The sequence below is a fragment of the Edwardsiella anguillarum ET080813 genome (assembly GCF_000264765.2).
Classification (GTDB): Bacteria; Pseudomonadota; Gammaproteobacteria; order Enterobacterales; family Enterobacteriaceae; genus Edwardsiella; species Edwardsiella anguillarum.
Map to the genome: position 1 here is coordinate 3,214,254 of NZ_CP006664.1, position 56,847 is coordinate 3,271,100.

A 56,847-nucleotide genomic window follows, 5' to 3' on the forward strand; every position below is an offset into this window, starting at 1 on the left:
CGTCGCGCAGACGGCCTACCTGCTCTTTGGTCAGCCCGCTGAAGGAGAACATGCCGTTTTGGTGGATGATAAAGCTGAAGTCACGATCGGCGCCTTTCTCCTGCAGGGTATTCACGAACAGCTGGCGCATCCGTTGGATGCGCTGGCGCATATCGGTCAGCTCCTGCTCCCAGATGGCGCGCAGCGCATCGTTGCCCAGAATGGTGGCGACGATCGCGCCGCCGTGGGCCGGCGGGTTGGAGTAGTTGGCACGGATCACCGCCTTGATCTGGCTGAAGGCGTTGGCGGCGCTGCCGCTATCGGCGGCGATCAGGGTACAGGCGCCGACGCGCTCGTTGTACAGGCCAAAGTTCTTGGAGTAGGAGCTGCAGACGATCAGCTCGTCGTGGCGGGCCGCAAAGAGGCGCAGCCCCTGCGCGTCCTCTTCCAGCCCGTGGGCAAAGCCCTGATAGGCGAAGTCGAACAGCGGCAGCCAGCCATTGCTGCGGGACATCTCCGCTAGGGCCTCCCACTGCGCCGCGGTTGGGTCAATCCCCGTCGGGTTATGGCAACAGCCGTGGAACAGCACCACGTCGCCGGGCTGTGCCTGGGAGAGGCTCTCCTGCAGCGCGGCAAAGTCCAGACAGTGGTTATCGGCGTCATAGTAGGCGTATTCGCACACCTCCAGCCCGGCGGCGCTGAAAACGCTGCGGTGGTTCGGCCAGCTGGGGTTGCTCACCCAGATACGTTTGGCGCTGGTTTTACTGGCCAGGAAGTCGGCGGCGACGCGCAGCGCTCCGGTGCCACCGGGCGTCTGCGCCGCGAGCGCCCTCCCGGCGCTGATAATCGGGCTGTCGCTGCCCAGCAGCAGTGCCAGGGTCCGCTGGCCGAAGGCGGCGATCCCGTCGATGCTCAGGTAGTTCTTGCTGGTCTCATGCTCCAGCAGATACTGCTCGGCCTTTTTAACGCTGGTCAGCACCGGTGTATTACCGCTTTCGTCTTTATAGACGCCGATGCCCAGGTTGATTTTATGCGGGCGCGCATCGGCGCGAAACAGGTCGGCCAGCCCCAGGATTGGATCGGCGGGTGCAGCAGGGATGTTTTCAAACATGCGAGAGCTTCCATGTGTCCAGTTAAGCCAGTGAAGGGACAGATTACCGCTATGGAAAACCCTTGCCAACCGTTTGGCTGAAAAAGACGATAAAGTGGCGCGCAGGGCGGGGAATACGGAATAAATACTGCAAAAACAAACGCAAGCAGCACGGCACCGAGCGCCGGCGGCGCGCAAAAAAACATAAAAAAGCAGGGCCTGAGCCCTGCCTGATAGGATATCCATGGCGACCGGTGGCCGCGCGGGATTAGAACTGGTAAATCAGGCCTACGCCAACCACGTTGTCAGTGGTGATGCCGTTAGCTTTGTAGAAGTCGTCGTTACCGTCCAGCAGGTTGATTTTGTAATCAACGTAGGTGGACATGTTCTTGTTGAAGTAGTAGGACGCGCCCAGGTCAACGTATTTAACCAGATCTTTATTCAGGTTAGAGTCCAGACCCAGCTGCTTGCCCTTAGACTGCAGGTAGGCGATGGACGGACGCAGGCCGAAGTCGAACTGGTACTGAGCCACGGCTTCGAAGTTTTGGGTCTTGTTAGCGATGCCACCGCCGTCAACGCTGGTAGATTTACCGAACGGAGTCATGTTCAGGGTTTCGGCGTACATGGCGGCAATGTAGACGTTGTTGGCGTCGTACTTCAGACCGGTGGTCCATGCCTGAGCCTTGTTGCCTTCAGCGATGTCGCCAACGGCGAGGCCATGCTTCTGAGACAGGGTACGGTTAGAGGTAGAGTAAGCCGCCGCAGCGCTCACGCCCCAGCCCAGGTCGTAGGAGGCAGACATACCGAAGCCGTCGCCGTTCTGCTCGGACAGGTCAGCACGACCATTGTTGCTTTCGCCCTTGGCGCCGTTTTTACCCTGGTACTGCAGGGCCACGTTCAGGCCGTCAACCAGACCGAAGAAGCCGTTGTTGCGGTAGGTTGCAACGCCGTTGGTACGGCCGGTCATGAAGTTGTCGGTGTAGGTGTAGGTGTCACCGCCGAAGACCGGCAGCACGTCGGTCCAGGCTTCTACGTCGTATACGACGCCGTAGTTACGGCCGTAGTCCAGAGAGCCGTAGTCGGCGAATTTCAGACCGGCGAAGCCCAGACGGGTTTTGAAGTTACCGGAATCGCTTTCCGGTTTTTTGGCTTTCGCTTCAGCTTCCCACTGGCCGTAACCGGTCAGTTCGCTGTTGATCTGGGTTTCGCCTTTGAAGCCAAAGCGGGCATAGGTGTGATCGCCGTCGTCAGATTTGTCGCTGGTGAATTTATGACGGGCGTCAACTTTACCATACAGGCTCAGCTTGTTGCCGTCTTTGTTGTACAGCTCGGCCGCGTTGGCCGCGCCGGCAACCAGCAGAGCTGGGATTACCACTGCAAGAATATTGCGTTTCATCATTGTTACCCTCATTGGTTTTATTTTTTTGACACCTGCCACTGCCTAATTTGATCCCATCGGGAACTTTTTTAACCCCCTGCGGAACTAAGCTAGAGAGTATGGTGTCTTCCTGTGTCTGGTTGGCAGTGTTCCATTCGTACCGCGGATAATCCACCGGCAAAATGATACAAATACCTTATAGCGGTAACAGAATGAAATAATGTGTTTCAAATTGTAAGAATTGAGGAACTTTGTGACACAGGTCTAAGTTTAAAAAACAGGGGGTCAGCTGTGCTGACCCCCTGTTTTGTTGCCACTTTGTGTTTTTTACGCTACAGACTTGATTAGAATGTTGCGTTGCGCGGGGTGCGCGGGAACGGAATAACGTCGCGCACGTTCTGAACGCCGGTAACATAGGCCACCAGGCGCTCGAAGCCGAGACCGAACCCGGCGTGCGGCACGGTGCCGTAGCGGCGCAGATCGCGATACCACCAGTAGTCCTCTTTCTTCAGGCCCATTTCATCCAGGCGCTTGTCCAGCATATCGAGACGCTCTTCACGCTGCGAACCGCCGATGATTTCACCGATCCCCGGCGCCAGCACGTCCATGGCGGCGACGGTCTTGCCGTCTTCGTTGAGGCGCATATAAAACGCCTTAATGTCTTTCGGGTAGTTTTTCACCACCACCGGCGCCTTAAAGTGCTGCTCGGCCAGATAGCGCTCGTGCTCAGAGGAGAGATCGACGCCCCAGAATACCGGGTTCTCAAACTGCTTGCCGCAGCTCTCCAGGATGGTGATGGCGTCGGTGTAGTCCACCTGGGCGAAATCGGAGGAGACAAAGCGCTGCAGGCGATCGATGGCGTCCTTATCCACGCGCTGGGCGAAGAAGGCCATATCGTCGGCGCGCTCTTCCAGCACCGCGTTAAAGACATACTTCAGCATGCCCTCGGCGACGCCGGCGATGTCGTTCAGGTCGGCAAAGGCGACCTCGGGCTCGACCATCCAGAACTCGGCCAGGTGGCGGCTGGTGTTGGAGTTTTCGGCGCGGAAGGTCGGACCAAAGGTGTATACCTTGGACAGCGCGCAGGCATAGGTTTCCCCGTTCAGCTGACCGGACACCGTCAGGAACGCTTCGCGGCCGAAGAAGTCCTCGCTGTAGTCCACCTTGCCCGCGTCGGTGCGTGGCAGGTTTTCCATATCCAGCGTGGAGACGCGGAACATTTCACCGGCGCCTTCGGTATCCGACGCGGTGATCAGCGGCGTAGAGACCCAGAAGTAGCCGTTGTCGTTGAAGTAGCGGTGAATGGCCTGTGCCAGGGTGTGACGCACGCGGGCGACGGCGCCGATCAGGTTGGTGCGCGGACGCAGGTGGGCGACCTCGCGCAGGTATTCGATGCTGTGGCGCTTGGCGGCCATCGGATAGGTATCCGGATCGTCGACCCAGCCGACCACCTGAATTGCGGTGGCCTGCAGCTCGAAGCTCTGGCCTTCGCCCGGCGATGCGACGACCCGGCCGCTGACTTCCACGGAGCAGCCGGTGGTCAGGCGCAGCACTTCATCTTCATAATTCGGCAGAGAATTATTCACGACGGCCTGTAACGGATTAAAGCAGGAGCCGTCATAAACGGCGAGGAAGGAGATACCGGCTTTAGAATCTCTCCGGGTACGTACCCAGCCACGAACGGTGACCTCAGTGTCTACCGCCACGCGGCCTTGCAGTACGTCGACTACAGGCACTACGCTCATAGATTTCTCTCTTTTATATTAATCTTGATTGACAAATAACCTTACCCTCTCACGGGTGGAGGGCATGGTGCTATGTTACTTGTCATGCAAACAGACACAAGCGGAATTAAGCGCCCGCGGGGCAACTTTTTCGTGGATTTAGCGCCCTTGCGCCGGGAACGGCGTTATGGCAGGGGCGATGCCGGGTGCGCAGCGCCAGCGGCGCTGCGCCGGAGAGGAGGTCAGCTGGCGCGCTTGACCAGCGGCAGATCGAACGCCTTGCGCAGCGCCTTAACGAAGGCGGCATCCTGACAGATGGTTTTTCCCGGGCTGTCGGAGAGCTTGGCCACCGGCTTACCGTTACACTCCACCAGTTTGATGACGATGTTCAGCGGACGTACGCCGGGCAGATCGCAGGTCAGGCGGGTGCCGATGCCGAAGCTGAGGTTGATGCGGTGATGAAAGTGGCGGTACAGCGCCAGCGCTTTGGGGAGGTCCAGATTGTCGGAGAAGACCAGCACCTTATCCTGCGGGTCGATCCCCAGCTGCTCATAGTGGGCGATAGCTTTTTCTCCCCAGGCGATGGGATCGCCTGAGTCATGGCGCAGCCCCTGGTAGTGCCCAGCGAACTGGCTGCCAAAGTCGCGTAAAAACGCATCCATGGTGATGCAGTCGGTCAGGGCGATCCCCAGCTGATCGGGGTACTCATCCAGCCAGGACTGCAGCGCCGCCCGCTGGCTGTTGGCCAGCACCGGACAGATCTGCTGGTGGGCCTGGAACCATTCATGGGCCTGGGTGCCCAGCGGCGTCAGCCCCATCTGTTTGGCAAACAGGTAGTTGCTGGTGCCGCTCAGGTAGGGGAACTCGCTCTTGAGGGTGGCCAGGATGGCCTGGTGCACCGCCCGAGAGAAGCGGCGACGGGTGCCGAAGTCCATCAGGCGGAAACCGCGCAGATCGACGTCCGCGCTGAGATGATGGAACTCATTCAGGCGTCGCTGCAGCTGCGCCACGGCGATCTCCGGGGTGATATGGGGCGAGCGGTGGCGGTGCACCACCTCGCTGATCACCGCCAGCAGGGGAACCTCCCACAGGATCACCTCACGCCACGGGCCGCTGATGCGAATATTAAGGCGTCCGCGATCGTTGCTGATGGCCACCCGGCGCGGATCGAGGCGCAGGGTACGCAGCCAGTCAAGATAGTCGCGCTGGAAGAAGGGCAGGGCGGCCAGATAGTCATACTCATCCTGCGTCAGGGCCAGCTGCCCCATCAGATTGACCTGGCTGGCTATCTCGTCGGCGTATTCCCCCAGCAGCTCATCGCCACGGCAGCGAAACTCCGCCGCAACGCTGACACTGCGGTAACGATGGTACACCGCCTGTTGCATATGCAGTTTGTAGGCGTCGGTGTCCAGCAGCGAAGTGATAATCGGGGAGACATCTTGAGTCATGGCGCGTTACTGCATCCTCGTCAGGGATTATTGACAAAAGTCGAAGGAGTATACCTAGTTTATACGCAGAATGAACCGATAATCTGCGCAATTAGCGCCTGATAGGTTGCGGATTGGGCGCCCCAGCCAGCGCGGCGCGGCCGGATGGCGCCGAGGTCGATCGCACTCTGCGCGGTGTGTTAACGCCGTCGATTGGGTAGTATGGCACTATCCCATCGCACACTATATGCTGCGACGATGCGGGGCGTGTGCGGCGCCGGACTGATACGGCGCCGTATGGATTGCACAGGTAACCCGACCGACGGGGTCGGGCGACCTGACGCTCCTCCAAAGACAGCCAATTAAGGGTAGCTATGACGCAACAACAACCACAGGCGAAATATCGCCGCGACTATAAAACGCCGGATTACACCATCACCGATCTGGACCTGGATTTTGTACTCGATGCGGACTGCACAACGGTGACGGCCGTTAGTCAGGTGACGCGGTTGGGGAGCCCGGGGGCGGTTCTGGTGCTCGACGGCGAGGCGTTGACCCTGCGCAGCCTGTCCGTGGACGGCGTCGCTTGGACGGAGTACCGGACTGAGGGCAATCAGCTGATCGTCGACGGGCTGCCGGCGCAGTTTACCCTGACCATCGTCAACGAGATCCATCCGGCGCAAAACAGCGCCCTTGAGGGGCTATACCAGTCGGGCGAGGCGCTGTGCACCCAGTGCGAGGCCGAGGGCTTCCGCCATATTACCTACTATCTGGATCGCCCCGACGTGCTGGCTCGGTTCCGTACCCGCATCGTGGCGGACAAAGCGCGCTATCCCTACCTGCTGTCCAACGGAAACCGCGTAGGCCAGGGCGAGCTGGAGGACGGGCGCCACTGGGTACAGTGGGAAGATCCGTTTCCCAAACCCAGCTATCTGTTCGCCCTGGTGGCCGGCGACTTCGATCGGCTGAGCGATACCTTTATTACCCGCAGTGGGCGCCGGGTGGCGCTGGAGCTGTACGTCGATCGCGGCAACCTCGATCGCACCGGCTGGGCGATGACCTCGCTGAAAAACGCCATGCGCTGGGACGAGCAGCGCTTTGGCCTGGAGTACGATCTGGATATCTATATGGTCGTGGCGGTGGACTTCTTCAATATGGGGGCGATGGAGAATAAGGGGCTGAACATCTTCAACGCCAAGTTTGTGCTGGCCAAGGCGCAGACGGCCACCGACAAAGACTATCTGAACATCGAGTCGGTGATCGGCCACGAATATTTCCATAACTGGACCGGCAACCGGGTAACCTGCCGCGACTGGTTCCAGCTGAGCCTGAAAGAGGGGCTGACCGTATTCCGCGATCAGGAGTTCAGCTCCGATCTGGGGTCGCGGGCGGTGAATCGCATCGACAACGTGCGGGTGCTGCGCGGTGCCCAGTTCGCCGAGGATGCCGGCCCGATGGCGCACCCGATCCGTCCCGACAAAGTGATCGAGATGAATAACTTCTACACCCTGACGGTGTATGAGAAGGGCGCCGAAGTGATCCGCATGATGCACACCCTGCTGGGAGAGGAGAAGTTCCAGGCGGGGATGCGGCTTTACTTTACGCGTCACGACGGCAGCGCCGCGACCTGCGACGACTTTGTCCAGGCGATGGAGGACGCTTCTGGCATCGATCTGACGCTGTTCCGCCGCTGGTACAGCCAGTCCGGCACCCCGCTGCTGACGGTGCGCGACGAATATGACGCCGAGCGCCGGCAGTACCGGCTGTATGTGACTCAGACGACCCCCGCCACGGCGGATCAGGTGGAAAAGCGGCCGCTGCATATTCCGCTGGATATTGAGTTGTATAACGACCAGGGCGAGGTGATCCCGCTGATGATGGACGGCGCGCCGGCCGGCAACGTACTGAGCGTGACCGAAGCGGAGCAGAGCTTCGCCTTCGACAACGTGCCGCAGGCGCCGACGCCGTCGCTGCTGCGGGAGTTTTCCGCGCCGGTACGCCTGGAGTACCCCTACAGCGATCGCCAACTGACCTTCCTGATGCAGCACGCGCGCAACGACTTTGCCCGCTGGGACGCGGCGCAGATGCTGCTGGCCAAGTATGTGCGCCTGAACGTCTCGCGCAGCCAGCAGGGACAGCCGCTGTCGCTGCCGGAGCACGTGATGGCGGCGTTTGGCGGCGTGCTGGCGGATGAGAGCCAGGATCCGGCGCTGCGTGCGCAGATCCTGACCCTGCCGTCAGAGGTGGAGATGGCCGAGCTGTTCAGCCAGATCGATCCCGAGGCCATCGCCCTGGTGCACCAGGCGTTGACTCGCCTGTTGGCCCAACAGTTGGCGGCGGGGTGGCTGCACGCGTATCAGCGCAACGCCACGCCGGAGTACCGTATCGAGCATGGCGATATCGCCAGGCGGGCGCTGCGTAACGTCTGCCTGCGCTACCTGGCGTTTGGCGACGACGTGGCCCAGGCGGATGCCCTGGTCAGCGCCCAGTATCGCGATGCGGATAATATGACCGATGCGCTCGGCGCCCTGTCGGCGGCGGTTGCCGCACAGCTGCCCTGCCGCGATACGCTGATGGCGCAGTTCGACCAGCGCTGGCATCAGGATGGCCTGGTGATGGATAAGTGGTTTACCCTGCAGGCGACCGCGCCGGATGACGGGGTGCTGGCTCAGGTGCGCGCGCTGCTGCAGCACCGTTCATTTACCCTGAGCAACCCCAACCGCACCCGGGCGCTGGTGGGGGCCTTCGCCCAGCTTAACCCGCGCGCGTTCCACGCGGCGGACGGCTCTGGCTATGCTTTTCTGGCGGAGATCCTGGCGGATCTGAACACCCGCAATCCGCAGGTCGCCGCCCGCATGGTGGATCCGCTGATCCGGCTGAAGCGCTATGACGCCGGGCGTCAGGCATTGATGCGTCAGCAGCTGGAGTCCCTGCTGGCGCTGGAGAGTCTCTCCGGCGATCTGTATGAGAAGATCACCCGGGCGCTGGAGGCCTGATCGCTTGCCGCGGGACGCCTGTCCATGACCCTACCGGCCTGCGGGCCGGTATTTTTTTGCCGCCGCGGCGCGCGGCGTCGGGGGGAGGCAGGCCGTGCTCTGGCGCAGAGTTCTGGAAAATAGTGCTGGGCGAACGGCGGCGATGGGGCTTATATAGCGGAGATGATGCCGGGGACGCTCCCCGGTACGGAGATATACCGATGCGGGGTGACGATGAGTAATCCTTTACAGCGTATCGATGTTAAAACCATCGTCCTGTTTTGCCTGATCGCGGACAATCACTCCATGTCAAAGACCGCCGAGCTGATGCATATGACGCCGTCGGCGGTCAGCAAGCGGATTCATGAGCTGGAGACTATTACGCAGCTGACGCTGTTCCAGCGTCTGCCCGGGAAGATGGCGCTGACCCGCGAGGGAGAGGCCCTGCTCTGCGAGGCGGGCTATCTGGTGGGCAGCCTGGATCGCCTGTGGGGAACGGTGCAGCGCCTGCGTCAGCGCCAGCAGCTTCAGATCCGCCTGCTGGCTAATACCTCGTCCATTATTCAGTTTCTGTCGCACGATATCAGCGCCTTTCTGCGTCAATACCCGGATATCGGCATCATGCTGACCGAAACCGACAGCGACGACGTTAGGCGGGCGCTGGCGGAGAACCGCACCGATATCGGCATCTATTTTGCCGCCGCCGCCGCCGCAGGGCTGGAGGGGGGGGAATATAACGCCGATCGCCTGGTGCTGCTGGTGGCCGAGACGCATCCCCTGGCCTCGCAGCAGCGGGTGTGGTTTGCCCGCGCGCTGGACTACAGCTTTGTGACCTTCAATCTCAACAGCGCCATCTATAAATGTATCGCCGCCCAGGCGGCCCTGGCCGGGCGGGAGCTGAGGGTAACCATGCGCAGCAACGACTTCAGCGCCATCTGCCAGATGGTGAGATCCGGGATCGGCGTCGGCATACTGCCGGCGCAGACGCTGGATCGGGTTGGACTGCACCAGCAGGGGATCCGCGCCATCGCGCTGCGCGATGAGTGGGCGGAAAGAATGCTGTATGTCTCCATTAGCCAGGAGGCGCAGGCGCTACCGGCGGCGCGGATGCTGTATAGCTACCTGCTGAAATAGCCGGGGCATCCCCGGGCGGGGATACCCGCGGTGCTTTCCATTGTGGAATCGGCGATGGCGTAAAATTCCTTTGCCTGCGCCCGGCGCGGCGATTAGTGTAAGTCTATTCATTGGTCGCGGCCGCCGTGGATGGAGCATCAGGGAAAATTATATTTATCACGCTGATTTATCATGAGGTGTTTTATGTTAATTACAGGAATAGATCATGTAGTGATTACGGTTCAGGATGTGGAGAAAACGCTGGCGTTTTATGTCGCCGGGCTGGGGATGTCGCTGGACAGCCGCAATGGTCGCCTGGCGCTGACGTTTGGCAACCAAAAAATCAATATTCACCGTCAGAAGGCTGAATTTACCCCGGCGGCGCAAAACGTGACCTATGGCAGTATGGATATATGCTTTACCGCCGAGGGTGATATCGAACAAATCAAGGCTGAGCTGGAGAGCCGCGGGCTGGTGATCGAGCTCGGCGTGGTGCCACGCACCGGTGCGCAGGGGCCGATTGATAGCCTTTATCTGCGCGACCCTGACGGCAATCTGGTCGAGATCAGCGTATATAAATAAGCGATGGGCTTACCGATAGCATAATAATCTAATTCCATTATTACAGCGGTTGGCCATGGTAGGTATTCGCGGTTTCCTTTCCCCCGAACGGTGGGGGAAATAATAGGTTGGCGTGGTCAGCAGATAATTAACCTGTTCTCTCTGTATTAACCGCTTTTCTGCGGCGGGCCTGCCGCACGCTGAATTTGTGGCGCGCTGCATTATGGCCCGATTACGGAGACCGCCGGAGGTAACACCTATGGCTCTACTCTCTCTGCTTTCCCTCTTTACCATTATTGCGCTGGGATTCTGGCGCAAAGTGAACGTTGGTCTGCTGGCGATCGCCATGGTGGTGATCCTGGGCTATGGAAGCAATCAGTTCAGCGAGCGCGAGTTAATGAGCGGCTTCAGTACCTCTCTCTTTATTACCCTGTTAGGCGTCACCCTGTTTTTTAGCGTCGTGCAAAACAGCGGTGCGCTGGAAGTGGTGATGCAGAACATTGTACGGCGCATCGGCGGGCGTATTTATCTGGTGCCAGTGGCGATGTTTGTGATGGGCTATGTGCTGTCGGCCATCGGGCCGGGCTGTGTCCCGGCGCTGGCCTTTGTGGCGGTGATCGCCGTGCCGCTGTCGCACCGCACCGGCTATAACAGCATCATGCTGATGCTGATCGGTGACGTCGCCACCTATAGCGGGCGCTTCTCGATGATCACCCCAGAAGGGGTGCTGGTGACCCAGCTGATGTCCCAGTCCGGTATCGAGATCAATCTGGCACAGATGATGTTGAACACCGGCATCGGCGCGGTGCTGCTGGCGCTGATTTTCTTCTTTGCCTACGGCGGTCACCGGGTGCGTGCCCTGCGCGGCGGGATCGCCGCCGGCGGCGTAGAGATCGACAGCGCCTCTCCGATAAATCCGCTGAGCCCCCAGCAGAAAGTGGTGCTGCTCTCGATTGTGCTGATGGTGCTGTGCGTAGTGCTGTTCAACATGAACGTAGGGCTGGCGTCGTTTCTGATGACGGTGCTGCTGCTACTGGCGCGGGTGGAAAGCGAAAAATCCGCCATCGCCTGTATTCCCTGGCCGACCCTGATCATGGTCGGCGGCGTCGGCATGCTGATGAACCTGGTCAGTAAGTCCGGCGGTATCGATATTATCATCGGCACCATCAATCAGATCTCTACCCCCGCCACCCTGATCACCGTGACCGGTGCGGTGACCGGCATCATGAGCTGGTTCTCCTCCACCATTGGCGTGGTGCTGCCCACCCTGCTGCCGACGGTCGCCTCGTTGATCGGCAGCAGCGGTGGCGCCATTTCGGCTATCGAGCTGGTCAGCGTGATCGGCATTATCTCCTCAACGGCGGGGTTTAGCCCGGTATCGACCGTCGGTGCCCTGATCATGTCGGCCAATGAGAGCGACTCGGCACACAACAAAACGCCGCAGGCGCGGCTGTTTGTCACCCTGTTCCTCTGGTCTTTCTTCTGTGTGGTTTTCCTCAGCCTGCTGGCCTGGCTGGGGGTGTTTGGCCTGTTTTAAGCAATTTCAAGCAACGGGAGTCAATCGTATGGATATCACCGCAATGCGGCGTATGACCCGGCAGATCCGTGCAGACATTGTGCGGATGATCCACCAGGCCGGCTCCGGCCACCCAGGCGGATCGCTTTCTGCCGTGGAGATCGTCACTGCGCTCTACTTCGGCGGCGTGATGCGCGTCGATCCGGCCAGACCGGACGATGCGGCGCGGGACCGCTTTATTCTCTCCAAGGGGCACTGTGCTCCGGTGCTGTACAGCGCGCTGTGCCGGCGCGGCTTCTTTGACCCAGGCCACCTGGACACGCTGCGCCGTCTGGACAGCATTCTGCAGGGACACCCGCACGCCAGCGCGGTGCCGGGATTGGACTGCTCCAGCGGTTCGCTGGGGCAGGGGCTGTCGATCGCCAACGGCATCGCCATGGGGCTGCGCAGGCAGGGGATTAAGCAGCGCGTGTACTGCCTGCTGGGCGACGGTGAGCTGCAGGAGGGACAGGTGTGGGAGGCGGCGCTGACCGCGGCCCACTACGGCCTGGGCAACGTCTGCGCCATTGTGGATAACAACCATGTGCAGCTGGATGGTGCCACGGCAGAGGTGAAGGGGGTCGAGCCGGTGGCGGATAAGTGGCGCGCCTTTGGCTGGAACGTCCTGTGCGTTGAGGGGCATAGCCTGAGCGCGCTGCTGCAGGCCCTGCGCGGCGCGGCGCTGGCGCCGGCACGCCCTAGCGTCATCATCGCCGAAACGGTCAAGGGCAAGGGGGTTTCCTTTATGGAGCACCAGGCCAATTGGCACGGTCAGGCGCCGGATGCGGCGCAGCTGGCCCAGGCCCTGGATGAGATCCAGGCATATCAGGAACGGGATCCGGGAGGCCGCGATGAATAAGGTTCCGCCGCGTGACGGCTATGGTAACGCCCTGCTGTATCTGGCAGAGCACGACGACAGGCTGGTGGCGCTGGATGCCGACGTGGCGAAGTCCACGCGCAGCAGCTGGCTGGCGGCGCGCTATCCCGAGCGCTTTATCAATATGGGGATCTCCGAACAGGACATGGTGGGGACGGCGGCGGGGCTGGCGCTGAGCGGCATGCTGCCCTTCGCCGCCACCTACGCGGTGTTTCTCAGCGGGCGCGCCTTCGATCAGATCCGCACGACGGTGTGCTACGGCGATCTGAACGTCAAGCTGGCCGGCGCCCACGCCGGGATCTCGGTCGGCCCGGACGGCGCGACCCATCAGGCGCTGGAGGATGTGGCCCTGATGCGCACGCTGCCCAATATGACCGTGGTTGTGCCCTGCGACGCGCTGGAGACCGAAAAGGCCACGCTGGCGCTGGCGGAACATCCCGGCCCCGCCTATATCCGCTTCGGACGCGAGGCGACGCCGCTGATCACCGGGGCGGAGACCCCCTTTACGCTGGGCAAGGCGCGTCTGATCAGCGATGGCACGGATCTGGTGATTTTTGCCAACGGAGCGCTGGTGTACCAGGCGATGCTGGCGGCCCAGGCGCTGGCGGCCCGGCGGATTTCGGCGATGGTGGTGGATCTGCATACGGTGAAACCGCTGGATGTCGAGTTCGTCTGCGCCGCGGCGCAGGCGACGCGGGCGGTGGTCACCGCAGAGGAGCACCAGAAAAACGGCGGCATGGGCAGCGCGGTGTGTGAGGCGCTGGCGCAGCGTTGTCCCTGCCCGGTGATCCGGGTGGGGGTGGACGACTGCTTTGGCGAGAGCGGTGAGCCGGAGGCGCTGATGGCCCGCTATGGGCTGGACGCCGAGCATATCGTCGCCGCCGCCCTGCGGGCGCTGGCGCTGAAGCGCGGTCAATAAGGGAGGGGGGAATAATGACAGAGCAGACCCGCGTAAATATTGTGGAGATCGGGCCGCGTGACGGGTTCCAGAACGTCCGAGACTTTATTCCTACGGCGCTGAAAATCGAAATTATCGAGGGGATCATCAGCGCGGGGGTGCAGCGTATGCAGCTCACTTCGTTCGTTAGCCAGGCGGCCATCGCCCAGATGCGTGATGCCGAGATCGTCAGCCGCCACTGCATTTCACGCTATCCCGATTGCCAGTTTTCCGCGCTGGTGCCCAATTTTCATGGCGCCCGGCTGGCGCAGGCGTGCGGCTACCGCGAGATCACCCCGGTGATCTCGCTCAGCGAGACCCATAACCTGAAAAACGTGAATAAGACGCACCGCCAGTCGCTGGATGAGATCGCCCGCATTCGTCAGCACTTTCCCGACCTGCGTATCGTGCAGGATATCGCGACCGTCTTCGGCTGCCCCTATGAGGGGCGGATGGCCACGCCGCCGCTGCTGGCGCTGATCGCGGCGCTGGCGGCCGAGGGGATCGATGAGTTTACGCTGTGCGACACCATCGGCGTGGCCTATCCCGGGCAGGTGCTGTCGACCCTGAACGCGGTGCGCGCGGCCTTTCCGGCGGTGAGGCTCAATATCCACATTCACGACACGCGCAACATGGGCATCATCAACAGCTATCTGGCGGCGACCTGGCCGGTCGATGCCATCCAGACGTCGCTGGGGGGATTGGGCGGCTGCCCCTTTGCGCCGGGCGCCTCCGGCAATACGGCCACGGAGGATCTGGTTTACCTGCTGCACGCGCAGGGGATGGCGACCGGGATCGATTTTGCCCGTCTGCTGGCCACGGCGAAGCATCTGCATCAGCATGTCGAGGGCCGCTACAGCGGCCACCATTTACACATCAGCGCCCGCCAGAAGGACTTTACCCCCTAGAGCCCAAGGCGTGATCAGATGGAACACACCTTAGCGGGCCCCGTGGCCGCCGGAATGGAGATTATCAATCAGATCTATCCGGTGGAGGGGCCCGTACGGGCCGCAGCGGGCGCCGCGATGGGTCTATCTATCCCTATGGTGCCTTTCGTTGTCAGGAGGGCAGCCTGGTGTCCGGCGTAGGTAACCCGATCACGCTAAGCGCAGATCTGTACCGTATGCCGCAGGCGCTGGGTGGGCACAGCGTTGTTATCCTGCCGCAGCATCCCGCTATCGATGCCTTCCGGCAGGCGGGGGCTGTAGCGAAGCTAGCCCGTCCAGAATCCGCCTTTCTGCGCGATCGGGACGGCGCCCCCGCACTGGCTCTTTCCGCCCGCTCCCCGCGGGCGCTTATCCGATGCCGGCCTCACCCACGGCGGGCGCTCCGAATGACGTCGCGGCGTGAGCGTCGTTTCCGGCGTTTAATTCCCCCAGCGCAGGGCGCGTAATTCTGCAGTTCCGCTAATATCGGGCAGAGTATGGATAAGCTGTCCATATCAAATAAATTATCTGCTTAAAAAGGTATTCAACTATACAGATTTAAAACAGGCTAACTATAGAACCATAATTATAATGGTAGATTACCCCAGTCTATTAAATCGGATCCGCTATATGCATATTCATTCCATGATATTGCGCGGGCGGATAAGGGTATGTCGCTATCTCAGACGCCTTTTTAATATTGAAACCGTTTATTGACATGGGTGCGCACTATGAATAATAACTTATTACTATTAACGGCGGGCTGCCTGTTAAGCCTCTCGCCCGGCATACGCGCGGTGAGCGTGATGGAGAGTGGCGCGCCGCATGATGGCTGGCATGCGCCGATGTTGATTTTTGCCGAGCATGACCGGACGGCAAATAATGGTTGGCGGATACCAGCGATTACCGCCATGTCGGACGGGGCGATTATCGCCGTCAGCGATGCGCGGGCGGTCGGTACCAGCGATATCGGTCAGAATCAGGATGTGCACTTTGGCTATAGAATATCCTACGATCGCGGGGATACCTGGGGCGAGATTCACGATATCGCCCCAGATATTAACGCTAAGCGACAAATCTCCGATCCGGCCATCGTGTACAACCCTGACTCGGGAAGAACGTTTCTGTTCGGCTTTTACAACGATCGCTTTATCACAAGCAAACCGCTCAGTGAATCGTCAGACTTCTTTATGTTTACCTCTGACGATGGTGGCGAAACCTGGGATCGGGGCACCAGCCTGTACGATCTGGCGCCGAAGGGTTACAAATATATACTGCAGGGCCCGGGCTCCGGGATGTATCACGACGGCACACTCTATCTCGCCGCACAGGCATGGCACCACAATAGGGACAAAAGTCTGGTGGGGAACGGGGCGACGGTAACCTCAGGCTATATCTATTCATCAGACAATGGCGCAACGTGGGATTCGGCCTGGCTGCGTCCCGATGATAAAATTGTGAGGGCGCCGGGAAGCGGGGACGATCTCCCCGACATCACCTCCGAGAGCAGCGTATTCCATCACGATGGTCATATCTATTTGGCCAGTAAATCCGAGACATCGCGGGAGAAATTATCGCGTATCGTCCATCGGACGAAGGACAACGGCCTGCACTGGGAGCGGGTGGAGGAGCCATTCCTGCCGGAGAATGTCGCCAAAGCCGAGACGAGCTCACTCTCATCTGGATGACAGCGTCTATCTGGTTGGCTACAGCACGGCGACGGAGAGGGCCAACCGCGATGGTATTTATATTACCACCAATACCGGCCGCACCATTCAGGTGTATGACGCCCCCAGCTATGGCTATACCTCAATGACCAAGGATGAAGATAATCTGTATATCCTGTTTGAGGGCGAGGGGGATATCTATCTTCAGCGCTATGACATCGCCGCCAGAGACTATGCCAATATCAGCGCCACGATCTTAAATCGCAGCAGCGGCTTATTCGATATCGCCAGCAAGCTCAGGGCGGCGTCGTCCTATATTAAGGGGGGCTATGGCAGCCAAGAGGCGTCAGACGCCGAATTTGTGTATGCCGGTGACTGGGGAAAACTGGGGGTATTTTTCTCAAGAACCACCGAGAATAGTCAGCATGTGCTCGGTACTGTCCAGTATACCAATAGCGATGTGTCGTTGACGTTGGCCAAAGATGATGTTTTCTTCTCCGCTGATAATATCTTTGTCGGATATCAATATAGCGATATTCAATACGATACTGATGCTTCTAATAAGGTGAAGTCGGTGCTGGCTGGCTATTCATATCAACACGACTTTGGCGTCTTAGCTTACCACCTGATGATCAATACGGTGTATGGCGAAAACCGATTCTTACGCAATCGGCGGGAGGGGTTAGGGCGTAAGGCTGATTTTAACACCTATAGCGTGGCGCTAAAAAATATGCTGGTCAAAGACGTTTACCTTTCCGACAGTTTTCACGCCGGCATCGCGTCGGGGATCCACTCTACGTTCTTCAGCCACAGCGCCTTTCAGGAGAGAGGGGGCAACGGCTGGAATAATGCGGGCGTGGACTCCGCCGATCACGCCTCGAACCAGCTCCTGGTCGATGGGCTGCTTGCCAAGCGGCTTCATATTATGCAATCGAACGAGCTGACGCTGACGGCCAAAGTCAGTTACCAGTATGAGCTGATGGACACGGCAAAGTGGGCCGAAGCCTATCAGGTGCTCGATGCTCGGCGTCTGATGCCTGCGCCGGTAAAGCACTATCCGCATGGCTGGGCGACCGGCTATCTGGAGGCCGCCCTGAGCCTGCATCCGCAGGCCGTTATCGCCGCGGGGGCGTCGCTCAATACCGAGGGTGACGGGCTGGTTACAGGCAGCTTCACCTACACCTTTTAAGGGAAGGATTGGCGGGGGAACGCGCGGGACAGCGCGATAGAGGGACTCGCCCGCGCGTGGGGCGGTGTCGCGTGGCTCCGGCAACGCGGCCATCGCGAGTCGCTGTCCCCGTGTGGCCTGTGTCCGTCGCTGGCATGGGCTCTTTTCCCCCGCATTGATTAATAACGTTTTAGCATTGCTTAACACTATTAACGTGATTTTCATTGACGCCGCCGGACGCCGCCGGGATAGTCTGTTCATCCTTCTCTCCTTTATTGCTACGACGCCTGTTTCCACCACGTCTACCGGTCATTAAGGAGAAACGCGTCATGCTGACACTATTTATTGCCGTCCTCGTCGTCATTCTCGTGATATACGGCCTGTTGAAAGGGGCTGTACCCCAGGCTGTTTTGCTGTTGGGGGGCGTTGCCCTGCTGTTTTTCACCGCGCTGCTGCGGGATACGCCGCTGATGGCGGCCGAACAAAGCGCTAACTGGCGCTATTTTGATATCTTTTACCTGATTAGCGGCGTAATGAGTAACCGGCTGGCCGGGATTGGGCTGACCATCATGACGATTTCGGGCTTTGCCCGCTATATGGAGCACGTGGGGGCCAGCCATGCGCTGTTCGCCATTTTTGAGCGACCGCTTAGGCGCATTCGCTCCCCCTATCTGCTGCTGGTGCTGGGTTTCCTTCTTTCACAGGTTTTGGTGCTGTTTATTCCCAGTCACTCCGGTCTGGCGCTGCTGCTCATGGTCACGCTGTACCCTATTTTTATTCGCTGCGGAGTCAGCAAACTATCGGCGCTGGGGGTGATCGGCTGCGCCCAGTTTATCGATCATGGCCCCAGCGGGCCGGTAATTTTGGCGGCGGAGCTATCGGGGATGGATCCGGTTATCTATTTTGTGCATCATCAGCTGCCCGTTACCCTGCCGATTATTGCCGCCGTGGCCCTGAGCCACTATGTGGTGCAGCGCTGGTGGGATCGGCGCGAAGCGGCAGCGCCGCCGCCGGAGGGTCGTGCAGCAGAGACGGCATCGGCGCCGTCGCGGCCACCGCTCTGCTATGCCCTGCTACCGGTATTGCCTCTGGCGTTGATCATGGCCTTTAGCCCGCTGTTTGCTTCGACGGTTCGCATTTCTATCGTGGCGGCGATGCTGATCAGCATTCTGACCGCCATGCTGTTTGAGCTGGTTCGTCTGCGGCAGCCCAAACGGGTGCTGAGCAGTCTGATGATCTTTATCGAAGGCATGGGAAAGGCCTTTGTTCTGGTCGTCTCGCTGATTATCTGCGGTGAGGTCTTTGCCAATGGGCTGATCAAAATTGGTGCGATCGATGCCCTGACCGACGGCATGCATCATGCAGGCTTTGGCGTGGGCACCATGGTGGTGATCATGAGTCTGATGCTGGCGCTGGCGGCGTTTCTGATGGGCTCCGGTAATGCGGCGTTTTTCCCGCTGGCGGGGATTGCGCCGGATATTGCCGGTTCGCTGAATATCGAGGTCATCACCCTGATGCTGCCAATGCAGATCATGACCAGCTTTGGCCGCACCGTATCGCCGATCACCGCTGCCATCGTTGCCATTGCCGCTATTGCGAACGTTTCACCGCTGCAGGTGGTGAAGCGTACCGCGATCCCCATGGTCGTGGCCGCCGCCGTCAATCTGGCGCTGAGTCTGCTGAGGCTGTAGCCGAAGCGGGGCAAAACGTGCGGAATAGCGGCGGGAGGCCCGCGTCGTATGGGCCAATGCAATAAAGTCGCCTAAGCTGGAGTCAGCGGAGCGTCATTGGCTGGCGTTTCCGCCGCCGTCCCGGCGAGCGGTGTCGTGCGGGGGCTTTATTTTCTGCGTCAGCGGATTCAGCGGGGGAGTGAACATGTACGAGTCTCGCAATATGCCAGTAATCTCATCAAGGGCCTTTATTAAGCGGATGCTACTGCATTTTGCCGGCGCGCTGCTGTTGATTATTCTTACCCTGGCGATCGGTGTGGCGGGGCATCTCCTGTTCGATGATACCATCGCCTGGCATGACGCGACGCTCAACAGCGCCTTTATTGCCAACGGCATCGGTCCGTATATTGTGCCGCAGACCCTGACAGGGAAGGTCTTCTTTGCCTGTTATGGCATGTTCACCAGCCTGGTTTTTATGACGACGCTGGGGCTGATATTGGCGCCGCTGGCCCACCGTATCCTGCATCAGTTCCATCTGGATGATGGGCGGCAGGATTAACCCTGGGCTACCAGGCGGCGCGTCGCCGGGCCGTTTTACGCTGGCGCGGGGGCGTGGCCAGCGCGCGTACGTGCGCTGGGAAAAGACGCCGCGGGACGTCGGGCCGCCGCGGTCCCGTGGCGTTTTACGCCCTCTCCGGCGTGACCTTTATAATGTTATTTATAAACAATATGATAGCTAATCAGTTGGCGGGGAAGCATCGTCGCTGACGGGACGAAGTAAAACGTTTGCTTTTATAGGGCTCTTTTTGTTTTTAATCAATTCCAATTGATGTCGACTTCCCTGATAATAGCGCCCCGTTTGGCAACGGGAATCAGGAGATCTCATGTTCTACCCTTTTATCAGGAAGGCCCTCTTTCAACTCGATCCAGAACGCGCTCACGAGTTTACGTTCAAGCAGCTGCACCGCATCAGCGGCACGCCGCTCATCGGACTGATCCGCCAGTCGGTACCGAGCAAACCGGTCAGCTGCATGGGATTGTCATTTAAAAATCCGCTCGGTCTGGCCGCAGGGTTGGACAAGGATGGTGAGTGCATTGATGCGCTGGGCGCCATGGGATTCGGATCGATCGAAGTGGGTACGGTCACGCCGCGTCCCCAGCCGGGTAATGAAAAGCCGCGTCTATTCCGCATTGTTGAGGCGGAGGGGTTAATTAACCGCATGGGCTTTAACAATCTGGGCGTGGATAACCTGGTTGAGAATGTCAAAAAATCTCACTTCGGCGGCATTCTCGGGATTAATATCGGCAAAAATAAGGACACAGCGGTAGAGCAGGGTAAAGACGATTACCTGATTTGCATGGATAAGGTGTATTCCTACGCTGGCTATATTGCCGTGAATATCTCCTCACCCAATACGCCGGGGCTGCGTACGCTGCAATATGGTGAAGCGCTGGATGATTTACTGGCTGCGATTAAAACCAAGCAGGCCGAACTGCAGCAAAAGCATGCCAAGTATGTTCCGGTTGCCGTAAAAATTGCGCCGGATCTTAGCCATGAAGAACTGGTGCAGATTGCCGATAGCCTGGTGCGTCATCAAATTGATGGGGTGATCGCCACCAATACCACGCTGGATCGTTCACTGGTCAATGGGCTTAATCATTGCGCCCAGAGCGGTGGCCTGAGCGGTCGCCCGCTGCAGTTGAAAAGCACTGAGATTATTCGCCAGCTGGCGGCTGAGCTGCAGGGACGACTGCCGATTATTGGCGTCGGCGGCATTGATTCAGTGATTGCTGCCCGCGAAAAGATGCAGGCGGGGGCATCCTTAGTCCAGATTTATTCCGGGTTTATCTTTAAAGGACCGGGCCTGGTTAAAGAAATCGTTAATCATATCTAATTTTTAATCCTGCCTATTTAGCCCGGGACTTTATTTTCGTCCCGAGCTAGTCTATATTTTCATCAGTGCGCTGCTTATTTATTCAAATGCTGAGTTAAGCGCGTAGCGTTGCGTGACATTGCTTGGCAGTACCGTTATGTTGCCATGGATTTTATGGCGTGGGGGTCAATGCATGAATATAAAGCCCGGGGATCGCTGGCGCTGGTTCTTTGACCGGCAGCACGATCGTCTGATGTTGGATCTGGCGAATGGCATGGTCTTTCGCTCCCGCTTTCCCTCTAAAATGCTGACGCCGGATGCCTTTGATGTCAGTACCTTCTGTGTCGATGATGCCGCGAGCTACTATCACTTCGCCGAGCGCTGTCAGGCGAGCGGGCTGGATACGGCGCAGCGTGCCGAGCTGGTGCTCAATGCCCTGATCGCACAGCGCTTCCTGAAGCCGATGATGCCTAAAAGCTGGTACTTTGCGCCGCAGCCCGGCCGCTATGTGCCCGATCCGGGAGAGCTGGTCGGCGTGCAGCTGCTCGATACGCCCGCCTGGGGGCGCCTGCTGGTGATTGCGCCGGGCACCAGCGCCAGCTTGTGCCTGCTGGCACAGCCTTCGCTGATGCTGTCCGGTAAGACGCTGATGCTGGGAGAGGCCATCAAGGTGATGCATGACCGCTTGCTGCCGCTGCGCGCGCATCAGGAGACGCCGTCTGACGATACCGCGCTGGCCTGCGCGGGGTAAATCTATTACCCCTCATCTCCGATGCACGGCGCGCATGCCGCGCGCCGTGACGATGTTTAGGTAATAATCTTAAAATTGCTCTATTCTGTGCTGTTTTGTGTTTTATTTGGACGAATATCCGGTAATAGGCGGGCAATCCCATTTTTCTTCATGTTATGATGCGCTGCATGCCAAACGTCACGATCATCAAGGGAGGTTGATATGTTTGACGCGTCAGGGAGATTCCCGTCGGCGGTGAGAAATACGCTGATCGCAGTGACAACCGTGTCGCTGCTGGCTTTTTCAACGGCGTCGCTGGCCGGTCCGAGCCGCACTACCAAGGGTGCGCTGCTGGGGGCGACGGCTGGACTGCTGTCCGGTAACGGCGTCAACGGCGTACTGAAAGGTGCGGCGCTGGGTGCCGGCGTCGGGGCGATCAGTGAAAAAGGCCGTAAAGGCAAGAAGGCCCGTAAAGGCGCTACCATTGGTGCGACCGTCGGCGCTGTCGCCGGCGTTCTGTCCGGTAACGGTATCGAAGGGGCTATCAAGGGCGCGGTCGTCGGCGGTGCCGGCGGCGCGATCATCGGCCGGATCCAATAAAACAGAAGGAATTGAATGTGAAAAAGGTATTATTCTTGGTTTCTGCGCTGGCTGCGGCGCCGGCCGTATGGGCGCAGTCTTACGACATTAAATCGGGCCTGCCGGCGGAAGTGTATATGACCTGCGCCGATGCCGGTGAAATGGCGAAGACCGATAGCGCGGGCGTCGCGGAAATCGTTGCTATTATGGGCAACGCCAGCGTTGAAAGCCGCGGCCTGAAAATTACCAAGACCGCCGGTACGGATAAAGCCGTTGTCGACAAGCTGAATCAGGCGTGCACCGCCGATCCGCAGATGCTGCTGATCACGGCGATCGATAACGCCATGCGCGCTATTGCTAAATAAGCAGGCGTAGGCCGCAACGACGCGACCTCATTTCCTCTTGTTTCTAAAGCCAGGGCCAGTCCCTGGCTTTTTGCTGTCCGGTGACCGCGGAAGGCGGTGTTAGTTTATCCATGGCCTATGCGCTGCAGCGATAAAAAGCCCCCGAAAAGGGGGCTGGTGAGTGCGAGGTAATAGAGGGATATATCTATTACCAGGCGTTGATCGTGGCAACCACCGGCATAGAGTAACTGCCTGGGGAGATATTACTATCCTCCTGTGCCGTAACGAAACTGACGTCACCATTGAGTTCAGTTACGCCCGTAGTCGATGCCGCAATATTCCGCCCAGCGTTGCGGAACCAAACATTACTATCCCCAAGGGGTACTACGCTGATGGTATTACCGCTCTCATTTTTAAAAAGCCAGTGTTGGGTAGTCTCGTCATAGTAGTCGTCGTGAATGTCGATCCGCACATCTGAGTTGCCCGACTCACCGTTAATGATATCCGAGGCGTTGACTGAGAGGGTGGCCAGCGTTGTTCCTCTCTGAGAGGCATCAGCCCTGGTGACGGTGAGGGGCGAGGGGGTGACAACAATTTGAGTCGTGCTGCTATCGATCACGTTGGTGGTCAGCGTCGTTTCCATATAGGATGTGACATGGGGATTATTGTCGCCGAACGTGCTGTAGCGGGCCATTGCAGCGCCGCTGGCAGCCAGGCAGGAAACGGCAACAAACGCAGAGATTACTGTTTTCTTCATATTCATCGTAAACCTCATTTCTATAGTAAACTTGATAGTGAATTGATCCCTGTCCAACTATTTACCCATTACTCAGTCCAGGAATAAAACCGAGTAAAACTAAAAAATAAAAACTATAAGCAGGCGAGCGCCGATATATATAACCCGATGGGATTCTTCTCTTTCAGGGTATAGGGAAGACGGCACTGCTGTCCGTCATGGTTTCCCCAGCGAATATGGAGTACGCCGCTGTCCGATAACCCGCTTAAGAACACGTCGCCAGCGTCACCTACGATGCCTGCGCTATGCTGATGCTCTGTCACGACCAGCGCGCCAAAGGGAATCGGTTTGCCATCGCTGCCGGTGATGTGGAATAGCGCTTTTTTACCGTTGACGGTCTTATAACTGGCCAATACCAGCGCGTTATCGGTGGGGATCACCGAGGAGACCGTCTGTTTAATCTCCGTCTGGCTGTTTAAATCAGCCTGCTGGATATAAATGTCATTTTTTCGATAGGTGTTGAGCGCGGTCACAAGGGCAAAACCGTTATCGTCGGTTTTCACCCCGTTACGGTTGGTTACCGCAATGTCGGCGGCATTGTCCACATCCAGGAGCGCCGCTGCACCGTGGATCCGCTGCCCCAGCGTGAGCCCGCCGCGGTGCAAGACCATGCTGCCGTTAATCCCGCCGCCAAATTGGGTCACCGTTGGGCTATAGTTATACATGCCATTAATGGCGCCAAAGGGATGGATTAACGCCGCGCTGATCGAGGTTCTGTTGTTGTCACCGTTTTTGTTGTTAATCCCCTGGCTGATATTCCATGACAGTCGATTGTCATAGGCTATGCCATTCAGGGTGAGGGAGTTACTGATACTGCGATCCCTTTCGGAGAGGATCTGGTATCTCAGGCTGGAGTTCGTGCCGGCGCCGATGAGATTTCCCAGAGAGACGTAGATGGCGGCGGAGAATATATCCTCCTGATGGCGATAGTCGGCATTGAGAACCCGGTTCCAGCCCAGCGATAGGCTGGCGCGTCCCAAAAGGGAGGTGCTGTAGTTTAGGTTGGCATAGGACTCAGATTTTTTATCCCAGTAGCCGGTGGCACGGAAGGATAAATCCAGCGAGCCAAAGCGGGACAGATCTTGCTTCAGGCTGACGCTGCTGTCGTGTTTCTTTCGCCATGGGGATGGATAGCGTGCGCGCCGGGGCGTCATGGCGTCGGTGAATGAGCTGTAGCCTGCCGAGGCGTACTGATAGCTAGCCAGATTAAACGAAGTATTGGTTTCGTTGATAAGCTTGCTGTATCGGATGCGCAGGGCGCTGCCGATTTCATTATTATGATAGCCGCTGCGTGAATACACCCCATCGACGGAGAGCGCGCCAAAACGAGACAGATTAAACCCCATTCCCAGCGCCCCAGACCAATATTTATTACTGGCCTGGAGACCCGTATACCCGGTAAGAAAATCATTGAAGCCATAAATCAGCGTGGCGTTACCAAAAAAATCGTCGTTTGCTGTATCTGAATAAGGACGGTACTTCCCCAGGGTTACCTCATACTTTACCCTACCGGCCTTGAGCGAAATGGCCGGCGTGTTATAGGGAACCGTAAAATGCTGGACGGTGCCGTTACTTTCGGTGACCGTGACCGCCATATCCTCGCCCTGTAGCGCGGGAATATCCGTGAGCTCAAAGGCACCGGCAGGGACTTCGGTGCTGTAGATAAGGTAATTATTCTGGCGCACCTCTACCTGGGCGACGCTGCTGGCAATGCCCCTTACGGCCGGGACAAACGTTCTTTCATAGAAGGGGATCATACTGTCAGAGGTCGCCAGCTTGATACCTCTGAAGGGAATGCTGTTAAAAATATCAGAGCCGGTGCTGCTTTCACCAATCAACAGCTTGCTTTTTAACGATCGGATATCGCTTTCCGCGTAGGCATAGGCGTTCTGGTAGGTACTCTCACCATTGTAGCCTCGCTGCCATATACCCGAGTTGCGTAAACGCCAGCTGCCCAGGTTAAGGCCCGGCGCCAGTGAGAGTGAATAGGATTGGCTGGACGGGGCGTTAAACTTAACTTCACGATGCCAGGCTTTGGCATCATAGTTTAAAATGAATGCAGTGATGCCGTCGTCCCATTGCGACTCATGCGCCAGTTCGCTGGGTTTATTCATTATAGCTTTGGCCGGCGCATACAGCACCAGACTCATGCCGTAGAAAGCGAAGCTAAACTGGAGATCGCCCTGACTGAAGTCGATGTACTTCTCTCCAGGCTGATAGCTCAGTTGCAGCGCATCAGGATTAATATTGAATAAAACTAAATCCTCTTTTTTCAGGTAGGGCGTTAGGGTATTACCCACGTAGCCGAACTCGATTTGATAGCTTGCCATTTTCTTTCTGGAATCGTTCACTGCAACGGAAACTAAATAGGAGCCCGGTAGCTGCTGGCCGTCGTTGAAACGACTGACGTCATGGCCATTCACCAGTGCGGAATCAAAAAAGTACTCTTCTGACTGAGCAAAGGAACCCACACTGTAGGGCAAGCCAGCCAGCATCATTGACCAGATAAGCGGTTTAATCGTTGTTTTCATTGTTGACGCTTCCTTGTCGGTATGGGCTAACTCAGCGCTAATCTATATTCGTCCACAGCATCATTCAGTCGAGAAGGGTCTGATAGTCACGGGTAGTGCCGCCGTAGTCATTAATCAGGCTCCAGGTGATTTTTGCCCCTTTATGGGCAATGTTTTTCTGTGCAAAGCGATAAACGTCCTGTGGCTTGAGCGCGATCGGCGGCGTTATGGGCTGACCATTAATTTTTATTTCTCTGAAGTTAATAAAGTAGGGGGTTGGATTTTTAATGGTAAGCGCACCCTTGCTCTGCTCCCAGATCAAGGCTGACGCATAACTCGCGTCTTTGATATTCAAAGACGCTGGGCGGGTAATTAATTTAATACAGCTATTCACCATTACGTTGACGTTTAAAATGCCGTTGCTGCGCTTCTTATCATCATCGCTCCAGGCGCTGCCTTCGGTCGGCGGAATACTCTTCACACAGATCCAGTGCATTGACTCGATAGTGCGAGGAGCGCTGGCGTTGACTCTAATGATCGAGATGGTGTTCTTTTGCCCGCTGTCAAGGCGAAACAATGGCGGTGTCACAATATAGTCTGGGGATTTTTTCTCGGACTTCTCATCCATAACCCGAGACTCCACCAGAATAGGATAGGGCTGCTTATTCTCAATGGGGAGATTATAGCTATCGCTTTCAGCATCAAAAATAATTCGGGACGCACCCAGGGTGATGCTATAGCTTCTGGTTTGTGTATCAAGTGCGACGGCGTTGCCGACAAGGGGGAAAACCAGCGCCGCTAATACAGGGTATTTAGTCAATATGGCATAATTCATTTAGCTCTCTCAGTTCAGCAATGGTATAAATTAATAAAAACATATAATGTGCTGCTTCGGCGCTATCCCAACAACGCAATAGCGGGCTCTTTCGGCATGTCCTGGAATAGGTAAGCGAATGTGCGAACGCCATTAAAATGCTGTGCTGTTATGTCTTATAATAGCCGGCAAGACAAGAAACAATGTGGTGAATATACGACAGGCGACCTAGGCTGGTGCTAAGATATCCATTACTGACGCCAATGCGCTCACAGATCTCTTTTCTGGTGTGGCCAAGAATCAAATACTCCCACATGGCATCAATAATTTTCTCGCTGCTGATGGGGGATATTTCAACCAATAGCCAGAATTGATTTTCGGAGAGATCGCCAGAGCATAGTCTGCCTTTTTTTCTCGTCGCGGCAGTAAAATGACTTATTCCTGAACGTAATGGAATTCTCTTATCCATATGATACCCCGATCATTCATTATTTATATTTGTTTTATGATATTGATTATTTTGTTCTATATAAAACAAATTAAACTTAATTTCCCGTGAAAGTAATCGTAGTATATTCAAAAAATTTTTCTTGTGAAGACGGCGAGGCCGTTCCCTTCTCAGTCATCACCATGGTTTAACTGTGTGATGTTTCGCTAATTTTCGATAAAAAAACATATAAAAAATCACTCCAGCAGGATATTGGTCGGTAGGGCGGGCATTTTACGCCTGAGGGCGCGAGTGGCGCGCAATTGTAATCTAAAGTAAATTCATTCATATATATCCTTAAAGATAGAATAAAGGAAATATTTAATTAATCAGATATCGGCATTGTTTTGTAAAATATAAAAGATGAGACTGGTTAATATAAATTAATTATTCATCAGCATGATAGATTGTGTCTGGAGCGTATCGGGTGATGGCTTTGGCGGGGCGCTGAATGGCGTGGGCGCGCTACAGGGCGTCGATGGGGGCGAGACGGTGACGGCATCCCTCCGTATGGCGGCGGCTCCTCCTTTCTGCTGCGCCGTTTTTTACCGGACGGCGGACGGGGATATCCTCCCCGTCCTGATATCATCACCGCCGACAGCGCCGCTGTGCGGGGCGATGCGCGGTTCAGCGTCGGCGTCGGGGCGGCGCTATCGTCTCCCTCTTGCCGTCATCGCCGCCGACAGCACCGCTGCGCGGTTCAGCGCCGGCGCCGGGAGGGTGCTTCTCCTCGCCCTTACTCTCATCGTCGCCGCACAGCGGCCCCAGCTTCGGGAAGTCGCTGACGATTCTGGCAATAAAGACCAGCGAATAAATATAGCCCATCAGGACGACTACAATAGTAGCGTTGCGGGCGGGCCAGGAGACGGCGACGATGTCGCCATAGCCGACGGTCAGGATGCTGATAAATGAGTAATAGAACAGATCGTTAAACATCTGCTGCGGATTGTCGCTAATGCCTTTGAACGATCCCGGTTGTAATACCTCGATGCTGGAAAAGATAAAGAGGCCGATATAGCCGATCAGCAGAAAGCCGCTGAGGGCGGCAAATACCATTTCGACGTCGGCGGAGGCGGCGCGGATAACCTTGCGGACGACGACAATCGTGACCAGCGTAAAAAAATATAAGTACAGCATCTTCCCTAACACGATGAAGGGGAGGGAGTCGGGAAAGAACAGAAAGATGATGACATTGAGTACGATCGGCACCGTGACGAAAGCCCGGTTGCGGCGCAGAACCACGTTAAATCCGGCGATCCCCTGCAGCGTCAGGCAGATGAGGGATTTGGACTGCAGATCGCCAAGGTTCGGGATCAGATTGATAAAAAAGACGCCGATCAGTGAGATAAACAGCCAGCAAAACTGATGCCGTTCAGCTCTGATCTTCAATGAGGCGTGTTGAGTGGGGTGTTTCAACCTACGCATAATCGTCGAGCCTTGCCTAGAAGCCTGAGAGGCGTTGCCTCACCAAAGTGGATTAGCCTACTCCATCAGGCTATTTTTGTCTGCTGCATCGGTGCTGGCCGTACCCGGCAGGGGAAGGGGCGCAGCGGCGCGGATAGCGATGGGCGAGGGTGTCAATGCCGGCGCCGCGGGCGGCGTGCGGAGGAGAAAATGCGTAAAAAAACGCTGTGGGGATGGCGTGGCGGCAGGGAAAAGTGGAAAATATCGGGTTTATTCTCCCCATCGGCGCACTTTCGCGTCGTTCGCCAGGTGTTTCCTGCGTCGAACTGGGCGGATATCATCCATAACTGACTGATAGCGATAGTGAAAACATGAAATCTCTTTTTGCCAGCACCGCGCGCGGTCTCGAAGAACTACTGAAAAATGAACTGGAAGGGCTCGGTGCGCATGACTGCCAGATTGTCCAGGGTGGCGTGCATTTCAGGGGAGATGGGCGTTTGCTCTATCAGAGTCTGATGTGGAGCCGTCTGGCGTCGCGCATCATGCTGCCGCTGGGCGAGTTTAAGGTTTACAGCGATCTGGATCTGTATCTGGGCGTGCAGGCGATCGATTGGACGACGCTGTTTGGCATCGATAAGACCTTTGCCGTGCACTTCAGCGGCACAAATGAGGAGATCCGCAATACCCAGTATGGCGCCCTTAAGGTCAAGGATGCCATTGTCGACCGCTTTACGCGGAGTATCGACGCGCGTCCCAGCGTGGCCAAGCAGGATCCCGATATCCGTATCAGCGTCTATCTGCAGCGGGAAACGGCGATCGTATCGCTGGATCTCAGCGGCGATGGGCTGCATCAGCGCGGCTATCGTGATTTGACCGGCCAGGCGCCGCTGAAAGAGACGCTGGCGGCCGCCGTGGTGCTGCGCTCCGGGTGGCAGCCAGGTACGCCAATGGTCGATCCGATGTGCGGATCCGGCACGCTGCTGATCGAGGCGGCGATGATGGCATCCGATCGGGCGCCGGGGCTGCAGCGTGAGCGCTGGGGCTTTATGGGCTGGCTCGGTCACGACGCCGATCTGTGGCAGGAGGTGCGGGTAGAGGCACAGCGCCGCGCCCGCTTGGGGCTGGAGCAGACGACGTCGCGTTTCTTTGGCTACGATCTCGATCGCCGCGTGCTGGAGATGGCGCGCGCCAACGCCCGCCGCGCTGGGGTGGCCGCCCTGATCACCTTTAACGGTGGCGATGTGGCTCAGCTGCACAATCCTCTGCCGGAAGGGCCGCTGGGGACGGTGCTGAGCAACCCACCCTACGGGGAGCGGCTGGAGAGCGAGCCGGCGCTGATTGCGCTGCACAATACGCTGGGGCGCATCATGAAGCGGGAGTTCGGCGGTTGGCAGCTGTCGCTGTTCAGCGCCTCGCCGGAGCTGTTGAGCTGTCTGCAGCTGCGCGCCGAGCGCCAGTTTAAGGCCAAGAATGGCCCGCTGGAGTGTGTTCAGAAGAACTATCGCCTGAGCGCGGCCCCGCAGGCCGGCGGCGGCGAGGTGGCGCAGGACTATGCTAACCGTCTGCGTAAAAACCTGAAAAAGTTTGATAAGTGGGCGCGGCAAGAGGGGCTGACGTGCTATCGGGTCTACGATGCCGATCTGCCGGAGTATAACGTGGCGGTCGATCGCTACGGGGAAAAGATCGTGGTCCAGGAGTATGCGCCGCCGAAGAGCGTCGATGCGCAGAAGGCACGCCAGCGTCTGTTCGACGTGGTCAGCGTGACCCAGTCGGTGATGGGGGTTTCAGGCAATAATCTGATCCTGAAAACCCGTGAGCGGCAGAAGGGTAAAAGCCAATATGAGAAGCTGGCGCAAAAGGGCGAGTTCATGGAGGTCCAGGAGTACGGCGCCCGTTTCTGGGTCAACCTGACCGACTATCTGGACAGCGGACTGTTTATCGACCACCGCATTGCGCGCCGGACGCTGGGCGAGATGAGCCGCGGTAAGGATTTCCTGAACCTCTTCGCCTATACCGGCAGCGCCAGCGTGTATGCCGGGCTGGGCGGTGCGCGTTCGACCACCACGGTCGATATGTCCCGTACCTATCTGGAGTGGGCGGAGCGCAACCTGCGCCTGAATGGGCTGACCGGACGTCAGCACCGCCTGGTTCAGGCGGACTGCCTGAGCTATCTGCACCACTGCGAGGATAAGTTCGATCTGATCTTCATCGATCCGCCGACCTTTTCCAACTCGAAGCGGATGGAGGGGACCTTTGATGTGCAGCGCGATCACCTGGATCTGATGCGCGATCTGGCCCGGATACTGCGTCCGGGCGGTACCATCATGTTCTCCAACAACAAACGCGGTTTCAAAATGGATCTGGCCGGACTGGCGCAGCTGGGTCTGCAGGCGCAGGAGATCACCGAGCGCACGCGCTCCGCCGACTTTGCCCGTAACCGCCAGATCCACAATTGCTGGCTGGTGACCCACGCCGGCGAGGAGCAGTAATTCCATGTCTTTGATTAGTCTTTCAGGTGCCTGGCTCTCTTTTAGCGATGCGCCGCTGCTGGATAATGCTGAGCTGCACATCGAACCCAACGAGCGCGTTTGTCTGGTCGGGCGTAACGGCGCGGGGAAATCGACCCTGCTGAAGATCCTGGGGCGCGAGCTGGCGCTGGACGATGGGCGCGTCGTGTATGCGCAGGATTTGGTGGTGTCGCGTCTGCAGCAGGATCCGCCGCGTGACGTCGCCGGCTCGGTATTCGACTTTGTGGCCGGCGGCGTGGCCGAACAGGCGCAGCATCTGCGCGACTACCATGAGCTGCTGCGTAAGGTCGAGCGCGATCCCAGCGAGCAGCACCTGCGCCAGCTGGCGGAGCTGCAGGAGCGGCTGGAGCACCAGGGCATCTGGCGTATGGATGCCCGCATTCGCGATGTGCTGACCAAGCTGGGGCTGGAGGCTGATACCCCGCTCTCGGCGCTTTCCGGCGGGTGGCTGCGCAAGGCGGCGCTGGCGCGTGCGCTGGTGTGCGAGCCGGACGTCCTGCTGCTGGATGAGCCGACCAACCACCTGGATATCGATACCATTACCTGGCTGGAGGGATTCCTTAAGGAGTTTGGCGGTAGCATTATCTTCATTTCCCATGACCGCGCCTTTATTCGCGCCATGGCGACGCGCATCGTCGACCTCGACCGCGGCAAGCTTGTCTCCTGGCCGGGAGACTATGACGCCTATCTGACCGGGAAGGAAGAGGCGCTGCGGGTGGAGGAGCTGCAAAACGCCGAATTCGATCGCCGACTGGCGCAGGAGGAGGCGTGGATCCGTCAGGGGATCAAGGCGCGCCGTACCCGTAACGAGGGGCGCGTGCGTGCGCTGAAGTCGATGCGTCAGGAGCATGCCCAGCGCCGGGCGCAGCAGGGGAACGCCAGGATGCAGGCCGAAGAGGCGCTGCGCTCCGGGAAAATCGTCTTCGAGCTGGAGAACGTCAGCTACCGCTGCGGCGATAAGACGCTGGTGCGCGACTTTTCCGGTCAGGTGCTGCGCGGCGATAAGATCGCCCTGGTCGGGGCCAACGGCTGCGGTAAAACTACGCTGCTGAAACTGATGCTCGGTCAGCTTAATCCGGACAGCGGCAGCGTGCGCTGCGGCACCAAGCTGGAGATCGCCTATTTCGACCAGCACCGCGCCGAGCTGGATCCGGACAAGACGGTGATGGATAACCTGGCCGAGGGTAAGCAGGAGGTGATGGTCAACGGGCGCGCTCGGCATGTGCTGGGTTATCTGCAGGACTTCCTGTTCCACCCCAAGCGGGCGATGACGCCGGTGCGCGCGCTCTCCGGTGGGGAGCGTAACCGACTGTTGTTGGCGAGATTGTTCCTAAAACCGAGCAATTTACTGGTGCTTGATGAACCTACCAACGATTTGGATATCGAAACGCTAGAGCTGCTGGAGGAGTTGGTCGCCAACTACCCAGGAACTGTGCTGCTGGTGAGCCACGATCGTCAGTTTGTCGATAACTGTGTGACCGACTGCTGGATCTTCGAGGGCGACGGCGTGATTGCCCGCTATACCGGCGGCTACGCCGATGCCCATCAGCAGCAGGCCGCCTCGCAGGCGCTGCGCTCGCCGGCGGCGACGGACGCCGCACCGCAGGCGCTGAAGGGGGAGGCGAAAACGGAGCGGCGTCGCAGCAGCAATAAGCTGAGCTACAATCAGTTAAGGGAGCTGGAGCAGCTGCCGCAGCAGATTGAGGCGCAGGAGGAGCAGCTCGCCGCCTTGCAGGCGCAGGTCGCCTCACCGGACTTTTTCTCTCTGCCGCACGGCGAGACCCAGCCGGTGCTGCAGGCGCTGGCGGAGTGCGAGCAGACGCTGGAGCAGGCGTATGCCCGCTGGGAATCCCTCGAAACGCAAAAAAATGCCAGCTGATTGAGGCTATAGTCGCAGGGATAATCATCAGCCTGATGGCTGCCGGCGTGCAGCGTATCGGGCTTTTTTATAACCGGATAATCTAATGTGCAGTCAACAGGATACGGAAAATACCCATATGCTGTGCCCACAGTGCGACATGCTGGTTGCGCTGCCCCGGTTGACCTGGGGCACCAAGAGCGTATGTCCGCGCTGTGGTACGACGCTGGCCATGCGTTGGCGTCATCCGCATCTGCAGCCGACGCTGTATGCGATCAGCGCGCTGTTTCTTTTAGTGGTGGCTAATCTGTTCTCATTCGTCACGATGTCGGTGGCCGGGATCAGCAATGCCATTACGCTGATCGAGATCCCCGGTATGCTGATGTCTGAAAACTACGTCAGTATCGCCACGCTGTTTATGATTTTTGTGCAGGTGATCCCCGCGTTTTGTATGGTGGTGATCATCCTACTGTGTCTACGGGTGCCGCTGCCGGCGATGCTCAGGGTGGGGCTGGCGCGGATCCTGCTGCAGTGCCGCGCCTGGTGTATGGTGGAGATCTTTCTCGCCGGCGTGCTGGTCAGCTTTGTCAAGCTGATGGCGTATGGCGACGTGGGGGTCGGCAGCAGCTTTTGGGCCTACTGCCTGTTTTGCCTGCTTCAGGTCCGCGCATTCCAGATGGTGGATCGTCGGCTGCTGTGGGATGACATCGCCGCGCCGCCGCCCTGTGACCTGCCGCAGCGCTGCGGTGACACCGGGCTGCGGCAGGGGCTGCGATCCTGTGCCTGCTGTACGGCGATCCTGCCGGCGGATCAACATCAGTGTCCGCGCTGTCTGACGACCGGCTATGCCCGGCGGCGTAATAGCCTGCAGTGGACGCTGGCGCTGCTGGTGACGGCACTGCTGCTGTATATTCCGGCCAACCTGCTGCCGATCATGGTCACTCAGGCGCTGGGCAGCAAGCTGACCTCCACCATTATGGCCGGGGTGATCCTGCTGTGGGGTGAGGGCTCATACCCGGTGGCGATGGTGATCTTCATCGCCAGCATCATGGTGCCATCGCTGAAGATCTTGTCCATCGCCTGGCTGTGCTGGGCATCGCGCCACGGCACCGGGCGGGACAGCGAGCGGATGCACGTTATTTATGAGATCGTCGAGTTTGTCGGCCGCTGGTCGATGATCGACGTATTTGTGATCGCGGTGCTCTCGTCGCTGGTAAGCATGGGGCGTCTGATGAGCATTTATCCGGATATCGGCGCCATTCTGTTTGCCGCCGTGGTCATTATTACCATGATTTCCGCCATGGTGTTTGATCCCCGGTTGCTGTGGGATCGCGAGAGCAGAGTACCAACAGGGGAGTAGGGATAATTGAAGGTGGATGAACAAACAACGGCTAAAATCGAGCGTATCAAGCGCTGGTCACCGGTCTGGATTATTCCTATCCTGACTGCGCTGATCGGCGCCTGGATTATTTTTTACCACTTCAGCCATCAGGGGCCGGAGGTCACGCTGATCACCCAAAACGCCGAGGGCATCATCGCCGGAAAAACGGCGATCAAGAGCCGTAGCGTGGACGTCGGTACGGTGGAGAGTGTGACGCTGAGCGATAACCTGAATCAGGTGATCGTCAAGGCGCGTCTGCAAACCGGCATGGAGAAGCTGCTGCGCAAGGACAGCGTATTCTGGGTGGTGAAGCCGCAGGTTGGCCGCGAAGGGATCTCGGGCCTGGGGACGCTGCTGTCCGGCGCCTATATCGGGCTGCAGCCGGGATCGAACGATAGCGAACAGCATGAGTTTAATCTGCTGGATCAGCCGCCGCTGGCGCCGCCGGATGCCAAAGGCATCCGCATTATGCTGGTCAGCGATAAGGCCGGTCAGCTGAATCCTGGCGATCCGGTGCTGTTCCGCGGTTTGCGGGTGGGCTCGGTGGAGACCAGCGGGTTCGATACCAAGGCCCGTAAGATCACCTATCAGCTGTTTATCGCGGCGCCGTATGACACCCTGGTCACTGAAAACGTCCGCTTCTGGGTGGACAGCGGTATCTCCTTCGATGTGTCGGCGCAGGGGATGCGGGTGCAGATGGGATCGCTGGCGACGCTGCTGAGCGGCGGCGTCAGCTTCGACGTGCCGCAGGGGCTGAGTCCGGGCAAGGAGGTAGCCAATCTGAGCGACTATATTCTGTACGATAACCAGAATAGCATTCAGGACTCGCTCTATACCGAGCACTTTGACGTGCTGATGTTCTTTGCCGATTCGATTCGTGGCCTGCAGGCCGGGGCGCCGGTTGAGTTCCGCGGTATCCGGCTGGGAACCGTGGCGCAGGTGCCTTACTATGTGAAAGGGCTGGATCAGCGTCTGGATGCCAACTACCGCATTCCTGTGCTGGTGCACATTGAGCCCGAGCGCCTCGAAGAGAACATGGGCGACAACTTTAACCTGCGTCAGCATTTGCTGGGGATCCGCCATAGCGGTCTGCGCGCGGCGCTGAAGTCGAGCAACCTGATCACCGGCGCGCTGTATATCGATCTGGACTTCTACCCCAATGCCAAGCCGTGGAAAGGCCCCGACGTCATCAGCGGGATTCCGATTATGCCGACGGTGAGCGGCGGGCTGGCACAGCTGCAGCAGAAGGTCACCGCGGTGCTGGATAAACTGAATGCGCTGCCGCTGGAGCCGATGATCTCGGCGGCGACCGGAGCGCTGAAGACTAGCCAGGGGACGATGCTGAAGACGCAGGAGACGCTGCAACAGCTGAATAATATCCTGTCCAGCAAGGCGATGCAGTCGCTGCCGAGCGATCTGCAGCGGTCGCTGATCGAGCTGAATCGGACCATTAAGGGGATCCAGCCGGGCTCGCCAGCCTATAACCAGATGGTGAGCGATCTGCAGCATCTGGACCAGGTGCTGCGCGAGCTGCAGCCGGTGTTGCGCACCCTGAATCAGAAGAGCAACGCGCTGGTGTTTGAGGCACCGGCGGGTAAAGATCCGCATCCCAAGGGAGCCAAGCCATGAAGAGAGGGATGATACTGTTAGCGGTACTGGCGCTGAGCGCCTGTAGAGCAAGCGATCAGAAGTCTTACTATCAGCTGCCGACGACGCCGGCGGCGAAAACCACCGTCGCCCAGACGGCGCCGCAGGAGCGCCAGCTGTGGGTGCAGCCGGTGAACGTCACCGATCTGCTCGGGGGGATGGGGGTGGTCTATCAGCAGAACGATGTGCAGTTCGTGACGGCCAGCAATAACCTGTGGGCCAGTCCGCTGGCCCAGCAGCTGACCCAGTCGCTGGTGGCCGGCCTCAGCGCCGGGATGCCAGGGTGGCTGGTGTCAGCCCAGCCGCTGGAGATAGGACAGGATACCCTGACCGTTAACGTCAACGCGTTCTATGGACGCTATGACGGTAAGGTGGTGGTGGCCGGAGAGTGGCTGCTGAGCCGCCAGGGGACACTGACGCAAAAAGCGTTCCACATCGTGCTTCCGCAGCAGGGGAATGGCTATGATGCGCTGGTGCGTACCTTGGCGCAGGGGTGGCAGCAGGAGATCGCCAGCATGGCCGGTCAGATCGCCCGCGCCAACTAAAATGCGTTACCGCGTGTAAATGCAGCGCCCCTGGCCATTGTCGGCGAGGGGCGTTTTTTTTGATATCCCTCAGTGAATTACGCTACCAACTCGACCCGAAACAGAAAAAATAACCGCAACTTTAGCGCAGAACTGTGACGGGTGGGCGAATTTTCACCATTGACCCGACGGGTAAAAGTGGCTATTGGTTAAGGGTGGCAGCGTACGCTGACCACTGTTTTCTTTCCACCAGCGTAATTATGAGGGAAAAAAGGCATGAAGAGACAGAAACGCGATCGTCTGGAAAGGGCGCAGGCCCGCGGCTATCAAGCGGGTATTGCAGGTCGTTCCAAGGAGCTTTGTCCTTATCATTCTCTGGACGCTCGTTCTTACTGGCTGGGAGGCTGGCGGCAGGCCATGGAGGACAGGTCTCTGGTTGCGGTAGCGTAGTACTCCCCCACACCATTCGAGCGTAAAAACCCCCCGTGCGGGGGTTTTTACATGAGGCCCCGCGGCTCTGGCATAAAAAAACGCAGCGGAGCTGCGTTTTGTCTACCCGGCCATGATGCGCGGGTTTAGAAGGCGCTGGTGTCTTTGAACAGACCGACCTTCAGATCGCTGGCGGTGTAGATAAGCTTGCCGTCGACCAGGACTTCGCCGTCGGCCATACCCATGATTAGCTTGCGGTTGATAACGCGTTTAAAGTGAATGCGATAGGTCACTTTCTTGGCCGTTGGCAGTACCTGTCCGGTGAATTTGACCTCGCCGACGCCCAGCGCGCGGCCTTTGCCTTCGCCGCCCAGCCAGCCGAGATAGAAACCGACCAGCTGCCACATGGCATCCAGGCCGAGGCAGCCCGGCATGACCGGATCGCCAACGAAGTGGCAGGCGAAAAACCACAGGTCCGGATTGATATCCAGCTCGGCTTCGACATAGCCTTTGTTGTGATTACCGCCGTCCTCGGTCATTTTGATGACGCGATCCATCATCAGCATGTTGCCTGACGGCAGCGGCGGCCCGCCGGCGCCAAACAGTTCTCCACGACCGGATGCTTCCAGATCCACTTTGGTATAGGACTCGCGTTTATCTACCATAATTCTCGTCAGCCTTTATTCAATGAGATGACCATCTTAGCTAACAGGTGTACGCTGAACAAGTCCGATCAGCCACGGTTAAACCAGTTTAGCCAGCGTATCGGCCAGGGCAGCATGCGCCGATCCAGCAGCGGGCTGGCAGCGGCGATACGCGCCTGGATCGTCCCCAGCAGGCTGGGGCCATTTTCACTGAGGTAGGCGACGCCGGTCAGCAGCGGCAGCGCATCCTCGGCATTTTCTACCGCCCAGAGATGGAATGTCCCGGCCTTGACGGCCTCAACGACGTCATCGCGCAGGCACAGGTGGCGTACGTTGGTGGTGGGGATGATAACCCCTTGTTTACCTGTCAGTCCCCGACGCTGGCAGGCCTCAAAGAAGCCTTCGATCTTCTCGTTGACGCCGCCGATGGGCTGGACGTGACCGAACTGATCGACGGAGCCGGTAACCGCGATCTGCTGATTGATCGGCACCATGGCCAGGGCGCTGATCAGGGCACAGAGCTCGGCCAGCGAGGCGCTGTCACCGTCGACTTCGCCATAGGACTGCTCGAACACCAGCGATGCGGAGAAGGGCAGCTGCTGATCCAGCTCCAGCTCGGAGATCAGGAAGGCCTGCATGATCATCATCCCCTTGGCATGCAGATTGCCGCCTAGCTCGGCCTTGCGCTCGACGTCGGTAAACTCGCCGTCGCCCTGATAGACCACGCAGCTGATGCGCGAGGGCTCGCCGAAGAGCAGGGGATGTCCCGGGTATTCCAGCACGGACAGGCCGTTGATTTGGCCGATCGCGGCCCCTTCGGTATCGATCAGCAGCTGGCCGACTTCGATTTCGTCATGCATGCGCTCCGACAGATAACTCTCACGCCAGAGGCGGGTCTCCTGCGCCTGCCGCAGCGCATCGGCGTTGATATGCGGATCGGCATACAGCGCGGCTTCGCGCAGCATGCGTCCCAGCATCACCGGATTGAGCGGGAGCAGATTCTGATCGCCGCTGTAGCGCACGGCGCTGCGGATCAGCGACGGCCAGGCATCCGGCGTGATGGCCGGCAGCTGCTGGTTGGCCGCCAGCGTCGATACCAGCGCGCACCAGCGCTGCATATCGTCGCTGTCCACCAGCGGCATGTCGACCTCAAACTCGCCGTACAGGGCACTTTCATACAGCTCTGGCTCCATCTCCTGAAAGTCGGCCAGCCCTTCCCGGTCGCTGACCAGCAGGACCTTCAGCTGTAGCGGCATGTCGGGGATCGGCTGTGGCAGCGGACGGCTTTCATCCGGCGCAAACCACTGGAAACGGCCGGTGGTGACGAACTGCTTCAGACGCATCCACAGCAGCGGCTGCGTCAGCAGGGTGCGCAGGGACAGGATCAGCACTCCGCCGTTGGCCTGATGTACCAGGCCCGGCTGCAGCAGGAGTCCGCTCTTGCCCTGGCGCACGGTGCCCAGCAGCTGCTCACCCTCAAACCATTCGGCGCACGCCACCCGCTGCGTCGCCGCCAGGTTGTCCTCTGGCCTCTCTGCGGGGGTAACGTCGATCTGCTCAGACGTGATGTGATAGCGGCTGCCGTAGAGGCCGCCCACGGGGAGCAGGGTCTCTACGGCGCGCCGCAGGATCGTCAGGTGTTCAAAGTCGGTCTCTGCCTTGACCAGCATAAACGGGCTGGGGGCATGGGCATGGCAAAAGTGCGCCAGGCTGTTCTCCAGACGCGGCTGATATTCGGCAAAGGTGATCGCCGACAGCGCGGCAGCACTGCTGAACACAGAGGTATAAGGAGTTGTATCGGGCAGTAGCGATTGCCACTCAAGTCGGTAGTTGCTCAACGTTGTCAAATCATCGTTAGTCGGAAAAAAACAATTATACAAGAATCCGCCTGACTGCACAGGAAACTCGGTCCGATGAACGGATGGATTGTGGCCTGCGTCGTTAAGTGCCGTTTTTTTGCCCTTTACGTGGATTTTTAGACGGCAAAAGTGCTAAAAATTGTTATTCTTAGAGATAAGTTACCGTGTCACTGGCAGACAGATATGAAATATCAACAGCTTGAAAATCTGGAGTGTGGCTGGAAGTGGAAATACCTGGTGAAAAAACACCGGGAGGGGGAGCCGATCACCCGCTATCAGGAGCTCAGTCAGGCGCAGCAGGCGGTGGAGCAGCTGCTGCGCCTGGAGCATGAGCCGGTAAAGGTGCTGCCCTGGATCCGCGAGCATATGGATCCGGCGCTGGGCAATCGCATGAAGCAGACTATCCGCGCCCGACGTAAGCGCCATTTTAACGCCGAAAATCAGCATACCCGTAAAAAGTCCATCGATCTGGAGTTTTTGGTCTGGCAGCGTTTGGCGGCGCTGGCGCAGCGGCGCGGCGTCACGCTGTCTGACACCATCGTTCAGCTTATCGAGGATGCGGAGCGCAAAGAGCTGTATGCCAGCCAGATGAGTTCGTTAAAGCAGGATCTGCAGGCCTTTTTACACAGTGAACGGGATTAATATCCAGTTATACCGAATGGACCAGGCTGCGCCTACCCTGAACATTAAATAACGTAATGTTTTTCTGATATCAGTGCTTTATTTTTTCTTCATATATTCCTAAAAAGTAGAAATAGCATATCCATTCAAACTAAAAAGAATAATCTTAGCTTCGCTAATCCTCCTGTCCGCTGAATTTATTTGTTCTGTGTAATCGACGCGGGTCAGAGACACCGCGTTGTCGTTCAGCGCTGCGCGGGCGGAATGAGAAAATAAAAAAAGCGCCGCGGCGCTATTCGGGGGAGGCCCCTTTGCTATTTCTATCCATGCCATATTTTCCCTATCGGCAGGCATAAAAAAACCCCGCGGAGCGGGGTTTTGCATGAAAGGGAAGAACTTAAGCCTGCGGCTGAGAAACTTCTTCTTTGATGCCTTTCACTTCGATAACAACGCGACGATCCGGTGCCAGGCAGTTGATCAGTGCCGCACGCGGTTTCACGTTATCACAGGTAGAACCGGTAACCGGATCAGCTTTACCCATACCACGGGCAGAGATCTTGTCTGCCGGGATGCCTTTAGATACCAGGTAGTCAACCACGGTCTGAGCACGCTGCTTAGACAGCTTCAGGTTGTACTGCTCGGAACCGATGCGGTCGGTGTAGCCCAGAACGACCACGGAGCCGTCTTTCGGATCCATGCTGCTCAGCTGGCTGTACAGCTGATCCAGCGCCTGACGGCCTTCGGCTTTCAGGGTGAACTTGTTGAAGTTGAACAGAACGTCAGACTTCAGGGTGAAACGCTTGGTTTCAACGACCGGAGCCGGAGCCGGAGCCGGGATCGGCGCCGGAGCAGCGACTTCATCCTGACCGAAGCGGTATACAACGCCCAGGCTCAGCATGGTGTTGTCCGGACGTGCGCCGGTTTCGCTGCGGGTGCCAACCTTGTTAACGTACTGATAATCCAGACGGGTAGCCCAGTCTTTGTTCAGTGCGTATTCAACGCCGATAGCGGCCAGCGGAGAAACGCCGGTGTCGTGGCTTGAAGTATAGTCGCCGCCGTCTGCTGCGCCGTGGATATCAGAACGCCATACCATGCCGCCCAGGCGGGTGTATACGTCCAGATCGTCCATCAGCGGGTAGCTCAGTTTGGCAGCCAGCTGTACGCCCTGTGACTTGAATTTGGCATTCACGTCACCGGTGTAGCCCATGCGGCCCAGCCAGTCGTAGCCCATTTCGAAGCCCAGGTACGGGTTGGCTTGGTAGCCGAAGAAAGCACCCGCGCCCAGCTGATTCGGATGGGATTTGGTTGTGCCCATGTCTTCAAAGCTGTTGCTGATAAAGTGGGACCAGCCCAGTTTACCACCGACGTACCAGGTGTCGTCTTTCGGAGCTGCCTGAGCTACGGTAGCGAAACCTGCCAGTGCCACTGCTAATGCGATCGCTGTTTTTTTCATTTTGCGCCTCGTTATCATCCAAATAGGCAATGAGCTATAACTATAGCTCTTGGTTTAATACCTTTTATACGGCTGTCGCTCGGTTTATTACGCTGTTAGCCAGGTAACAATTATAGATATCTCGAACAGCCGCTGCGATAACAAGTCTACAACGAGATTAGAAACTTACAAGTACGATGTGATTATGCTCACCAAAAAAAAAGAGTGTGGTTTGTGTTTTGGTAAACAGGTGGCGTTTTTTTGTGCGTAACTGAAATGGTTTTCAGTCACCCTAACCTCTTAACCGGTGGGGATTTCCCCATTATGAATAACTTATTTTCATATTATGAACGTATCCGCGTTGGATTTATCCTAAAGTGATTTAATGGTAACGCGCAGACCCGTGATGCGTGGCGTGAGCCTGAGGCTGCACCGCCGTGGCCATTTTACCCTCTTGAGGCTGCATCAGCAGTCCGATACTGTGACCGGCCTGCGCCGCACAGTTGAGCCGCAGCCGCTCGGCGGCCGTCAGCGGCGGCAGCCATCCGAGTACGACGCTGTAGTTTCCGCTGCGTAGCGCCTGTTCCATCGCATAGATCGCGTCTCCCGCCTCCGCGCGTCTCAGCTGCATCACTTTATGAACCGGAACGCCGCAGGCAGACAGCCAGCGCTTGCTGGGTTTCTGCTGGGCGGTGATCCACAGCTGCCAGCGGGACTGCTCCCCCAGCTGGCGCAGTAACGGAGGCAGCAGCAGCGACAGCAGCGGCTGCTGGGCGCCATATCCCAGCTCGCTGACAAAACCGCTTTGCGGCACCGTGGGCGCGCTCTGGCAGGCGGGGCGGCTGAATACGACGCTGTCTGTAGCAGGATGCAACGGGGATGTACGCATAGTCATGTTCTCGTTCCGTATACTGTATGCTTATACAGTAATTCTACGCTGTCCGAAGATCAACCTGTTTTTTTGAATACGCTTCGCATTTATCGGATGTAAGGCATTGCGTCGCTCTGTTGTGTATTGGGTGTTCCGGTTGAATTGGTTATGTTGCTAATGGTTATCTGCAGCGATCTGATGACAGGTCATTGATTACAATGATTATTAAGGAGATATACATGAATGGACTGCAGGGTGAAAAAAGCCGGGTGGCGGAGTCCCTGTTTGCGGCGCTGGGGCGGGTCTTGCTGCGCTCTCAGTTCGGCGGCCAGGGCGTATGGTGTGACGGGGTGATGTTTGCCCTGATCGCAGAGGGGGAGCTCTACCTACGGGCCCGCGATGCGCAGGGGCGTCACTGTGAAGACTGCGGAATGCAGCCGTTTATCTATACAAAGCGCGGTTTCCCGGTGCGGCTGGGCTATTACCGGGTCGAGGCGGCCATATGGCAACAGCCCCAGCGCCTGGCCACCCTGCTGCGGCGCTCGCTGCAGCAGGCGCGCAGCGACAACGATATCCGTCTGGCGGCGATGCGGCGCCTGCATACGCGTCCGAATATCTCGATTAATATGGAGCGGCGCCTGTATCGGATCGGCATCCGATCGCTGGCCGATTTGGAACGCGTCGGGGCAACTCAGGCTTTCAGCCAGCTGAAGGAGGCGAATCACCAGGTGGACGACCGGGTGCTGTTCGATCTGGCGGCGGCGGTGCAGGGATGCCATAGCGCTGTGCTGCCGCGTCCGGTGAGCGAGGCGCTGCGTCAGTGGCTGCTGGGGAACGCGCACCGCTGGCGCTACAAAAAGTAGTCGCCGCCGCGGCGCGCGCTCAGCGGCTATACCAACGAAGCCTTTAGGTGGGTCAGCTCGGGCAGCAGCTCCAGCATCAGGCTGATCTGCTGCAGCACCAGTTGTCCGGCGCTGTCGCTGGGGAGATTGACCGTCAGCAGGCGCTGCTGCAGCTGCCCGATAGCCTGATGGGTGCGGCGAACGATCTCGTCATCCTGATAGTTAAGCGCATCGTCCATATAGCAGACGGCGTCATTGAGCAGCGCCAGGATGATCGGGTCGTCCAGACGCTGGCGGTGGGCACCCAGCGCGGAGATGTAGCTTAACAGGGTGTGATTGAGGCAGAGCAGGCGAAAGGCCGCCTCTTGGGACTGCACCGAATGGCGCGGCTCCAGCGACATGTTGGAGACGACGGAGGCCAGCTCTGCGTCGCAGTTGTGCGCATCGCGGCGGGCGATACGGTACGCCAGCGCATTAGATTTACCCTGGTGGTACTGTACTAAAATGGCATCCAGATAGCGGCAGTCTGCGTTCAGGGTGCGGGCGATCACCGCCGGGATCTGACGGAAGTGCCAGTCAGGCCAGATGAATGTCACGGCCGCCCAGGCGATGGCGCAGCCCAGCAGGGTATCGAACACGCGCGGCCCCGCGACCTCGAACCCTTCGCCCAGCAGGTTGAAGCACAGCAGTACCAAGAGCGTGATAAACATGGTGGCGTGGGCGTACTGCACGTTGCGAAAGGCGAAAAACAGCACGCCGCTGATCACGATCAGCAGCAGCTGTCCTTCCAGAGACGGCACAAAATAGAGCACCGGCAGGCCGATCAGAATACCGGCCAGCGTGCCGACGATCCGCAGCCACAGGCGGCGTTTGGTGGCATGGTAGTTTGGCTGGCAGACAAAGAGGCTGGTGAGCATGATCCAGTAGCCGTGCTGCATGCCGGTGAACTGAATGAAGGCATAGCCGACCACCAGCACCAGCGCCATGCGCACCGCGTGGCGGAACAGCGCGGACTGGGGCGTCAGCTGGCGGCGGATACGCTGCAGCATGTCATGCCAGCCGGTAATGCGATCCTCTGCGAGGGTGCTCTCCTCTTCGCGGGTCTCCTCCAGGGTTTGCTCCGATTCGATATTGGCCAGTTGGGCATCGATGGCGCGCAGGTTAATCAGCAGATTGAACAGTGACTTGACCAACGTATGCTGGCGACCATGGCGGGTGGCGATGCGCTCCAGCGTGGATTCCAGATGGCAGAAGGCTCGCTCGAAGCGGGGATCGTGCTGGTAGTGCTGCATCAGGATCAGGCTTTGGGAGAGCTGCGCGCAGGCGCGGGCCTGCAGCATCAACAGGCGCTGAAAGCGGAATAGCACATCGCTGTAGCGGAACATGTCGCTCAGCTGCCGGTACTGAAAGTGCGAGGAGCTGGCGCGCTCATGGATATCCTGCGCCACAAAGTAGTAGTGCATCATCCTGCGGGTGCTGCGCTGTCCGCGATCGCCGCGCAGGCGCGTCAGCAGCGTCAGCTTGGTCTGATTGAGGGTGGTGACCAGATTGCTGTTGGCCATCGCCACGTCGATCAGCGGCTGGTTCAGATCTTCCTCCTGATCCGGGTCAAACAGGTTGGACTTGGCATCCAGATAGACGGCCAGCTGGCTGTAGCTGCGCGCGAGTCCCTCCTGTACCGGGCGAATGGGAAAGAGCAGGTGGACGATCAGCGTCAACAGGTTATACCAGACGGCGCCCAGCAGCAGTAGCAGCGGCTGTTGATACCAGAGCTGGTACATGGACGTTCCCAGCATGGTATAGATGGCGATCAGCAGCGCGCCGAAGGCGATGGTCGCATAGCGCTGCCCCAACGCGCCCAGTAAAATAAAGCCCACCGTCGATAGCATCAGGCCACCGGCAAACAGCCAGGGATAGGGAAACAGCAGCTCGATGGAGGCGGAGGCGATAAAAAAGCAGACCAGGGTGATCAGCAGGTTACGCAGGCGGCCCACTAGTCGATCGTCGAGATCCGTCAGCGCGGCGGCCACGACCCCCAGCGTCAGGGGAATGGTCAGCCGCGGTTGGTGCAGCAGCCAGGGAACCCCGGCGGCACCCGCCAGGGCAATAAATATACGCAGGTTATACAGCAGAGCGCTGTTATAGGCATAGCGGCGCAGGCTGGGCGCAAACGTGATAAAAACGGACATGGCGCAGCGGGCTTATTGAAAGCGGCGGCGCGCGTTAGCCTGGCGCATCTCCTGCGCGACCTCGATCGGAACGACGCGGCGCCCGACCGGCCACAGGGCGATGGCGGCGATCTTAAAGTTGGCAATCCCGACCGGAATGCCGATAAGGGTCACGCACTGCAAAATACCCGCCGCGATATGGCTCAGGCACAGCCACCAGCCAAACAGAACCAGCCAAATCACGTTCAGTAGCGTCCCCCCGGCGCTCAGCAGGCCGTTTTTGCGCTCCGGGTAGAGATCGTCGACGTGCACGGCCTCATTGCCATAGGGAATGAAGGAGAGCTTGGTGATCTCCCAGCAGGAGCGGGTCAGCGGCAGAGTGACGATGAGCAGGGCGCTGACGACGGTAGCCAGCAGCCAGCCCAGGGTGGTAATAAAGCCGCCCAGCACAAAATTCAGAATATTCAGTACGGTTCTCATTAGGGTTAACTCATTATGACACTGGCTATAATTATATGCAGTTTACCCTGTTTTTCCGGCGGCCGGAACGTGGCGCATTGCGTTTTGGCCGCGTTGCCCCGCGGGCAGGGGAGACACCGGTCGGGCGCGACGGTGAGTACAATTGTAGGAGTGCGCCTAGAGGCGCCGTCGATTCATGGGTAAACTGGTCAATATGATGGAATCAACGCAGGTAGAAAACGGCATGGAACTCAGGGCCACCAAGCTGGGACAGCGTCTGGCGCAGCATCCGTATAATCGGGTACGCGTGCTGAACGCCGGTATCGAGGTCAGCGGAGAGCGGCACCAGTATCTGATCCCATTTAACCAACTGATGGCGCTGCGCTGCAAGCGGGGATTGGTATGGGGTGAGTTGGAGTTTGAGCTGCCGGATCAGCGGGTTGTCCGCCTGCATGGCACGGATTGGCAGGAGACACAGCGATTTCATCAGCAGCTGATGCAACGCTGGTGCGGGTGGAGCGAGGAGATGGCGCAGATCAGCGCCGAGGTGCTGCAGGCCCAGTGCCAGACGCTGCAGGCGCTGACGCAGCGCGACGGCTGGCTGACGCGCGCCGATCTGGCGTCCCTGGCGCAGGATATCGACCGTACGCTTCAGGCGCTGCCGCTGCCGGAGCAGCGGCTAGAGGCGTTTCCGGCCTGTGCCTCGCTGTACCACGACTGTCTGGCGTGGCGCGATGAGGGCGAGCAGCGCCGTCAGCGGCATAACCGCCGGTGGAGCCAGCGGGTGCTGAGCGAACGGGCGGATTTTTTTGCCGAGGCCATGCCGTCGCCGCTCAATGACAGCCAGGCGCTGGCGGTGGTCAATGGCGAACAGAATGTGCTGGTGCTGGCCGGCGCCGGCAGCGGTAAGACCAGCGTCCTGCTGGCGCGCTGTGCCTGGCTGCTGCAGGGCGGGCAGGTTGACGCCGGCCAGATATTGCCGCTGGCCTTCGGCCGCCGGGCGGCGCAAGAGATGACGCAGCGGCTGCGGCAGACGCCGGGCTGCGCGGAGGTCCAGGCCAGAACTTTTCACGGGCTGGCGCTGTATATCGTTAATCAGACGGCCCGCCGGCCGGTGGCCATTTCACGCCTGGCGAGCGATCACGAGGTGCGCGACGCTTTTCTGCTCGCCGAGTGGCAGCGTCAGTGCGCGGAGAAGAAAAGCCAGGCCAAAGGGTGGCGCCAGTGGCTGGCGCTGCTGTTCGACGATCTTCCGGAGCGGGAAGACTTTTGGCAGGATACCGCGCTGCAGGCGCGTCTGGTACCTCGCCTGGCGTACTGGATCGGGCTGCTGCGCGAGCACGGCGGCAGTCAGGCGGCGATGGTCGAACAGGCGCCGGAGGCCCTGCGTGCGCCGTTTCAACAGCGTCTGCGCCTGTTGGCGCCGCTGCTCAAGGCGTGGAAGGCGGCGCTGAAGCAGGAGGGGGCGCTGGATTTTCCGGCGCTGCTTCAGCAGGCGCAGGCGCAGCTGGAGAAGGGGCGTTTCATCAGCCCGTGGCGACATATTCTGGTGGACGAGTTTCAGGATATCTCGCCGCAGCGGGCGCGACTTCTGGCTGCGCTGCGCAGCCAGAACAGCCACAGCGCGCTGTTCGCCGTCGGGGATGACTGGCAGGCTATCTACCGTTTCAGCGGCGCGCAGCTGACGCTGACAACTGCCTTTCACCACTATTTTGGCGCGGGGGAGTGCTGTCGGCTGGACACCTCTTACCGGTTTAATCGCCGCATCGGCGAGATCGCCAATGGTTTCGTACAGCAGAATCCACACCAGGCGAAGAAGACGCTCAACGCCCTGCGCGATGGCGATCGGCAGTCGGTCACCCTGCTGCCGCAGAGCCAGCTGGAGGCGCTGCTCGATAAGCTGAGCGGCTATGTGCGGGCCGATGAGTCCATTCTGATCCTGGCGCGCTATCATCACCTGCGGCCGGCGCTGCTGGATCGCGCCGCGACGCGCTGGCCGGGGCTGGATCTCCACTTTATGACCCTGCACGGCAGCAAGGGGTGCCAGGCGGACTATGTGATCGTGCTGGGGCTGCATGAGGGGCGGGATGGCTTTCCCGCGCCGGAGGCTCCCAGTGTGATCGAGGAGGTGCTGCTGCCCGCGGCGGAGGCGTTCCCCGATGCCGAAGAGCGGCGGCTGCTGTATGTGGCGCTGACCCGCGCCCGTCACCGGGTGTGGCTGCTGCAGGATCCGCTGCGGCCCTCACGCTTCGTGGCCGCGCTGCAGCGTCTGGGCGCCGTCGCGCGCCGTAAGGCGTAATCTCCGCAGGGCGGGCGTCTGACGGCCCGCCCTGCGAACCGCATCAGATCAGGCGTTCGTTAAGATAGCGCTGATAGTCGGGAATGGCGATGGGCATTTCGCCGGCAAACATCGGCGAACTTATCAGGAAATCCGCCGTGGCGCGGTTGTTGGCGACCGGAATATTCCAGACGGTCGCCAGGCGCAGCAGCGCCTTCACGTCCGGATCGTGCGGTACGGCGTTGAGCGGATCCCAAAAGAACACCAGCATGTCGATTTTGCCTTCGGCGATCAGCGCGCCGACCTGCTGATCCCCGCCCATGGGGCCGCTCAGCATGCAGTGTACTGGGATCCCAGTGGCGCTGTGGATCAGGCTGCCGGTGGTCCCGGTCGCATAGAGCTCGTGTTCGCTGAGCTGCGGCTTGTTGCTGTTGACCCACTCCAGCAGCGCCTGTTTGCGGTGGTCGTGTGCTACCAGGGCGATGCGTTTACGGCTGGGGAGAGTTCGGGTGGTCATTTCCATGCTGTTGGCCTTTATCAGAAAAAGTAGTCTTATGGGCGGTGTCCCGCGGCGCGGGGCATTAACCCCGGCGGCGCAATGCCCCATGCGCTGCGCGCACGGCGTTTGGCGCGTTGGCAGCGCTGTGTCGAGGCGGGGCGTAAGCCGCGATGAAACACGCGCGATACCCTATCAGGATATCGCCCGGAGCGCCGCGACGCGGCGCAAGAAAGGGACAATAAAGCGAAAGTGAACGGGCGGCGCCCGGCGGCTCAACGCGTAAGCGCAGGCAGGGCGGCGGCGGCGGCGCTGTGGTTATAGCGCTGCAGCTGCTGGCGATAGTCGCCGGCGGGCGGCGAGCTGAGGACGTCCGCGCGGTATTCCAGCGGGATCCCGCGGTGGTTGAGCAGCTCGAAGTTCAGCGTCTGCTCCAGCTGACGGATATCCCGATCGTCTCCGATGCGCGGCAGCTTGATGGTCACCGAGGTGGCCTCCCGGGTATCAAAGACGGCGATCAGCGGAGCCGAGTAATGGGGCTCTCCGTTTGCCGTCAGCGGCTTGGCGACCCGAAACAGCATCTGGTGGATACCGGCGTCCAGCTCCAGGCTGTTGGCGCTTTTGAACAGCGCCGCGGGCAATGGCTGTCCGTCGATGGCCAACAGCTCGACATCGCTGCCAAATTTCAGCGTGGTGGCTGACAGGGCGTGACAAAAGAGCAGCCCGCCGCAGCTTAGAGCCAGTAAAACACGTGATCGCATGGGGTCCTCAAATTTACTCAGGCGAAGGGCATGATGCCAACGGATCCAATGGCCGATGAGGTGTATCAAAACATTTCCCGTTAACATATTTTTACATTATAAGGGGCTTCAGCGCGCTTCGTCAAAAAACCTTTCCCGCCGCCCACGGGCGATCTAAGCTGAGAATATCACTTTTTTCCGGAGAGTCCGCAATGGAAGATGAAACGATTAAGCTGATTTTACGCCGGGTGCATCATATCGCCTTGGTCGGCGCCAGCGAGCGGCCAGAGCGGGCCAGCTATCGGGTGATGGCGTACCTGCTGGAGCAGGGATATCGGGTAACGCCGGTCAGCCCAAAGCTGGCCGGACAGACGCTGCTGGGACAGCGGGTGTATGCCGCGCTGGCGGATATTCCGCATCCCATCGATATGGTCGATGTCTTTCGCAACGCTGAGGCCGCCGTCGCGGTTGCCCGGGAGGCGATCGCCGTGGGCGCCGGTGTGCTGTGGCTGCAGCTGGGGGTGATAAGCCCGCAGGCGCAGGCGCTGGCCCAGGCGGCGGGGATGCAGGTGGTGATGGACCGCTGTCCGAAGATCGAGATTCCGAGGCTGGGGATAACGCGCGGGGCGTAAGGAAAAAACGGCCCCCGCCGAGGCGGGGGCGGCCGGCTCAGTTGCGCAGGCGGGGCGCCAGCAGCTGAGCCCGAATGGACTCCGCCAGATCGTCCATCGACGGCTGCTCTGGATGCGAGTCGCTGCTCTCGCCATCAAGCTGGGCCTCCGCCAGGTAGGTATGTACCGGCTGGCCCTGCTCATCCTCCATCACCACGTGATACCAGGGGGCGTGGCGCAGAACCTCGTTGGCGCCCAGATCATCGTCATCCGGGGCGTCATCCAGGGCATATTCGGGGTCAATATCTATCACTACGCCCAGCGATCCCAACAGTTTGTGACGAACCTGCTGCCCAATGCCAAATTTGCTGGTAATCATATGACCTCCTTTGCAACCGCTGCGTCTACTTTTTCGGGGAAGACTCCGTGTAATATGCGGGTGGAAATGCCTGTTTCAAGTCTACGCTAGGGCATACCCCGTAACGGTGTGCGGCGTCGGTGCTCACGGCCAGTTACGGGACACGCCCTCGTCTATTGTCTCACCGGCGCCAGGATCGCCTAGCGATCGCCCATGACCCGGCAGGCAAATCCTTTCAGGTACAGTCCCTCTGGGTAGGTGGCAATGACCGGGTGATCGGCGGCCTGACGGTACTGTTCTATAAATTGTATATCACGTCCGGCGTCGACGGCGGCGTCGGCCAAAATTTTCTGGAACAGGTCGGTCGGCATCAGCCCCGAACAGGAGAAGGTCAGCAAGATGCCGCCGGGGCGCAGCAGCTGCAGGGCCAGCATGTTGATATCTTTATAGCCGCGGCAGGCGCCGGCGAGCTGATTTTTGTTTTCAACAAACTTGGGCGGATCCATGACGATCAGATCGAAGGTTTTCCCTTCGTCACGGTAGCGGCGCAGCAGCTGGAACACATCGTCGCGCAGGAAGTCGGCGCGCGCCAGATCCAGTCCGTTAAGCGCGACGTTCTGGCGGGCGATATCCAGCGCCGCCTGTGAGGTATCGACGCTGGTGACGTGGGCGCAGCCGCCCATCAGGGTCGAGACGGCGAAGGCGCCGGTATAGGAGAAGCAGTTCAGCACATGCGCATCGCGGGCAAAGCGGCGGGCCGCCAGGCGGCTGTCGCGCTGATCAAGATAGAAGCCGGTCTTGTGGCCCCCCTTGATATCGACCAGGATCTGCATACCGTGTTCGCGGATAGGCAGCAGATCGGGCGGCAGGGCGCCGGATACCGGACCTTGCGCGAGGGGCAGCCCCTCTTTCTTGCGTACGGCCACATCGGAGCGATCGTAGATCGCGCACTGTGGGTAGAGGGCGTGCAGGGCGTCTAACAGCGTAGCGCGCTGGTATTCGGCGCCGGCGGAGAGCAGCTGCAGCACCAGCGTATCCTGAAAGCGATCGATAGTGATCCCCGGCATGCCATCGGACTCTCCGGCAATCAGGCGATAGCCGGTCAGATCATCGCGCTCGACCAGCCAGTCACGCCAGCGCTGAGCCTGCTGTAGACGGCGTTCGAAAAAGGCCCGATCGATGTTCTCATCCCGGTCAAAGCTCCAGACGCGGGCCCGGATCTGGGACTGGGGAGAGTAGGCGGCGCGGGCCAGCCACTTGCCCAGATGGTCGCAGACGTCCAGCGTTTCACCGCTGACGGCATTGCCTTCGATGCGCGCCACGGCGCCGGAAAAAATCCAGGGGTGGCGGCGGAGTAAGGACTTTTCGCGTCCTTTGGCGAGGATTAAACGGGCCAAGATTCACCTTCAATATACAGTTATGGAAGCGGCGGGCGGCTATCATAGCCGAATGTGGGCGGAGGCACTAGGGCGTGTCCCGTAACGGGTCGAGAGCATTATCGGCGGTCATTTTAGCCCAGGGCCAGGCGCGAGCGGCGAGGTTTTCGGCCCCGATGCACCGTGGGTGACCTCGCGCCGGGCTAACGTGGCCCCGCTCCTACGTGACGCGGCGGCGCGCGAATGCGCTATGATAGAGGGAAACGGTGTGGCCAGGGAGAGCGCGCAATGGGAAGAGAGTGTGTGGCAGCCTATGTCAGTGGGCGGGTGCAGGGCGTGGGATTCCGCTATGGCACCCAGCGTCAGGCGATGGGGCTGGGGCTGACCGGCTATGCCCTCAACCTGGACGATGGTCGGGTTGAGGTACTGGTCGAGGGTGAGGCGTCGGCGGTGGCGCAGCTGCTGCGCTGGCTGTCAGCCGGCGGCCCCCGCTATGCCCGGGTCGTTCGGGTCGATACGGAGCCGCGTCCCCTGCAGCATTTTCAGCGTTTTGAGATCCGCTATTGAGGCCGCCGACGGCGGCGCCGGGAGGATTAAATGCATTTTACCGGTCTGGGCAGCCCGGCTATTTTGGTGGCCTGCTTCGCCGGTCCCTTGGGGAATAGGCGGTACAGATAGCGGCTGTTTCCCTTCTCCTCGCCGTATTTTTGCGTCATGGCCTTCACCAGCATGCGGATCGCCGGTGAGGTATTGAAGGTTTGGTAAAACTCACGCACGAAGCGTACGACCTCCCAGTGCGCCTCGCTCAGGGTGATCCCCTCCTGCAGCGCCAGGATCTCGGCCAGCGCTTCGCTCCACTCCTGACTATTGAGCAGATATCCCTGGGCGTCGGTTTCAATGCAACGGCCGTCAAACTCTAACATGGTAACTTATCCTAACAGGCAAACAACGCCGCTCAGTGTACCCCAAGGCCCGGCGGGCGCCAAACGGCGCCCAAAAAAACGCCCCGCGGTGGCGGGGCGCAGAGCGGGGTGCGACTCAGTTGCTGCGGGCGAATCCCAGCAGGCTGAGCAGGCTGATGAACAGGTTATACAGCGAGACATACAGCCCAACGGTGGCGCGGATGTAGTTGGTTTCTCCGCCGTGAATGATATTGCTGGTCTCCCACAGGATAGCGCCGGTAGAGAACAGGATAAACAGCGCGCTGATGGCTAAAGAGAGCGCCGGCAGCTGCAGGAACAGATTCGCGACCACGGCCAGCAGCAGCACCACAAAACCGGCCATCATCATACCGGAGAGGAAAGACATGTCCTTACGGGTGGTCAGCACATAGGCGGAGCAGCAGAAGAAGACCAGTGCGGTGCCGCCCAGCGCCAGCATGATCAGATCGCCTGCGCCGCTGGCGATAAAGCTGCTGAGGATCGGGCCAAGGGTATAGCCCATAAAGCCGGTCAGGGCGAATACGGCCAGCAGACCGGCCGGGCGATCGGCCAGGCGGTAGGTCAGAAACATCAGGCCATAAAAGCCGACCAGCATCAGCAGCAGGCCCGGCGCCGGCAGCATCAGGACCGTACTGACGGTGGCGGTTAAGGCGGAGAAAGCCAGGGTCAGCGCCAGCAGAAAATAGGTATTGCGCAGGACTTTGTGCGTACTCAGCAGTGAACTGCGCGCAGAGGTAGAGGAAACGACAATACGATCCATACGAAGATTCTCTCGTTGTGTTATAGGTATCGGATGAGATGACGCCAGCGCGACGGCGGCAAGACATTGTTTTCCTGCCCAATGCGAATGGTATCCCTCAACCCAGACTAAAATATAATTATTGGAATAAAAAGCAGAAAGACGGTTTACCCATCTTTACGCACCTCTGCCGCCGTCGCGGCGGTGTGATGCGCGCTTTTTATCCCGCGCTGCGCAAAAAGGGATCAAACGGCGCGCGCATTGCCGATTTTGGCAGCACTTGCACCGGGGTGGCCTTTACAAGCGGGGTGGCGCTGGATATAGTCTTCCCCATCGCGGAGGAGTGGCTGAGTGGTTTAAGGCAGCGGTCTTGAAAACCGTCGAGTGTAACAGCTCCTAGAGTTCGAATCTCTACTCCTCCGCCAAAATTCAGGCCCGAGCTATCATTAGCTTGGGCCTTTTTAGTTTTTGTACTTCTCAATATGCTATCAGTCTTCAGCTTGTATGAGATACTATCTAGAAACAGCGGCTCCTGGCTCAGCTAGGTATGGGCTTTTCGTGCCTGCTGGTCACTGGCGCGGTTAAGTTTAGAGATAACGGCAAGATGCACAGCGGCAGGTCGTTGGCGGACGTTGCTCCCACGTGGGCACGCAACCTGCTATGTGGTATATACCGTACCGGCCGCCGTAGGGGTATTTATACTACCTTAGCGATTCTTTTTCTGGGGGCGGATTTCATTCTGAACTCATCACGCAGCCGCTCTTTAGTGAAACCGCAATCTTCTGCAATGGCGGCCGCGCGCCGAGCTGCTAATCCGTCATTTTTCATGATCCATCCCCCGCTGTAAGGCATGTGTGATTTACGTATCCGGGAGGGTCTATACCGGAACGCTAGATTTTTCCGCGACCAGTGACAGTGGGGCTATCACATAAACGACCGGTTGAGTGTCAATAGCTAAAAGGGATCTTAGGTCCAATGGAGCGAAGTTTCTCATTAAGAAATATCTTTCTTCTTTGATGTCTCCTTATAATAGCCTCAGATCACCTGCTCTGCCAGCTTGTCTGACATATTGATATGTTCATAACAAAGCGGGGAAAATCGTGCGATATCTTCATAATTCAGTATTTCACCCTGAGCACGTAGATGCTCTACGGCTGCCAGCATATAAATAGTGTTTTACTTCGGGAATGGGGTATTATCCAACTATATATCACAGAGGTGTTGCTGCCCGGCGGTAACTAATCACTCTAGGGAAAAAGCGAACATATCTATAACCATCAGCGTCCTGCTGGAAAACCGGCTTCGCTCCGGTTCTATAAATTTTCTTCGTGCTAAAGCTGGGCTCAGTTTGTTTATCCAGGATGGAAGTGATTCAATTTTGTTTGATACAGGACCTGATGATAGTTTCCTACATAACGCAGCCTTGATGGGGATCGATTTGAGCAGCCTAACTGCTACTGTTATTTCACATGGTCATTATGACCATTGTGGCGGTGTTCCATGGTTGCCTGATAAATGCCGGATCATATGCCATCCCCAAGTGTCCAGTGAGCGCTACGCGGCCATAAGATTTCCAGGTTGTAGCGCCAGAGTAAAAAAATTGTCGCTGGACATTGATTATTCACGTCTCCGTATGGAATATAGCAGTATTCCACTACATATCGGAAAACGCTTTATGTGGTCAGGGGAGATCCCTGTGGCCAAACCGCAGGCATATGGTATCACCGGAGGGCGAAATGTGAGAGTAGATTATGTAAAAGATGAAGGGGTTCTGATCTATAAATCTGATCGCGGACTGGTAATTTTTATCGGTTGTGGACATCGCGGACTCATTGATATTGTGCGTCACTGCCAGAGTATAACCGGAATAAATCATATTCACGCTCTTTTCGGTGGTTTTCACCTGCGCTGTGCGTCACCCCGTAACCTCTGGGAGGTGAGGCAGTTTCTACACCGCCAAAAGCCAGATAAAATAATGGGCTGTCATTGTACTGGTAAATGGGGGGGGATGTGGTTGCCGGAACTAGTCACTCCGGCAACCGGAGATGTTTATGTACTGGGATAGGGGCTAAATAAACAGCGTTGCTATCACAGTAGTGCCACTAAGTAGTACCAGGAATCCTATGGTTCTCATCAGTAAATTTCCATTTATTATAAAATATACAGATGGAATAAAGAACACCGTAGTAATAATGATCGGAATCGAACCATTAGCAATTATTTTTACTATGCTTGGATTTGTAGTTCCAATCACAGTGCAAATAAGAGTATTGCAACTCAAAATAACTTTCTTGTTAAATGACCTGAAAGAAGCAATCCCGTCGATAACTCCAGTCAGCGTTCCTGTATAGGCGCCAGTAGTCAATAGAGAAAGAAGTAGTGCTGCACCAAACCACACTACATGTTTACCGGTAAGACTCGCCGTATAAGAAAGAGCATCAATATTTCTGGAATTAATAATATAAATATCTTTTGGTGTTAACAATCGACTTACTGCAATGACAAAAATAATGGTGAAAGCAAAAATAATTATTTTCCCGGCGATTAGCTTTCGTGCGTCAGGAATTTTCGCGCTTTTAATGAAGCGCTGGATGCATGGCGTAAAATTGAAGGTAAAAAGAAAAATAGGTAGCAATGTGAGGTCATTTATAGAATCCACATCCGGCGAGTATGATAATGGATATCTGATTGGTTGAAAGAAAAAAACACGGCAACTACTGCAACTGAAATGATTGAAGGAAGAGCTATCCGTGAAATAAGTTTTTCAACATCAGCATTGAAACGTAGCCAAACTATAGAAAGCGTTGAACTTAACAACAGAGAGACACAAAACCGGACCAATAAACTGTCATGGATAAATGAACTCACCACATTAACCAGTGTTATGAAGTTTATTAAAACGATAATCATCATTGATGATATAAATAATGTACAGGTTATAACTGCATATCTGTTGCCAATAAATTTTGAGGAGGCTGCCAAAAAATCCTTCTCTGGATGACAACTAATAAATTTAAAAAATAGATAGTGAGCCATTAGTGAAACCAGCATGGCACCAGTGATAAAAACAAGAAAAGGCATTATCCCAAATACAGTCGGGCCTACCGCTTGGGGTAAAAAGAAAATGCCGGCACCAAAGGCAGTAGAAAAGAATGTTATATGCCAATATAAATATGAAATTCTCATGGTATTACTCGGTTATAATGCCCATGTTAGAGGCTGATTATTTACAAGAGTTATTCAAAACAGGACTTTCCGAAAAATATCAGTAGCGAAGGTAAAGATAGATTTTCATAAAACACTGACGCAGCCCTATATCCATTAAGCACATTGATTCGTGAGCACAGTGGGAATACACCAATATGAGAAGTGTAATTATCAAAGATCTTGTTGGAGGAAACTTTATACCTAATCGCCCTAAATGTGGCTGCATTTCCTGCAGCGCAGGTAGGTTTATTAT

General features: G+C 58.0%; 56 protein-coding genes, 1 tRNA gene and 1 pseudogene (2 of these 58 running past the window's edge). 33 read left to right on the top strand and 25 right to left on the bottom strand.

Annotated features, from left to right (window positions below; translation table 11 throughout):
* The 4 genes from ETEE_RS14485 to pncB all read right to left on the bottom strand — a co-directional run.
* Positions 1 to 1,090, bottom strand: partial view of an amino acid aminotransferase gene (locus ETEE_RS14485; RefSeq protein ID WP_034164400.1) — the 5' portion only. The gene continues 104 nt to the left of window position 1, outside the view; the window shows 1,090 of its 1,194 coding nt (coding positions 1-1,090); it begins with the start codon at positions 1,088 to 1,090; its stop codon lies off the left edge, out of view.
* Between the two features lie 247 nt (positions 1,091 to 1,337).
* Complete coding sequence (ompC, locus tag ETEE_RS14490) at positions 1,338 to 2,468, bottom strand: porin OmpC (RefSeq protein ID WP_081926430.1); 1,131 nt, start codon at positions 2,466 to 2,468, stop codon at positions 1,338 to 1,340.
* 323 nt (positions 2,469 to 2,791) lie between these two features.
* A complete protein-coding gene (gene asnS, locus ETEE_RS14495) occupies positions 2,792 to 4,192 on the bottom strand; it encodes an asparagine--tRNA ligase (RefSeq protein WP_034164399.1) in 1,401 nt (466 codons plus the stop codon).
* Between the two features lie 221 nt (positions 4,193 to 4,413).
* A complete protein-coding gene (gene pncB / locus ETEE_RS14500; RefSeq protein WP_034164398.1) occupies positions 4,414 to 5,619 on the bottom strand; it encodes a nicotinate phosphoribosyltransferase in 1,206 nt (401 codons plus the stop codon).
* Positions 5,620 to 5,972: 353 nt separating this feature from the next.
* On the opposite strand from pncB, the gene pepN reads away from it, so the two are divergent.
* From pepN to ETEE_RS14570, 16 genes are all read left to right on the top strand, one after another.
* Complete coding sequence (gene pepN, locus ETEE_RS14505; protein WP_034164397.1) at positions 5,973 to 8,594, top strand: aminopeptidase N; 2,622 nt, start codon at positions 5,973 to 5,975, stop codon at positions 8,592 to 8,594.
* 213 nt (positions 8,595 to 8,807) lie between these two features.
* The gene (locus tag ETEE_RS14510; RefSeq protein WP_034164396.1) at positions 8,808 to 9,707 is read left to right on the top strand and encodes a LysR family transcriptional regulator; all 900 of its coding nucleotides are present in this window, start codon (positions 8,808 to 8,810) and stop codon (positions 9,705 to 9,707) included.
* Positions 9,708 to 9,890: 183 nt separating this feature from the next.
* Positions 9,891 to 10,268: a VOC family protein gene (locus ETEE_RS14515; RefSeq protein WP_034164395.1), complete on the top strand. Its 378-nt coding sequence runs from the start codon at positions 9,891 to 9,893 to the stop codon at positions 10,266 to 10,268.
* Positions 10,269 to 10,506: 238 nt separating this feature from the next.
* Positions 10,507 to 11,784, top strand: a complete 1,278-nt coding sequence (locus ETEE_RS14520) for an SLC13 family permease (protein ID WP_034164394.1) — start codon at positions 10,507 to 10,509, stop codon at positions 11,782 to 11,784.
* 28 nt (positions 11,785 to 11,812) lie between these two features.
* The gene (locus tag ETEE_RS14525; protein ID WP_034164393.1) at positions 11,813 to 12,661 is read left to right on the top strand and encodes a transketolase; all 849 of its coding nucleotides are present in this window, start codon (positions 11,813 to 11,815) and stop codon (positions 12,659 to 12,661) included.
* A complete protein-coding gene (locus ETEE_RS14530) occupies positions 12,654 to 13,598 on the top strand; it encodes a transketolase family protein (protein ID WP_034164392.1) in 945 nt (314 codons plus the stop codon). The genes ETEE_RS14525 and ETEE_RS14530 overlap by 8 nt, the downstream gene beginning before the upstream one ends.
* A gap of 14 nt (positions 13,599 to 13,612) precedes the next feature.
* Positions 13,613 to 14,524 (top strand): hydroxymethylglutaryl-CoA lyase, encoded by a 912-nt coding sequence (locus ETEE_RS14535; RefSeq protein WP_034164391.1) that lies wholly within the window; start codon positions 13,613 to 13,615, stop codon positions 14,522 to 14,524.
* Between the two features lie 167 nt (positions 14,525 to 14,691).
* Positions 14,692 to 15,009: a hypothetical protein gene (locus ETEE_RS21700; RefSeq protein ID WP_174434937.1), complete on the top strand. Its 318-nt coding sequence runs from the start codon at positions 14,692 to 14,694 to the stop codon at positions 15,007 to 15,009.
* A 264-nt stretch (positions 15,010 to 15,273) separates the two neighbouring features.
* Positions 15,274 to 16,230, top strand: coding sequence for a sialidase family protein (locus tag ETEE_RS21965; protein ID WP_225865155.1), 957 nt, complete (start codon positions 15,274 to 15,276; stop codon positions 16,228 to 16,230).
* Positions 16,190 to 17,398: a hypothetical protein gene (locus ETEE_RS21970; RefSeq protein WP_225865156.1), complete on the top strand. Its 1,209-nt coding sequence runs from the start codon at positions 16,190 to 16,192 to the stop codon at positions 17,396 to 17,398. The genes ETEE_RS21965 and ETEE_RS21970 overlap by 41 nt, the downstream gene beginning before the upstream one ends.
* 308 nt (positions 17,399 to 17,706) lie before the next feature.
* Positions 17,707 to 19,068, top strand: a complete 1,362-nt coding sequence (gene dcuC / locus ETEE_RS14545; RefSeq protein ID WP_034164390.1) for a C4-dicarboxylate transporter DcuC — start codon at positions 17,707 to 17,709, stop codon at positions 19,066 to 19,068.
* 238 nt (positions 19,069 to 19,306) lie between these two features.
* Positions 19,307 to 19,606 (top strand): two pore domain potassium channel family protein, encoded by a 300-nt coding sequence (locus ETEE_RS14550; protein ID WP_225865157.1) that lies wholly within the window; start codon positions 19,307 to 19,309, stop codon positions 19,604 to 19,606.
* Between the two features lie 325 nt (positions 19,607 to 19,931).
* Complete coding sequence (gene pyrD, locus ETEE_RS14555) at positions 19,932 to 20,942, top strand: quinone-dependent dihydroorotate dehydrogenase (protein WP_034164388.1); 1,011 nt, start codon at positions 19,932 to 19,934, stop codon at positions 20,940 to 20,942.
* Positions 20,943 to 21,114: 172 nt separating this feature from the next.
* On the top strand, positions 21,115 to 21,672 hold the full coding sequence (locus ETEE_RS14560; protein ID WP_034164387.1) for a cell division protein ZapC: 558 nt from the start codon (positions 21,115 to 21,117) through the stop codon (positions 21,670 to 21,672).
* A gap of 234 nt (positions 21,673 to 21,906) precedes the next feature.
* Complete coding sequence (locus ETEE_RS14565; protein ID WP_015870733.1) at positions 21,907 to 22,251, top strand: glycine zipper family protein; 345 nt, start codon at positions 21,907 to 21,909, stop codon at positions 22,249 to 22,251.
* Positions 22,252 to 22,268: 17 nt separating this feature from the next.
* On the top strand, positions 22,269 to 22,595 hold the full coding sequence (locus ETEE_RS14570; RefSeq protein WP_034164386.1) for a YmgD family protein: 327 nt from the start codon (positions 22,269 to 22,271) through the stop codon (positions 22,593 to 22,595).
* A 187-nt stretch (positions 22,596 to 22,782) separates the two neighbouring features.
* Here the strand turns inward: ETEE_RS14570 and ETEE_RS14575 are convergent, their stop codons facing one another.
* The 5 genes from ETEE_RS14575 to ETEE_RS14590 form a co-directional block, all read right to left on the bottom strand.
* On the bottom strand, positions 22,783 to 23,337 hold the full coding sequence (locus tag ETEE_RS14575; RefSeq protein ID WP_034164385.1) for a hypothetical protein: 555 nt from the start codon (positions 23,335 to 23,337) through the stop codon (positions 22,783 to 22,785).
* A 107-nt stretch (positions 23,338 to 23,444) separates the two neighbouring features.
* Positions 23,445 to 25,901 (bottom strand): fimbria/pilus outer membrane usher protein, encoded by a 2,457-nt coding sequence (locus ETEE_RS14580; RefSeq protein WP_034164384.1) that lies wholly within the window; start codon positions 25,899 to 25,901, stop codon positions 23,445 to 23,447.
* Positions 25,902 to 25,965: 64 nt separating this feature from the next.
* Positions 25,966 to 26,715: a fimbrial biogenesis chaperone gene (locus tag ETEE_RS14585; protein ID WP_225865158.1), complete on the bottom strand. Its 750-nt coding sequence runs from the start codon at positions 26,713 to 26,715 to the stop codon at positions 25,966 to 25,968.
* A 148-nt stretch (positions 26,716 to 26,863) separates the two neighbouring features.
* Positions 26,864 to 27,163, bottom strand: coding sequence for a PapB/FocB family fimbrial expression transcriptional regulator (locus ETEE_RS20330; protein WP_071844183.1), 300 nt, complete (start codon positions 27,161 to 27,163; stop codon positions 26,864 to 26,866).
* A gap of 645 nt (positions 27,164 to 27,808) precedes the next feature.
* Entirely contained in the window at positions 27,809 to 28,570 is a 762-nt protein-coding gene (locus ETEE_RS14590) for a potassium channel family protein (protein ID WP_338031704.1), read from the bottom strand.
* Between the two features lie 225 nt (positions 28,571 to 28,795).
* Between ETEE_RS14590 and ETEE_RS21640 the strand changes: the two genes are divergently transcribed.
* The 7 genes from ETEE_RS21640 (at position 28,796) to rmf (ending at position 36,973) form a co-directional block, all read left to right on the top strand.
* Positions 28,796 to 28,936, top strand: coding sequence for a hypothetical protein (locus ETEE_RS21640; protein WP_162207669.1), 141 nt, complete (start codon positions 28,796 to 28,798; stop codon positions 28,934 to 28,936).
* 20 nt (positions 28,937 to 28,956) lie between these two features.
* Positions 28,957 to 31,074, top strand: a complete 2,118-nt coding sequence (gene rlmKL, locus ETEE_RS14595) for a bifunctional 23S rRNA (guanine(2069)-N(7))-methyltransferase RlmK/23S rRNA (guanine(2445)-N(2))-methyltransferase RlmL (RefSeq protein ID WP_034164382.1) — start codon at positions 28,957 to 28,959, stop codon at positions 31,072 to 31,074.
* 4 nt (positions 31,075 to 31,078) lie between these two features.
* The gene (locus ETEE_RS14600) at positions 31,079 to 32,992 is read left to right on the top strand and encodes an ABC transporter ATP-binding protein (RefSeq protein ID WP_034164381.1); all 1,914 of its coding nucleotides are present in this window, start codon (positions 31,079 to 31,081) and stop codon (positions 32,990 to 32,992) included.
* A gap of 85 nt (positions 32,993 to 33,077) precedes the next feature.
* Positions 33,078 to 34,331, top strand: coding sequence for a membrane integrity-associated transporter subunit PqiA (gene pqiA, locus ETEE_RS14605; RefSeq protein WP_034164380.1), 1,254 nt, complete (start codon positions 33,078 to 33,080; stop codon positions 34,329 to 34,331).
* Between the two features lie 6 nt (positions 34,332 to 34,337).
* Entirely contained in the window at positions 34,338 to 35,981 is a 1,644-nt protein-coding gene (gene pqiB, locus ETEE_RS14610; RefSeq protein WP_081854061.1) for an intermembrane transport protein PqiB, read from the top strand.
* Positions 35,978 to 36,544, top strand: coding sequence for a membrane integrity-associated transporter subunit PqiC (pqiC, locus tag ETEE_RS14615; RefSeq protein WP_034164379.1), 567 nt, complete (start codon positions 35,978 to 35,980; stop codon positions 36,542 to 36,544). Before pqiB ends, pqiC begins: the two co-directional genes overlap by 4 nt.
* A 255-nt stretch (positions 36,545 to 36,799) precedes the next feature.
* Positions 36,800 to 36,973 (top strand): ribosome modulation factor, encoded by a 174-nt coding sequence (gene rmf / locus ETEE_RS20340; RefSeq protein ID WP_015461265.1) that lies wholly within the window; start codon positions 36,800 to 36,802, stop codon positions 36,971 to 36,973.
* Between the two features lie 125 nt (positions 36,974 to 37,098).
* Here rmf and fabA read toward each other — a convergent pair whose 3' ends face one another.
* Both fabA and ETEE_RS14625 read right to left on the bottom strand, forming a co-directional pair.
* The gene (fabA, locus tag ETEE_RS14620) at positions 37,099 to 37,617 is read right to left on the bottom strand and encodes a bifunctional 3-hydroxydecanoyl-ACP dehydratase/trans-2-decenoyl-ACP isomerase (protein ID WP_034164378.1); all 519 of its coding nucleotides are present in this window, start codon (positions 37,615 to 37,617) and stop codon (positions 37,099 to 37,101) included.
* Between the two features lie 68 nt (positions 37,618 to 37,685).
* The gene (locus ETEE_RS14625; protein ID WP_174434938.1) at positions 37,686 to 39,434 is read right to left on the bottom strand and encodes an AAA family ATPase; all 1,749 of its coding nucleotides are present in this window, start codon (positions 39,432 to 39,434) and stop codon (positions 37,686 to 37,688) included.
* A 204-nt stretch (positions 39,435 to 39,638) separates the two neighbouring features.
* Between ETEE_RS14625 and matP the strand changes: the two genes are divergently transcribed.
* Positions 39,639 to 40,097: a macrodomain Ter protein MatP gene (matP, locus tag ETEE_RS14630; protein ID WP_034164377.1), complete on the top strand. Its 459-nt coding sequence runs from the start codon at positions 39,639 to 39,641 to the stop codon at positions 40,095 to 40,097.
* Positions 40,098 to 40,196: 99 nt separating this feature from the next.
* Here the strand turns inward: matP and ETEE_RS21350 are convergent, their stop codons facing one another.
* The 3 genes from ETEE_RS21350 to sulA form a co-directional block, all read right to left on the bottom strand.
* Positions 40,197 to 40,409, bottom strand: a complete 213-nt coding sequence (locus ETEE_RS21350) for a hypothetical protein (RefSeq protein WP_144242829.1) — start codon at positions 40,407 to 40,409, stop codon at positions 40,197 to 40,199.
* Positions 40,410 to 40,473: 64 nt separating this feature from the next.
* A complete protein-coding gene (gene ompA / locus ETEE_RS14635) occupies positions 40,474 to 41,529 on the bottom strand; it encodes a porin OmpA (protein WP_034164376.1) in 1,056 nt (351 codons plus the stop codon).
* A gap of 361 nt (positions 41,530 to 41,890) precedes the next feature.
* Complete coding sequence (gene sulA, locus ETEE_RS14640; protein ID WP_255640314.1) at positions 41,891 to 42,403, bottom strand: SOS-induced cell division inhibitor SulA; 513 nt, start codon at positions 42,401 to 42,403, stop codon at positions 41,891 to 41,893.
* Positions 42,404 to 42,618: 215 nt separating this feature from the next.
* Between sulA and ETEE_RS14645 the strand changes: the two genes are divergently transcribed.
* The gene (locus tag ETEE_RS14645; protein ID WP_034164375.1) at positions 42,619 to 43,242 is read left to right on the top strand and encodes a TfoX/Sxy family protein; all 624 of its coding nucleotides are present in this window, start codon (positions 42,619 to 42,621) and stop codon (positions 43,240 to 43,242) included.
* Positions 43,243 to 43,268: 26 nt separating this feature from the next.
* Here ETEE_RS14645 and yccS read toward each other — a convergent pair whose 3' ends face one another.
* Positions 43,269 to 45,410: a YccS family putative transporter gene (gene yccS, locus ETEE_RS14650; protein ID WP_034164374.1), complete on the bottom strand. Its 2,142-nt coding sequence runs from the start codon at positions 45,408 to 45,410 to the stop codon at positions 43,269 to 43,271.
* 12 nt (positions 45,411 to 45,422) lie between these two features.
* Positions 45,423 to 45,869, bottom strand: a complete 447-nt coding sequence (locus ETEE_RS14655) for a YccF domain-containing protein (protein WP_012848131.1) — start codon at positions 45,867 to 45,869, stop codon at positions 45,423 to 45,425.
* A 223-nt stretch (positions 45,870 to 46,092) separates the two neighbouring features.
* Here ETEE_RS14655 and helD point away from each other — a divergent pair, with 223 nt between their 5' ends.
* Positions 46,093 to 48,147 carry a DNA helicase IV gene (helD, locus tag ETEE_RS14660; protein ID WP_034164433.1) on the top strand — a complete coding sequence of 685 codons (2,055 nt, stop codon included), beginning with the start codon at positions 46,093 to 46,095 and terminating at the stop codon, positions 48,145 to 48,147.
* Between the two features lie 43 nt (positions 48,148 to 48,190).
* On the opposite strand, the gene ETEE_RS14665 is transcribed toward helD, so the two are convergent.
* The gene (locus tag ETEE_RS14665; protein WP_034164373.1) at positions 48,191 to 48,649 is read right to left on the bottom strand and encodes a methylglyoxal synthase; all 459 of its coding nucleotides are present in this window, start codon (positions 48,647 to 48,649) and stop codon (positions 48,191 to 48,193) included.
* Positions 48,650 to 48,897: 248 nt separating this feature from the next.
* Entirely contained in the window at positions 48,898 to 49,383 is a 486-nt protein-coding gene (locus ETEE_RS14670) for a YccT family protein (protein WP_034164372.1), read from the bottom strand.
* Between the two features lie 191 nt (positions 49,384 to 49,574).
* Here ETEE_RS14670 and ETEE_RS14675 point away from each other — a divergent pair, with 191 nt between their 5' ends.
* The gene (locus ETEE_RS14675) at positions 49,575 to 49,994 is read left to right on the top strand and encodes a CoA-binding protein (protein WP_034164371.1); all 420 of its coding nucleotides are present in this window, start codon (positions 49,575 to 49,577) and stop codon (positions 49,992 to 49,994) included.
* A gap of 37 nt (positions 49,995 to 50,031) precedes the next feature.
* On the opposite strand, the gene hspQ is transcribed toward ETEE_RS14675, so the two are convergent.
* Positions 50,032 to 50,352, bottom strand: coding sequence for a heat shock protein HspQ (gene hspQ, locus ETEE_RS14680; protein ID WP_012848137.1), 321 nt, complete (start codon positions 50,350 to 50,352; stop codon positions 50,032 to 50,034).
* A gap of 179 nt (positions 50,353 to 50,531) precedes the next feature.
* Positions 50,532 to 51,716, bottom strand: coding sequence for a 23S rRNA (cytosine(1962)-C(5))-methyltransferase RlmI (rlmI, locus tag ETEE_RS14685; RefSeq protein ID WP_174434954.1), 1,185 nt, complete (start codon positions 51,714 to 51,716; stop codon positions 50,532 to 50,534).
* Between the two features lie 279 nt (positions 51,717 to 51,995).
* Between rlmI and yccX the strand changes: the two genes are divergently transcribed.
* Positions 51,996 to 52,274, top strand: a complete 279-nt coding sequence (gene yccX / locus ETEE_RS14690) for an acylphosphatase (protein WP_034164369.1) — start codon at positions 51,996 to 51,998, stop codon at positions 52,272 to 52,274.
* 26 nt (positions 52,275 to 52,300) lie between these two features.
* On the opposite strand, the gene tusE is transcribed toward yccX, so the two are convergent.
* Both tusE and yccA read right to left on the bottom strand, forming a co-directional pair.
* The gene (tusE, locus tag ETEE_RS14695; protein WP_034164368.1) at positions 52,301 to 52,630 is read right to left on the bottom strand and encodes a sulfurtransferase TusE; all 330 of its coding nucleotides are present in this window, start codon (positions 52,628 to 52,630) and stop codon (positions 52,301 to 52,303) included.
* 115 nt (positions 52,631 to 52,745) lie between these two features.
* A complete protein-coding gene (yccA, locus tag ETEE_RS14700; protein ID WP_034164367.1) occupies positions 52,746 to 53,408 on the bottom strand; it encodes an FtsH protease modulator YccA in 663 nt (220 codons plus the stop codon).
* Between the two features lie 38 nt (positions 53,409 to 53,446).
* Here yccA and ETEE_RS20345 point away from each other — a divergent pair, with 38 nt between their 5' ends.
* The gene (locus ETEE_RS20345; protein WP_071881925.1) at positions 53,447 to 53,761 is read left to right on the top strand and encodes a hypothetical protein; all 315 of its coding nucleotides are present in this window, start codon (positions 53,447 to 53,449) and stop codon (positions 53,759 to 53,761) included.
* Positions 53,725 to 53,812 (top strand) — tRNA-Ser (locus ETEE_RS14705). Before ETEE_RS20345 ends, ETEE_RS14705 begins: the two co-directional genes overlap by 37 nt.
* A gap of 640 nt (positions 53,813 to 54,452) precedes the next feature.
* Here the strand turns inward: ETEE_RS14705 and ETEE_RS21355 are convergent.
* A pseudogene (locus ETEE_RS21355) lies at positions 54,453 to 54,563 on the bottom strand (Tn3 family transposase); the annotation flags it as partial.
* 88 nt (positions 54,564 to 54,651) lie between these two features.
* Here ETEE_RS21355 and ETEE_RS20360 point away from each other — a divergent pair.
* On the top strand, positions 54,652 to 55,452 hold the full coding sequence (locus tag ETEE_RS20360; protein ID WP_071881950.1) for an MBL fold metallo-hydrolase: 801 nt from the start codon (positions 54,652 to 54,654) through the stop codon (positions 55,450 to 55,452).
* Positions 55,453 to 55,455: 3 nt separating this feature from the next.
* Here ETEE_RS20360 and ETEE_RS21975 read toward each other — a convergent pair whose 3' ends face one another.
* On the bottom strand, positions 55,456 to 56,022 hold the full coding sequence (locus ETEE_RS21975) for a hypothetical protein (protein WP_225865159.1): 567 nt from the start codon (positions 56,020 to 56,022) through the stop codon (positions 55,456 to 55,458).
* A gap of 57 nt (positions 56,023 to 56,079) precedes the next feature.
* Between ETEE_RS21975 and ETEE_RS21980 the strand changes: the two genes are divergently transcribed.
* Positions 56,080 to 56,388: a hypothetical protein gene (locus ETEE_RS21980; protein ID WP_225865160.1), complete on the top strand. Its 309-nt coding sequence runs from the start codon at positions 56,080 to 56,082 to the stop codon at positions 56,386 to 56,388.
* Positions 56,389 to 56,436: 48 nt separating this feature from the next.
* Positions 56,437 to 56,610 (top strand): hypothetical protein, encoded by a 174-nt coding sequence (locus ETEE_RS21985; RefSeq protein WP_225865161.1) that lies wholly within the window; start codon positions 56,437 to 56,439, stop codon positions 56,608 to 56,610.
* Positions 56,611 to 56,623: 13 nt separating this feature from the next.
* Here ETEE_RS21985 and ETEE_RS21990 read toward each other — a convergent pair whose 3' ends face one another.
* Positions 56,624 to 56,847, bottom strand: the end of a protein-coding gene (locus tag ETEE_RS21990; protein WP_225865162.1) for a hypothetical protein. The gene runs 226 nt beyond the window's last position; the window shows 224 of its 450 coding nt (coding positions 227-450); its start codon lies off the right edge, out of view; it ends in the stop codon at positions 56,624 to 56,626.

Bases quoted from the DNA above. Each gene is read 5' to 3' on its own strand.
- tusE (WP_034164368.1), bottom strand. From the start codon at position 52,630: ATGTTAGAGTTTGACGGCCGTTGCATTGAAACCGACGCCCAGGGATAT.
- ETEE_RS14645 (WP_034164375.1), top strand. From the start codon at position 42,619: ATGAATGGACTGCAGGGTGAAAAAAGCCGGGTGGCGGAGTCCCTGTTT.
- ETEE_RS14510 (WP_034164396.1), top strand. From the start codon at position 8,808: ATGAGTAATCCTTTACAGCGTATCGATGTTAAAACCATCGTCCTGTTT.
- ETEE_RS14520 (WP_034164394.1), top strand. From the start codon at position 10,507: ATGGCTCTACTCTCTCTGCTTTCCCTCTTTACCATTATTGCGCTGGGA.
- dcuC (WP_034164390.1), top strand. From the start codon at position 17,707: ATGCTGACACTATTTATTGCCGTCCTCGTCGTCATTCTCGTGATATAC.
- ETEE_RS21965 (WP_225865155.1), top strand. From the start codon at position 15,274: ATGAATAATAACTTATTACTATTAACGGCGGGCTGCCTGTTAAGCCTC.
- ETEE_RS14535 (WP_034164391.1), top strand. From the start codon at position 13,613: ATGACAGAGCAGACCCGCGTAAATATTGTGGAGATCGGGCCGCGTGAC.
- yccS (WP_034164374.1), bottom strand. From the start codon at position 45,410: ATGTCCGTTTTTATCACGTTTGCGCCCAGCCTGCGCCGCTATGCCTAT.
- ETEE_RS14585 (WP_225865158.1), bottom strand. From the start codon at position 26,715: ATGAATTATGCCATATTGACTAAATACCCTGTATTAGCGGCGCTGGTT.
- ETEE_RS14600 (WP_034164381.1), top strand. From the start codon at position 31,079: ATGTCTTTGATTAGTCTTTCAGGTGCCTGGCTCTCTTTTAGCGATGCG.
- pyrD (WP_034164388.1), top strand. From the start codon at position 19,932: ATGTTCTACCCTTTTATCAGGAAGGCCCTCTTTCAACTCGATCCAGAA.
- ETEE_RS14670 (WP_034164372.1), bottom strand. From the start codon at position 49,383: ATGCGATCACGTGTTTTACTGGCTCTAAGCTGCGGCGGGCTGCTCTTT.
- ETEE_RS14530 (WP_034164392.1), top strand. From the start codon at position 12,654: ATGAATAAGGTTCCGCCGCGTGACGGCTATGGTAACGCCCTGCTGTAT.
- ETEE_RS14560 (WP_034164387.1), top strand. From the start codon at position 21,115: ATGAATATAAAGCCCGGGGATCGCTGGCGCTGGTTCTTTGACCGGCAG.
- ETEE_RS21640 (WP_162207669.1), top strand. From the start codon at position 28,796: ATGCGTAAAAAAACGCTGTGGGGATGGCGTGGCGGCAGGGAAAAGTGG.
- rmf (WP_015461265.1), top strand. From the start codon at position 36,800: ATGAAGAGACAGAAACGCGATCGTCTGGAAAGGGCGCAGGCCCGCGGC.
- ETEE_RS21985 (WP_225865161.1), top strand. From the start codon at position 56,437: ATGGCACCAGTGATAAAAACAAGAAAAGGCATTATCCCAAATACAGTC.
- ETEE_RS14550 (WP_225865157.1), top strand. From the start codon at position 19,307: ATGCTACTGCATTTTGCCGGCGCGCTGCTGTTGATTATTCTTACCCTG.
- pncB (WP_034164398.1), bottom strand. From the start codon at position 5,619: ATGACTCAAGATGTCTCCCCGATTATCACTTCGCTGCTGGACACCGAC.
- ETEE_RS21970 (WP_225865156.1), top strand. From the start codon at position 16,190: ATGTCGCCAAAGCCGAGACGAGCTCACTCTCATCTGGATGACAGCGTC.
- matP (WP_034164377.1), top strand. From the start codon at position 39,639: ATGAAATATCAACAGCTTGAAAATCTGGAGTGTGGCTGGAAGTGGAAA.
- ETEE_RS20330 (WP_071844183.1), bottom strand. From the start codon at position 27,163: ATGGATAAGAGAATTCCATTACGTTCAGGAATAAGTCATTTTACTGCC.
- ETEE_RS20345 (WP_071881925.1), top strand. From the start codon at position 53,447: ATGACGCCAGCGCGACGGCGGCAAGACATTGTTTTCCTGCCCAATGCG.
- fabA (WP_034164378.1), bottom strand. From the start codon at position 37,617: ATGGTAGATAAACGCGAGTCCTATACCAAAGTGGATCTGGAAGCATCC.
- asnS (WP_034164399.1), bottom strand. From the start codon at position 4,192: ATGAGCGTAGTGCCTGTAGTCGACGTACTGCAAGGCCGCGTGGCGGTA.
- yccA (WP_034164367.1), bottom strand. From the start codon at position 53,408: ATGGATCGTATTGTCGTTTCCTCTACCTCTGCGCGCAGTTCACTGCTG.
- pepN (WP_034164397.1), top strand. From the start codon at position 5,973: ATGACGCAACAACAACCACAGGCGAAATATCGCCGCGACTATAAAACG.
- hspQ (WP_012848137.1), bottom strand. From the start codon at position 50,352: ATGATTACCAGCAAATTTGGCATTGGGCAGCAGGTTCGTCACAAACTG.
- pqiC (WP_034164379.1), top strand. From the start codon at position 35,978: ATGAAGAGAGGGATGATACTGTTAGCGGTACTGGCGCTGAGCGCCTGT.
- ETEE_RS14580 (WP_034164384.1), bottom strand. From the start codon at position 25,901: ATGAAAACAACGATTAAACCGCTTATCTGGTCAATGATGCTGGCTGGC.
- rlmKL (WP_034164382.1), top strand. From the start codon at position 28,957: ATGAAATCTCTTTTTGCCAGCACCGCGCGCGGTCTCGAAGAACTACTG.
- ETEE_RS14525 (WP_034164393.1), top strand. From the start codon at position 11,813: ATGGATATCACCGCAATGCGGCGTATGACCCGGCAGATCCGTGCAGAC.
- helD (WP_034164433.1), top strand. From the start codon at position 46,093: ATGGAACTCAGGGCCACCAAGCTGGGACAGCGTCTGGCGCAGCATCCG.
- ompC (WP_081926430.1), bottom strand. From the start codon at position 2,468: ATGATGAAACGCAATATTCTTGCAGTGGTAATCCCAGCTCTGCTGGTT.
- pqiA (WP_034164380.1), top strand. From the start codon at position 33,078: ATGTGCAGTCAACAGGATACGGAAAATACCCATATGCTGTGCCCACAG.
- ETEE_RS14515 (WP_034164395.1), top strand. From the start codon at position 9,891: ATGTTAATTACAGGAATAGATCATGTAGTGATTACGGTTCAGGATGTG.
- yccX (WP_034164369.1), top strand. From the start codon at position 51,996: ATGGGAAGAGAGTGTGTGGCAGCCTATGTCAGTGGGCGGGTGCAGGGC.
- ETEE_RS14655 (WP_012848131.1), bottom strand. From the start codon at position 45,869: ATGAGAACCGTACTGAATATTCTGAATTTTGTGCTGGGCGGCTTTATT.
- ETEE_RS14665 (WP_034164373.1), bottom strand. From the start codon at position 48,649: ATGGAAATGACCACCCGAACTCTCCCCAGCCGTAAACGCATCGCCCTG.
- sulA (WP_255640314.1), bottom strand. From the start codon at position 42,403: ATGACTATGCGTACATCCCCGTTGCATCCTGCTACAGACAGCGTCGTA.
- ompA (WP_034164376.1), bottom strand. From the start codon at position 41,529: ATGAAAAAAACAGCGATCGCATTAGCAGTGGCACTGGCAGGTTTCGCT.
- ETEE_RS14575 (WP_034164385.1), bottom strand. From the start codon at position 23,337: ATGAATATGAAGAAAACAGTAATCTCTGCGTTTGTTGCCGTTTCCTGC.
- ETEE_RS14675 (WP_034164371.1), top strand. From the start codon at position 49,575: ATGGAAGATGAAACGATTAAGCTGATTTTACGCCGGGTGCATCATATC.
- ETEE_RS21350 (WP_144242829.1), bottom strand. From the start codon at position 40,409: ATGGCATGGATAGAAATAGCAAAGGGGCCTCCCCCGAATAGCGCCGCG.